General features: G+C 70.9%; 54 protein-coding genes (2 of these 54 cut by a window edge). 32 read left to right on the forward strand and 22 right to left on the reverse strand.

Annotated features, from left to right (window positions below):
- Together AC6CCG_RS22740 and AC6CCG_RS22745 are read right to left on the reverse strand one after the other, a co-directional pair.
- Positions 1-1,927: the 5' portion of an alpha/beta fold hydrolase gene (locus AC6CCG_RS22740; protein WP_496656973.1), read on the reverse strand. 5 nt of this gene lie to the left of the window's left edge; 1,927 of the gene's 1,932 nt are visible here — the first part of the coding sequence; the start codon lies at positions 1,925-1,927; its stop codon lies off the left edge, out of view.
- 127 nt (positions 1,928-2,054) lie between these two features.
- Complete coding sequence (locus AC6CCG_RS22745) at positions 2,055-2,999, reverse strand: helix-turn-helix transcriptional regulator (protein WP_496656974.1); 945 nt, start codon at positions 2,997-2,999, stop codon at positions 2,055-2,057.
- 129 nt (positions 3,000-3,128) lie between these two features.
- On the opposite strand from AC6CCG_RS22745, the gene AC6CCG_RS22750 reads away from it, so the two are divergent.
- The gene (locus AC6CCG_RS22750) at positions 3,129-3,989 is read left to right on the forward strand and encodes a glycerophosphodiester phosphodiesterase (protein ID WP_496656975.1); all 861 of its coding nucleotides are present in this window, start codon (positions 3,129-3,131) and stop codon (positions 3,987-3,989) included.
- Positions 3,990-4,051: 62 nt separating this feature from the next.
- Here the strand turns inward: AC6CCG_RS22750 and AC6CCG_RS22755 are convergent, their stop codons facing one another.
- Positions 4,052-4,705, reverse strand: coding sequence for a hypothetical protein (locus AC6CCG_RS22755; protein WP_496656977.1), 654 nt, complete (start codon positions 4,703-4,705; stop codon positions 4,052-4,054).
- 66 nt (positions 4,706-4,771) lie between these two features.
- Between AC6CCG_RS22755 and AC6CCG_RS22760 the strand changes: the two genes are divergently transcribed.
- Positions 4,772-5,398: a TetR/AcrR family transcriptional regulator gene (locus AC6CCG_RS22760; protein WP_496656978.1), complete on the forward strand. Its 627-nt coding sequence runs from the start codon at positions 4,772-4,774 to the stop codon at positions 5,396-5,398.
- Positions 5,399-5,411: 13 nt separating this feature from the next.
- Here the strand turns inward: AC6CCG_RS22760 and AC6CCG_RS22765 are convergent, their stop codons facing one another.
- On the reverse strand, positions 5,412-6,272 hold the full coding sequence (locus tag AC6CCG_RS22765; protein ID WP_496656980.1) for an alpha/beta fold hydrolase: 861 nt from the start codon (positions 6,270-6,272) through the stop codon (positions 5,412-5,414).
- 90 nt (positions 6,273-6,362) lie between these two features.
- Here AC6CCG_RS22765 and AC6CCG_RS22770 point away from each other — a divergent pair, with 90 nt between their 5' ends.
- The 3 genes from AC6CCG_RS22770 (at position 6,363) to AC6CCG_RS22780 (ending at position 9,897) form a co-directional block, all read left to right on the forward strand.
- The gene (locus AC6CCG_RS22770; RefSeq protein ID WP_496656982.1) at positions 6,363-7,520 is read left to right on the forward strand and encodes an acyl-CoA dehydrogenase family protein; all 1,158 of its coding nucleotides are present in this window, start codon (positions 6,363-6,365) and stop codon (positions 7,518-7,520) included.
- Positions 7,521-7,608: 88 nt separating this feature from the next.
- A complete protein-coding gene (locus AC6CCG_RS22775) occupies positions 7,609-9,333 on the forward strand; it encodes an alpha/beta fold hydrolase (protein WP_496656984.1) in 1,725 nt (574 codons plus the stop codon).
- Positions 9,334-9,387: 54 nt separating this feature from the next.
- Entirely contained in the window at positions 9,388-9,897 is a 510-nt protein-coding gene (locus AC6CCG_RS22780; protein WP_496656986.1) for a hypothetical protein, read from the forward strand.
- Between the two features lie 3 nt (positions 9,898-9,900).
- Here AC6CCG_RS22780 and AC6CCG_RS22785 read toward each other — a convergent pair whose 3' ends face one another.
- Both AC6CCG_RS22785 and AC6CCG_RS22790 read right to left on the reverse strand, forming a co-directional pair.
- The gene (locus AC6CCG_RS22785; protein ID WP_496656988.1) at positions 9,901-10,677 is read right to left on the reverse strand and encodes a hypothetical protein; all 777 of its coding nucleotides are present in this window, start codon (positions 10,675-10,677) and stop codon (positions 9,901-9,903) included.
- Positions 10,674-11,567, reverse strand: coding sequence for an ATP-binding cassette domain-containing protein (locus AC6CCG_RS22790; RefSeq protein ID WP_496656990.1), 894 nt, complete (start codon positions 11,565-11,567; stop codon positions 10,674-10,676). The genes AC6CCG_RS22785 and AC6CCG_RS22790 overlap by 4 nt, the downstream gene beginning before the upstream one ends.
- Here AC6CCG_RS22790 and AC6CCG_RS22795 point away from each other — a divergent pair.
- The 3 genes from AC6CCG_RS22795 to AC6CCG_RS22805 are packed head-to-tail and all read left to right on the forward strand — an operon-like array spanning position 11,566 to position 14,267.
- Positions 11,566-12,435: a 2-phosphosulfolactate phosphatase gene (locus AC6CCG_RS22795; protein WP_496656991.1), complete on the forward strand. Its 870-nt coding sequence runs from the start codon at positions 11,566-11,568 to the stop codon at positions 12,433-12,435. The genes AC6CCG_RS22790 and AC6CCG_RS22795 overlap by 2 nt on opposite strands.
- 51 nt (positions 12,436-12,486) lie before the next feature.
- Positions 12,487-13,635 (forward strand): sensor histidine kinase, encoded by a 1,149-nt coding sequence (locus AC6CCG_RS22800; protein ID WP_496656993.1) that lies wholly within the window; start codon positions 12,487-12,489, stop codon positions 13,633-13,635.
- Complete coding sequence (locus tag AC6CCG_RS22805) at positions 13,632-14,267, forward strand: response regulator (protein ID WP_496656994.1); 636 nt, start codon at positions 13,632-13,634, stop codon at positions 14,265-14,267. The genes AC6CCG_RS22800 and AC6CCG_RS22805 overlap by 4 nt, the downstream gene beginning before the upstream one ends.
- Before the next feature lies 1 nt (position 14,268).
- Here the strand turns inward: AC6CCG_RS22805 and AC6CCG_RS22810 are convergent, their stop codons facing one another.
- Positions 14,269-15,150 carry an acyltransferase domain-containing protein gene (locus tag AC6CCG_RS22810; protein WP_496656996.1) on the reverse strand — a complete coding sequence of 294 codons (882 nt, stop codon included), beginning with the start codon at positions 15,148-15,150 and terminating at the stop codon, positions 14,269-14,271.
- A 128-nt stretch (positions 15,151-15,278) separates the two neighbouring features.
- A complete protein-coding gene (locus tag AC6CCG_RS22815; protein ID WP_496656997.1) occupies positions 15,279-16,586 on the reverse strand; it encodes an LCP family protein in 1,308 nt (435 codons plus the stop codon).
- A gap of 234 nt (positions 16,587-16,820) precedes the next feature.
- Here AC6CCG_RS22815 and AC6CCG_RS22820 point away from each other — a divergent pair, with 234 nt between their 5' ends.
- From AC6CCG_RS22820 to AC6CCG_RS22855, 8 genes are all read left to right on the forward strand, one after another.
- Entirely contained in the window at positions 16,821-18,209 is a 1,389-nt protein-coding gene (locus AC6CCG_RS22820; RefSeq protein ID WP_496656998.1) for an LCP family protein, read from the forward strand.
- Between the two features lie 52 nt (positions 18,210-18,261).
- Positions 18,262-19,299 carry a glycosyltransferase family 2 protein gene (locus AC6CCG_RS22825; protein ID WP_496657435.1) on the forward strand — a complete coding sequence of 346 codons (1,038 nt, stop codon included), beginning with the start codon at positions 18,262-18,264 and terminating at the stop codon, positions 19,297-19,299.
- 63 nt (positions 19,300-19,362) lie between these two features.
- Positions 19,363-20,343: a 5-dehydro-2-deoxygluconokinase gene (gene iolC / locus AC6CCG_RS22830; protein WP_496656999.1), complete on the forward strand. Its 981-nt coding sequence runs from the start codon at positions 19,363-19,365 to the stop codon at positions 20,341-20,343.
- Positions 20,340-22,238, forward strand: a complete 1,899-nt coding sequence (gene iolD / locus AC6CCG_RS22835) for a 3D-(3,5/4)-trihydroxycyclohexane-1,2-dione acylhydrolase (decyclizing) (protein ID WP_496657000.1) — start codon at positions 20,340-20,342, stop codon at positions 22,236-22,238. Before iolC ends, iolD begins: the two co-directional genes overlap by 4 nt.
- A 27-nt stretch (positions 22,239-22,265) precedes the next feature.
- Positions 22,266-23,189, forward strand: a complete 924-nt coding sequence (locus AC6CCG_RS22840) for a sugar phosphate isomerase/epimerase family protein (protein WP_496657002.1) — start codon at positions 22,266-22,268, stop codon at positions 23,187-23,189.
- The gene (locus AC6CCG_RS22845; protein ID WP_496657004.1) at positions 23,182-24,204 is read left to right on the forward strand and encodes a Gfo/Idh/MocA family protein; all 1,023 of its coding nucleotides are present in this window, start codon (positions 23,182-23,184) and stop codon (positions 24,202-24,204) included. Before AC6CCG_RS22840 ends, AC6CCG_RS22845 begins: the two co-directional genes overlap by 8 nt.
- 55 nt (positions 24,205-24,259) lie before the next feature.
- Positions 24,260-24,478, forward strand: a complete 219-nt coding sequence (locus AC6CCG_RS22850) for a hypothetical protein (RefSeq protein WP_496657006.1) — start codon at positions 24,260-24,262, stop codon at positions 24,476-24,478.
- Between the two features lie 73 nt (positions 24,479-24,551).
- The gene (locus tag AC6CCG_RS22855) at positions 24,552-25,631 is read left to right on the forward strand and encodes a mannose-1-phosphate guanylyltransferase (protein WP_496657008.1); all 1,080 of its coding nucleotides are present in this window, start codon (positions 24,552-24,554) and stop codon (positions 25,629-25,631) included.
- Here the strand turns inward: AC6CCG_RS22855 and AC6CCG_RS22860 are convergent.
- The 4 genes from AC6CCG_RS22860 to cofD form a co-directional block, all read right to left on the reverse strand.
- Positions 25,622-26,029 carry a VOC family protein gene (locus AC6CCG_RS22860; RefSeq protein WP_496657010.1) on the reverse strand — a complete coding sequence of 136 codons (408 nt, stop codon included), beginning with the start codon at positions 26,027-26,029 and terminating at the stop codon, positions 25,622-25,624. The genes AC6CCG_RS22855 and AC6CCG_RS22860 overlap by 10 nt on opposite strands.
- A 199-nt stretch (positions 26,030-26,228) precedes the next feature.
- Entirely contained in the window at positions 26,229-26,801 is a 573-nt protein-coding gene (locus AC6CCG_RS22865) for a P-loop nucleotide/nucleoside kinase family protein (RefSeq protein WP_496657012.1), read from the reverse strand.
- A 249-nt stretch (positions 26,802-27,050) separates the two neighbouring features.
- Complete coding sequence (cofE, locus tag AC6CCG_RS22870; protein WP_496657014.1) at positions 27,051-27,986, reverse strand: coenzyme F420-0:L-glutamate ligase; 936 nt, start codon at positions 27,984-27,986, stop codon at positions 27,051-27,053.
- A complete protein-coding gene (cofD, locus tag AC6CCG_RS22875) occupies positions 27,983-28,963 on the reverse strand; it encodes a 2-phospho-L-lactate transferase (protein WP_496657016.1) in 981 nt (326 codons plus the stop codon). The genes cofE and cofD overlap by 4 nt, the downstream gene beginning before the upstream one ends.
- 195 nt (positions 28,964-29,158) lie before the next feature.
- Here cofD and AC6CCG_RS22880 point away from each other — a divergent pair, with 195 nt between their 5' ends.
- The 11 genes from AC6CCG_RS22880 (at position 29,159) to aroQ (ending at position 41,183) form a co-directional block, all read left to right on the forward strand.
- Positions 29,159-30,382, forward strand: coding sequence for a hypothetical protein (locus tag AC6CCG_RS22880; RefSeq protein ID WP_496657018.1), 1,224 nt, complete (start codon positions 29,159-29,161; stop codon positions 30,380-30,382).
- 296 nt (positions 30,383-30,678) lie between these two features.
- Positions 30,679-30,936 (forward strand): WhiB family transcriptional regulator, encoded by a 258-nt coding sequence (locus tag AC6CCG_RS22885; protein WP_179750449.1) that lies wholly within the window; start codon positions 30,679-30,681, stop codon positions 30,934-30,936.
- A gap of 348 nt (positions 30,937-31,284) precedes the next feature.
- On the forward strand, positions 31,285-34,623 hold the full coding sequence (locus AC6CCG_RS22890) for a glycosyltransferase (protein ID WP_496657021.1): 3,339 nt from the start codon (positions 31,285-31,287) through the stop codon (positions 34,621-34,623).
- Complete coding sequence (locus tag AC6CCG_RS22895) at positions 34,623-36,164, forward strand: DUF5719 family protein (protein ID WP_496657023.1); 1,542 nt, start codon at positions 34,623-34,625, stop codon at positions 36,162-36,164. The genes AC6CCG_RS22890 and AC6CCG_RS22895 overlap by 1 nt, the downstream gene beginning before the upstream one ends.
- Positions 36,149-36,604, forward strand: a complete 456-nt coding sequence (locus AC6CCG_RS22900) for a metallopeptidase family protein (RefSeq protein WP_496657024.1) — start codon at positions 36,149-36,151, stop codon at positions 36,602-36,604. Before AC6CCG_RS22895 ends, AC6CCG_RS22900 begins: the two co-directional genes overlap by 16 nt.
- A 122-nt stretch (positions 36,605-36,726) precedes the next feature.
- The gene (locus tag AC6CCG_RS22905) at positions 36,727-37,056 is read left to right on the forward strand and encodes a DUF3499 domain-containing protein (protein ID WP_496657026.1); all 330 of its coding nucleotides are present in this window, start codon (positions 36,727-36,729) and stop codon (positions 37,054-37,056) included.
- Between the two features lie 18 nt (positions 37,057-37,074).
- Complete coding sequence (locus tag AC6CCG_RS22910) at positions 37,075-38,436, forward strand: phosphomannomutase/phosphoglucomutase (RefSeq protein WP_496657028.1); 1,362 nt, start codon at positions 37,075-37,077, stop codon at positions 38,434-38,436.
- A gap of 57 nt (positions 38,437-38,493) precedes the next feature.
- On the forward strand, positions 38,494-38,682 hold the full coding sequence (locus AC6CCG_RS22915) for a Trm112 family protein (RefSeq protein ID WP_496657029.1): 189 nt from the start codon (positions 38,494-38,496) through the stop codon (positions 38,680-38,682).
- Positions 38,683-38,690: 8 nt separating this feature from the next.
- Positions 38,691-39,719, forward strand: coding sequence for an SIS domain-containing protein (locus AC6CCG_RS22920; protein ID WP_496657031.1), 1,029 nt, complete (start codon positions 38,691-38,693; stop codon positions 39,717-39,719).
- A 30-nt stretch (positions 39,720-39,749) separates the two neighbouring features.
- Positions 39,750-40,733: a cation diffusion facilitator family transporter gene (locus tag AC6CCG_RS22925; protein WP_496657032.1), complete on the forward strand. Its 984-nt coding sequence runs from the start codon at positions 39,750-39,752 to the stop codon at positions 40,731-40,733.
- 12 nt (positions 40,734-40,745) lie between these two features.
- Positions 40,746-41,183, forward strand: a complete 438-nt coding sequence (gene aroQ, locus AC6CCG_RS22930; RefSeq protein ID WP_496657033.1) for a type II 3-dehydroquinate dehydratase — start codon at positions 40,746-40,748, stop codon at positions 41,181-41,183.
- Between the two features lie 125 nt (positions 41,184-41,308).
- On the opposite strand, the gene AC6CCG_RS22935 is transcribed toward aroQ, so the two are convergent.
- Complete coding sequence (locus tag AC6CCG_RS22935; RefSeq protein ID WP_496657034.1) at positions 41,309-42,283, reverse strand: aldo/keto reductase; 975 nt, start codon at positions 42,281-42,283, stop codon at positions 41,309-41,311.
- Between the two features lie 85 nt (positions 42,284-42,368).
- On the opposite strand from AC6CCG_RS22935, the gene AC6CCG_RS22940 reads away from it, so the two are divergent.
- Positions 42,369-42,932: a TetR/AcrR family transcriptional regulator gene (locus tag AC6CCG_RS22940; RefSeq protein WP_496657035.1), complete on the forward strand. Its 564-nt coding sequence runs from the start codon at positions 42,369-42,371 to the stop codon at positions 42,930-42,932.
- Between the two features lie 10 nt (positions 42,933-42,942).
- A complete protein-coding gene (ahcY, locus tag AC6CCG_RS22945) occupies positions 42,943-44,379 on the forward strand; it encodes an adenosylhomocysteinase (RefSeq protein ID WP_496657036.1) in 1,437 nt (478 codons plus the stop codon).
- Between the two features lie 58 nt (positions 44,380-44,437).
- On the opposite strand, the gene AC6CCG_RS22950 is transcribed toward ahcY, so the two are convergent.
- Positions 44,438-44,842, reverse strand: coding sequence for an NUDIX hydrolase (locus AC6CCG_RS22950; RefSeq protein ID WP_496657037.1), 405 nt, complete (start codon positions 44,840-44,842; stop codon positions 44,438-44,440).
- A gap of 175 nt (positions 44,843-45,017) precedes the next feature.
- Here AC6CCG_RS22950 and AC6CCG_RS22955 point away from each other — a divergent pair, with 175 nt between their 5' ends.
- A complete protein-coding gene (locus AC6CCG_RS22955) occupies positions 45,018-45,785 on the forward strand; it encodes an SDR family NAD(P)-dependent oxidoreductase (protein ID WP_496657038.1) in 768 nt (255 codons plus the stop codon).
- Between the two features lie 147 nt (positions 45,786-45,932).
- Here AC6CCG_RS22955 and AC6CCG_RS22960 read toward each other — a convergent pair whose 3' ends face one another.
- A complete protein-coding gene (locus tag AC6CCG_RS22960; protein WP_496657039.1) occupies positions 45,933-46,361 on the reverse strand; it encodes a winged helix-turn-helix transcriptional regulator in 429 nt (142 codons plus the stop codon).
- A 94-nt stretch (positions 46,362-46,455) separates the two neighbouring features.
- On the opposite strand from AC6CCG_RS22960, the gene AC6CCG_RS22965 reads away from it, so the two are divergent.
- Positions 46,456-46,983, forward strand: coding sequence for a pyridoxamine 5'-phosphate oxidase family protein (locus AC6CCG_RS22965; RefSeq protein ID WP_496657041.1), 528 nt, complete (start codon positions 46,456-46,458; stop codon positions 46,981-46,983).
- Positions 46,984-46,992: 9 nt separating this feature from the next.
- Here AC6CCG_RS22965 and AC6CCG_RS22970 read toward each other — a convergent pair whose 3' ends face one another.
- The 7 genes from AC6CCG_RS22970 to AC6CCG_RS23000 all read right to left on the reverse strand — a co-directional run bounded on the left by AC6CCG_RS22970 (position 46,993) and on the right by AC6CCG_RS23000 (position 56,062).
- A complete protein-coding gene (locus AC6CCG_RS22970; protein ID WP_496657042.1) occupies positions 46,993-47,877 on the reverse strand; it encodes a helix-turn-helix domain-containing protein in 885 nt (294 codons plus the stop codon).
- Between the two features lie 230 nt (positions 47,878-48,107).
- Positions 48,108-49,298: a M20 family metallopeptidase gene (locus tag AC6CCG_RS22975; RefSeq protein ID WP_496657043.1), complete on the reverse strand. Its 1,191-nt coding sequence runs from the start codon at positions 49,296-49,298 to the stop codon at positions 48,108-48,110.
- The gene (locus AC6CCG_RS22980) at positions 49,295-50,995 is read right to left on the reverse strand and encodes a dipeptide ABC transporter ATP-binding protein (protein WP_496657044.1); all 1,701 of its coding nucleotides are present in this window, start codon (positions 50,993-50,995) and stop codon (positions 49,295-49,297) included. Before AC6CCG_RS22980 ends, AC6CCG_RS22975 begins: the two co-directional genes overlap by 4 nt.
- Entirely contained in the window at positions 50,992-51,846 is an 855-nt protein-coding gene (locus AC6CCG_RS22985; RefSeq protein ID WP_496657045.1) for an ABC transporter permease, read from the reverse strand. Before AC6CCG_RS22985 ends, AC6CCG_RS22980 begins: the two co-directional genes overlap by 4 nt.
- Positions 51,843-52,790 (reverse strand): ABC transporter permease, encoded by a 948-nt coding sequence (locus tag AC6CCG_RS22990; RefSeq protein WP_496657047.1) that lies wholly within the window; start codon positions 52,788-52,790, stop codon positions 51,843-51,845. The genes AC6CCG_RS22985 and AC6CCG_RS22990 overlap by 4 nt, the downstream gene beginning before the upstream one ends.
- Positions 52,787-54,319: an ABC transporter substrate-binding protein gene (locus AC6CCG_RS22995; RefSeq protein ID WP_496657048.1), complete on the reverse strand. Its 1,533-nt coding sequence runs from the start codon at positions 54,317-54,319 to the stop codon at positions 52,787-52,789. Before AC6CCG_RS22995 ends, AC6CCG_RS22990 begins: the two co-directional genes overlap by 4 nt.
- Before the next feature lie 210 nt (positions 54,320-54,529).
- Positions 54,530-56,062 (reverse strand): four-carbon acid sugar kinase family protein, encoded by a 1,533-nt coding sequence (locus AC6CCG_RS23000; RefSeq protein WP_496657049.1) that lies wholly within the window; start codon positions 56,060-56,062, stop codon positions 54,530-54,532.
- Positions 56,063-56,140: 78 nt separating this feature from the next.
- Between AC6CCG_RS23000 and AC6CCG_RS23005 the strand changes: the two genes are divergently transcribed.
- Positions 56,141-56,299, forward strand: partial view of an NAD-dependent epimerase/dehydratase family protein gene (locus tag AC6CCG_RS23005; protein ID WP_496657050.1) — the 5' end (the start) only. 840 nt of this gene lie beyond the right edge of the window; only the first 159 of its 999 coding nucleotides appear in the window; the start codon lies at positions 56,141-56,143; the stop codon falls past the right edge of the window.

Consider the following 56,299-nt stretch of genomic DNA (forward strand, 5'->3'; position numbering starts at 1 on the left):
GGGTTCCGTTGCGGTTCAGGGCATCCACACCCTTCTCGCCGTACACCTCGCGGACCCGCTGCCGCAGCAGCTGCTCCGAGAGGCCGGCGGCGAGCAGATCGGCGCCGGCGTCGCTGGCGTTGATCTTGGTGCCTGCCTCGGCCGGCACCCACGGTGAGGTCACCGTGCCGCCGACGTGCTTGGCGTTCTTGTTCAGCCTCGCCCAGGACTGGTACGTCTTCGCGTCCTGGACCAGCGGCAGGGCCTGGGTCACCACGATGTCCTTCGGCTGCTTCCCGGTCAGGAAGTAGTTGATGATCGGCCGGTCGACCTGCTCGGTGCCGTACGGGAAGTGACCGTGCGAGCCCTCGTTGTCGATGGTGATCAAGCTCGTGTTCGGCAGCTTGGTGCCGGCCCGGTAGCCGCCCTCCCAGCCGGTCTGCGAATCCAGCTCGCCCTGCAGCACCACGGACTTCGGGAACGTGTTCTCGTTCGTCACCGGCATCAGCGTGTTGGTCCGCCAGTACGCGCAGAGCGGCACGTCGAGCAGACCCCACTGATTGGACAGCGGTGCCTTCTTCGCCTGCTTGGCGTTGTGCTCCTCCCAGTACGCCGAGCCCTGGGTCCACTGGCCGTCGTTGCACCTGATCATGTCGAACGGATCCTCGAAGACGCCGGTCTCGGTCGTCTCGGCGGAGCGGGCCGAACGCTGCCGGTCCTGCTCCGCGGTGGCGAGCTCGGTCAGCGGGGCGAGCTGCTCACGAGCGTCCTTGATCTTGGACCGCTGCTGCTTGGTGGCGGTCTTCTCGATCTTGGCCAGCATCGTGTCGGCAGCGACGGCAGGGTTCTCCGCGGCTGCCGTCCTGGCGGCGTCCTCGCTCTCGCCGAACTCGATCAACAGTTGCACCACGTCACCGGCCAGCGGGTAGTCCGCGTTGTTGCCGAACGCCCCGGCTCCGCCGAGCAGGGCCCAAGCGAGCAGAACCGTGAACGGGTCCAGCTTCGCCGTCGCCGCGAAGTAGCGCTCCCTGATCTTGTACGGATCCTCGCCGAGCCCGTACGTCTCGTGGTGCCGGGCGATCCAGTTGATCATGTGCATGGTGAACTGCCGGTCCCGGGCGATCGGCTGCAGGTCCCAGGTCGACTGCAGGGTCGGCTGGGTCCCGTCGATCGACGAGTCGAGCAGGAACCGGCCGCCGTACTTGGCGCCGAACACGTTCTCGTACCAGGTGCCGAGCCAGGTCCCGTACGAGTACCCGACATAGCTGAGCTTCGGCGCCTTCAGCAGCTGACGGATGAAGTCCATGTCGTAGACGGTCTGCTCGGTGCTGATCGTCCGGACGTCGGCGTTGGTCGAGCAGGCCTTGCCGGCCGCCTTCAGCTCCGCGTACGGATCGGTGGAGGCGGAGTCCCACTCGTACGAACACGACGCGTGGCTGCTCTGCCCGACGCCGCGCGGGTCGAAGCCGACGTAGTTGTAGTAGGGATTGAGGTCCGGGGTCCGCTCCTGCATGACCGGACCCCAGACCAGACCCTCGCCGCCCGGACCGCCCGGATTGACGAACATCGTTCCCTGGTAGCGCGGGTTGTCCGGATCGATGTTCTTCGCCTGCGAGATCCTGATGTTCCAGGTCTTGCCGTTGCCCGGGTCGTGCCAGTCCCGCGGCACGACCACCGTCGCGCACGAGACGTTCGGCACGTTGAAGCGGTCGTTCAGCGCCGGATCGCCGAAGTCGCACTTCTCCCAGGTCAGCTTCTGCTCGGCCAGGTCGCCGGCCAGCTTCGCGACGTTGGGAACCTTGGCCGCCGCCGACGCCGGGGTGGAGGTCGCGTAGACCGCCGACGACACCGCGAGCGCCGGTGCCAGCAGCAGGCCGACCCAGCGGCGCCACGATGATCGTGGACGTGAGGCTCGGCCCGCAGCTGAGGATGATCTTGACTGACTCATGTGCCCTCCCGAGAATTCAACGCCCTGATCAGGGCGGATTCGTGTGGGGTCAATGAACCAAAACAGACCGAGCCGCCGACAGTCTCTGCGCTGGCGCGATCCGGCAATGTCCGGTTTCGGACAAGCCCTAGATCCAGCCCCGTTTGGCCGCCTGGACACCGAGCAGGAACCGGGTGCTGGCACCGAGCAGCTGGTGCAGCCGGTTGATCCGCCGTTGCACCGTACGTTCGCTGACGCCGAGTTCGCGGGCGATCGAGGCGTCGGTCAGGCCGGTCGCGAGCAGTTGCAGCAGCTGCCGGTGCTCGTCGGCCCAGGAGGAGTCGTCCAGCGACGAGATCGGCACGGCGAGCGACCAGATCGAGTCGAACAGGCGGACCAGGGCGTCCAGCAGCGTCGACGGATAGACCAGCACCGCGTCCGCGTCCATCGGGTCCTCGGTCCCCGGCGCGCTGCCGTACGGGAGCAGCAGCAACGCCCGTTCCTCGTCGGCGATGATCATCCGGACCGGCACGTCGGGGTACGTGCGGGCCTCCTCCAGGCCGTTCGAGTTCCGTACCGCGGCCATGATCAACGGGTCCTCGAGCACGGCCTGCTGATAGACCACCCGGTACTTCACGCCGCGATGGGTCGCCGATTCCTGGACCGGTGAGATGGTGCCCTTGCGCTGGCTGAAGTACGGCGCGCGATCGAAGCAGAGCACCTCGTGCTCCGCGCCCGTCTCCACCTGGTGCATCGCCTCACGGGCCTGGTCGATGCCCCGGATCACCTCGAGGAAGCCGCCGGACGTGGTGCCCTGGATCGACGCGTAGTGGCTCGCCGCCAGTCGGGCCCGACGGATCCGGGCCTCCTGTTCGATCACCCAGCGCTCCACCGCCAGCCGGACCGGCACCGCGATCACCTGGCCGTCCTCGGTGCGGACCAGCCCGACCCGGGTCAGCTCCGCCACCGCGTCGCGGTCGATCCGGTCGCCGTCGGTGGGCGTGCGGAGCAGCTCCCCGTACAGTCGCTCGGCCGCCCGCGACACCTCGAACGGAGCCAGGTATTCGGACTGACTCCCCGCATCGCCATCCATGCGTCCAGTCTCCCTCAGCGCGGGGCACCCGACCGCAGCCGAGCCGACCGGTGCCATTCAGCCGCTGGTAACCGGGCGTTGTCGCGGCCGGGCCAGCATGACGGGCGTCGAACCGTCCCGGAGGTAGCCATGCCCAGCCCCGCCCGTGCTGTCGTACCGCTGCTCGCCACCCTCGCCGCCGCCCTGATCGTGTCCGTCGCGGCACCGAGCGCGGACGCCGTCGGCCGGACCCGGGATCCCGAGGTGATCGCCCACCGTGGCTCGTCCGGCGTGGCTCCGGAGAACACCCTCGCGGCCGTACGGCAGGCGCTGCGGCACCGCGCCGACACCGTCGAGAACGACATCCAGCGCACCAAGGACGGCGAGCTGGTGATCATCCACGACACGACGCTGGCCCGGACCACCGACGTCGAGCAGGTGTTCCCGGACCGCGCCCCGTGGAACGTCGGCGACTTCACCCTGGCCGAGATCAAGAAGCTGGACGCGGGCTCCTGGTTCGCCCCCAGGTTCGCCGGTGAGCGGGTGCCGACGCTGGCCGAGTGGGGTGCGGCGGTCGGCCAGGCGCGGATGCTGCTCGAGCCGAAGGCGCCGGAGCTCTATCCCGGCATCGAGAAGGACCTGGACCGTGAGCTGAACACGGTGCCGGCCCTCCGGAAGGCGCTGCGGAGCGGCCGGATCGTCGTCCAGTCCTTCAACCACGCCTGGCTCCGCGACTACAAGGAACTGGCGCCCGAGGTCCCGGTCGGCCTGCTCTACGGGTCCAAGCCGACCGCCGCGGACATCGAGGCGGCCGCCGCCTGGGCCGAGCAGGTCAATCCCGCCCTCGGCGTGATCGACCGGTCGACCGTCGACCTGGTTCATGATCAGGACCTGGAGATCCACGTCTGGACCGTGAACGACGGCCAGGGCATGCGCCGGGCCCGCGACTGGGGCGTCGACGGCATCATCACCAACTACCCGCAGGTGCTCCGCGACCTCCTCCGCACGTGATCGAGTTCTGAGTGAATTTCGCCGCGACCGACCGGCGGAAATTCACTCGGCATCGCCGCTCGTCAGAGGCGGAGCAGAGTGATCGCGTAAGCGACGATCCAGGCGGCCCAGCCGAGCCAGCCGACCAGGCCGATGATCGCGACACGGTGGTTGCCGTCGGCGTTGTACGGGGCGGCAGTGGCGGCGGCGAAAAGCAGGGCGGCGCTGATCCAGCCGAGCCAGGCGTGCCAGGCGGGGATGAGGCCGAGGGTCGCGCCGGCGGCGGTGAAGCCGAGCACGGCGACGGCCAGGAAGACCTGGTTGAAGCCGAACAGCACGTTGCCGAACGCCCACAGCCCGGCCACCGACGCACGACCCTGGCGGGCGGCCTCGGCCATCCCGAACCGGAGCGCCTCGACGACCATGAAGGCGGCGTTCTGCATCAGCACGCCCGCGAAGCCGACCAGGGCCCAGCCGTTGCTCGCGAGTTGATCATGACGCCAGAGCGCGCCGAGCAGCCCGGCGGCGAACAGGGTGGTGCACAGCCAGCCGGCCGGGGCGAACACCGAGGGCGCCTTGATCCGCTGCCCGGCGCCGGCCAACGCCTCGGTCGCCGCGGAGAGGGACAGTCGAGCGCCCGGCAGCGGCAGCCCGACCCGGAGATAGACCACGTTGATCACCACGGCCAGCAGAACGAAGCCGAGGCCGGCCAGACCCGCCAGACCGGTGACGCTCACCGCGACCACAATTTCAAATTACGATGCATGTATCGAATATAGGCTACGGAATGTAAGATCACCATCATGGAGAACGGGACCGGTCGGCGCCGCTACACCTCGCTCCGCCGCGTGTCGCAGGCGCAACAGACCCGTGCGGAGATCGCGGAGGCGGCGCGCCGGTTGTTCGTGGCCCAGGGCTGGGCCGCGACCACCGTGCGCGATGTCGCCCGGGAGGCCGGCGTCGCGGTGCCGACCGTCTACGCGGCGTACCAGAACAAGGCCGGGCTGGTCTGGGCCCTGGCCGACGCCGCCGATCTGGCGGCCGGCCTGCCGCAGCAGCTCGACGAACTGGAGGCCACCGACGACCCCGGACAGCAACTCGCCGCGATGGCGGGCTACGACCGGCGGCTCTTCGAGCGGGCAGGCGACCTGATCGCGCTGGTCCGCGACGCGGGCCGCACCGAGCCCGACTTCGCCGACTTCTACCTCCGGGGCCGGCGGCAGGCCGGCGAGCACCGTACCGAGGTGTTCGCGTCCTGGCCGGAGGGCACGCTCCGCCCCGGCCTGGACGTCCCGACCGCCGTCGACATCTATGCGGCGCTGTGCAATGTCGACGTCTTCGCCACCCTGCGGGTCGAGCGGTCCTGGTCGCCCGACCGGATCGAGCAGTGGTGGGCCGAGGCCCTGCCCCGCGAGCTGCTCAGCTCCTGAGCCGGCGCCGTGCTCAGCCGGCGAGGACCTCGCGGAGCTTCGCGGCGAAGGCGTCGGGCTCGCCGGGCGGCATGCCGTACTCGCCGCCCATGAAGCCGCCGTGGTCGCCCGGGAAGATCACCGGCTGCTGGCCGATCCGCTCGGCCACGATCTCTCCGGTACGGCGCGGCAGGGCGGCACCGGTCTTCTCGCCGACGGCGATCACGACCCGGGCCGACGAGTCGCGCAGGGCGTCGAAGTCGTGCTCGTAGTAGTTGCAGTCGATCATGTTCTGGCCGAGCAGTGCGTCGTCGCAGGTGCCGTCGTCCTCGGTCGGCAGGCCGAACTGGGCCGGGTCGACGGGCCACTGCGGGAAGTCGGCCGGGATCTCGCCCTGATGACTGACCAGCATGATGAACTTCGCCATGGCCGGGCCGGTCCCGCTCTTCAGGTACGTCTCGTTGATGTCGGTCACCGCGGCCAGGGCGGCGGCCCGGTCGGGCAGCACCTGGGTGACCGGCGGTTCGTGGGCGACCAGGGTGCGGAGCTGTTCGGGATGCTGCACGGCCAGGACCAGCGCGTTCACGGCGCCGCCGCTGCTGGCGAAGAGGTCCACCGGGCCGCCGACGGCGTCGATCAGGCGGTGCAGGTCGTCGGCGTGCTCGTCCGGCGTGGTCCGGGCGGCGCCGTCGGTGCGCTTGCTGCGGCCGGCGCTGCGCGGGTCGTAGGTGACCACGGTGCGGTCGCCGACGTGGCCGGCCAGGGTGGTGAACCCGACGGCGTCCATCGGCGAGCCGATCAGCAGCAGCGGCGGCTCGGTGCTGTCGCTCGACCGGACGTCGTAGTGCAGCACGGCACCGGGCACGTCCAGCGTGAAGGACTTCGGTTCGGACATCTGGCTTCCTTCCTGATGGGTCGTCGTTACCGACTCGGCCGATCACCGAAACTCATCGGGCTGATCGAGTACAGCATTAATGTGTCCAGCGTGACCGACTTCAGTGAGATCTACACGCCGACCGAGGAACACGAGGCGTTCCGGGCCGCGGTCCGGGAGGTGTGCGACGCCAAGGTCGCGCCGAACGCGGCCGAGGTGGATGAGACGGCGACGTTCCCGCAGGCCGCGTACGACGCGCTGCGCGCGTCCGACTTCCATGCCCCGCATGTGCCGGAGTCGTACGGCGGTGTCGGTGCGGACGCGCTCGCGACGGCGATCGTGATCGAAGAGGTGGCCCGCGCCTGCGCGTCCTCGTCGCTGATCCCGGCGGTCAACAAACTGGGCACGATGCCGATCCTGCTGGCCGGCAGCGACGAGTTGAAGCAGGCCTACCTGCCGCCGGTCGCGTCCGGGGCGGCGATGTTCTCCTACTGCCTCTCCGAGCCGGAGGCAGGTTCGGACGCGGCGTCGATGAAAACGCGCGCGGTCGCCGACGGTGATCATTACGTGCTGAACGGCGTGAAGCGCTGGATCACCAACGCCGGCGTGTCCGAGTACTACACGGTCTTCGCGGTCACCGACCCGGAGGCGCGCAGCCGCGGCATCAGCGCGTTCGTGATCGAGAAAGCTGATCATGGAGTGTCGTTCGGGGCGCCGGAGAAGAAGCTCGGCATCAAGGGCTCGCCGACCTGCGAGGTCTACCTTGATCAGGTGCGGGTGCCGGCCAGCCGCATGATCGGCGAGCCGGGCACCGGCTTCGGCACCGCGATGCGCACGCTGGATCACACCCGGGTCACCATCGCCGCGCAGGCGATCGGGATCGCTCAGGGCGCGCTCGACTTCGCGGCGTCGTACGTGAAGGAACGATCCCAGTTCGGCAAGGCGATCGCGGACTTCCAGGGCATCCAGTTCATGATCGCCGACATGGGGATGAAGCTGGAGGCGGCCCGGCAGCTGACCTACGCGGCGGCGGCCAAGTCGCAGCGCAACGACGCCGACCTGACCTATTTCGGTGCGGCCGCGAAGTGCTTCGCCTCCGACGTCGCGATGGAGATCACCACCGACGCGGTGCAGCTGCTCGGCGGGTACGGCTACACCAAGGACTATCCGGTCGAGCGGATGATGCGGGACGCCAAGATCACCCAGATCTACGAGGGCACCAATCAGGTGCAGCGGATCGTGATGGCGCGCCAGTTGCTCAAGTCCTGAATTGATCACCGCCGCCCCGGCGTTGCCCGTCGCCGGGGCGGGCGGTGATCGATAGTGTCGGCGGCGACTCCGACACGAAAGCAGGGATATGCCTCGCTGGAAGACCGGTGTGACTGCGGGCCTGGCCACGATCGCGACGCTCTCGATGATCGCCGCCACGGCACCGCCGGCCACGGCTGAGACCGCCTTCTCTCCTTACACAGAACAGAAACTCGCCTGGGGTGCCTGCGACTTCGAGACCGAGGTCCCGGTCGAGTGCGCCCTGATGACCGTGCCGCGCGACTGGGCCGCACCGACCTCCGGCCACGACCTGAAGGTGCAGGTCAGCCGGGTCGTCGCGACCGGCGAGGAGGGCCGCCGCGGCATCGTGGTGACCAACCCGGGCGGGCCGGGCGGCCAGGGGACCGACCTGCCGGCGGCGCTGGCCGAACTGCAGCCGGACCTGAACGTCGGCTATGACCTGGTCGGGATGGATCCGCGCGGCACCGGTCGGCTCGGCTCCTACGAGGAACTGCCGAAGGACATGCTGACCTGCGACGTGCCGGTCGGCCGGCTGCCGGAGGGACCGCTGGACGCCCGGGACCGCTCGCCCGAGTCGATCGCGGAGAACCAGAAGACGGCCCGGGCCATCGCCGAGGCCTGCCAGAGCCAGGCCGTCACCCCGTACATCACGACCTGGCAGACCGCTCATGATCTCGACCTGCTGCGGACCCTGTTCGGCGTCGACAAGATCAACTACATCGGCTACTCGTACGGCAGCTGGCTCGGGGCGAAGTACGCCTCGCTGTTCCCCGAGCACGCCGGCCGGATGGTGCTGGACTCCAACGTCGACTGGCAGGGCCGGCTGATGGCGGACTTCGAGGACTTCCCGCGGATGGGGCAGCGGCAGATCGACGACGTCTTCCTGCCCTGGGCGAACCGGATCGCGCCGGAGATCTTCGGCGAGACCGTGGCCGAGGCCCGGGCGGCGGTCGAGCGGGGCCGGGAGGTCGCCGCCGAGTACGGCATCGACGGCAACAGCTACGACGGCATGTTCGTCGGCAACGGCAGCCAGACCGGCTGGGTGCTCACCCTGCTGGTGATCGGCGCGATGGCGGCCGACGATGAGGCCCTGGAGGACATCTCGCTGTCCAAGGACGACCGGTCGGTGCTGGACCGGGTGTCGAAGGACCGGTTCGGAGTGCCGGCGGCGAAGCTGACCCGCGCCCTGGTGATCAAGAACAACCTGGGCCAGGACGACTACGCGGCCGCTCCGCTGACCCGGTTCGCGGTCGCCTGCGGTGATCAGCCGACCGAGACGACGGAGTGGTACCAGCGGCTGAGTGATCGCCAGGGACCGCGCTATCCCTACGGTGGTTGGCAGTACGGGCTGAGCGAGGTCTGCGGTCCGTGGACCGACGAGCCGCTGCAGGAACTGCCGACGCTGCCCGAGGAGGTCCGCGACGACATCCTCGTGGTGCAGGGCGAGTTCGATCCGCAGACCTCGTACGAGCAGGCGATGCTGGCAGTGCGCAAGGCGCGCGGCGTCAACGTGGTGCGGGTCGATGACAGCCCGTTCCACGGTCAGTACGCGATCCAGGGCAACTTCTGCGTCGACGGCGTGGTGAACAACTTCCTGATCCACGGTTCGGCGACCGACGAGGCGATCTGCTCCTCGGTGCCGTTGCCGCTGGAGGAGGAGGTCCATCCCGTCGCAGGCCCGGTGGACGACTATCTCGATGATCATTCCGACGGCGGCGGCTCGCTGGTCCAGGTCGTCGACAGCGTGCTGGCGCTGGTGCTCGGGGAGAAGATCTCCCGGCTGAACCAGTAGTCCGGTGGCCGCCCGGGCCGGTAGGGTCCGGCATCGTTCACGTACGACGGGAGTGTGACTGTGTTCGACGACCTGCCGATCCTGCGGATCGCCGTACTCGGCCTGGCCTTGCTGGGCGTGCTGGCGACCCTGGCGGCCTACCTGTTGCCGGGGGTCAGGGTGTTGCGGTCCATCGCCGGCGTGCTCTGCATCATCGGCGCCGTGGTGGTCATCTTCTTCGTGTTCGACTCCTCCGAGGACGACGCGAGGGGGTACCTGGCCATCGTGGTCCTGCTCTCCGCGTTGATCATCGCGGTCCGGCCGGAGCGTAAGCCGAAGCCGCCGGCCGCGGCTCCTGCTGCTCAGCCCGCTGCGCCGGCGCCGGCCCGGCCCGGCTCGAACCCGTACCCGCAGCAGGAGTACGGGCAGCAGCCCGCGCCCTCGCCGCAGTCGGCGCCGCCGCAGCAGCCGCGGCGGGCGGAGCCGACCGAGGCGCAGTCGCCGCAGCCGCCCCAGCCGGGGCAGCCGCAGCAGACTCCGCCGGGCCAGCAGCCGGGGCAGGGTTACCCGCCGTCCGGCGGCTGAGCGTCAGACGTCCCGGGTGCGGTACCAGTGCAGCCCGGCGACCGCGAAGACGATCACCCAGGCCGTCACGGCGGGAACCGCGGCAGGCAGCGGAAGATAGCCCGGCGTGCCCGGGACGGACAGCCCGGCCAGGCTCTCGATCAGGGCGCCGGGCATCCAGCGCGGCACGGTGTCGCCCCAGGCCGGCGGCAGGAACTGCGCGACCAGCACCGGCAGCAGCGATCCCAGGAACAAGATCAACACCGTCGGCGTGGTCACCCGCAGGGCGCCGCCGAGGAACACCGCGAGCAGCCCCCAGATCACCAGTTGGGCGGGGATGAACACCAGCACGACCCGGAGCAGCCCGGGTTCGCCGATCGACAGCGCCGGATGCCCGGTCAGGGTGAGCACGCCCTGGGTCAGCCCGAAATTGATCAGGGACGTGACGATCCCGATGATCAGGCCGCCGGCGGCGACCAGGATCGCCTTGGCCAGCAGCACCCGGTTCCGGTCCGCGGTCGCCGCGAAGGTGTAGTTGATCATGCCGTTGCGGAACTCGGCCGCGGCGAAACCGGCCGCGAAGAAGGCGTAGGCCCAGACGCCGAACGTGCTGCCGAAGAACAGGATCTCGTACTTCCCGCCGCCGTCGACGGCCTGATGCCGGGCCAGCACGTCGGCGCCGCCGAACGCGGTGACCAGGGCGGTGATGCCGAGCGACAATCCGACGGTGATCGCCAGGACGGCGCGCAGCGTCCGCGAGTGGCGGACCTTGATCAGTTCGGCGTGCAGGGTGGTGATCATCGGGCGGCCTCCGTCAGCGTGTGGTCCTGGGTGAGGGTGAGGAAGGCGTCCTCGAGGCCGCCGGTCCGGGACAGCTCGACGAGCGGGATCCCTTCGGTGAAAGCGATCCGGCCGATCTCGGCCGGGTCCAGTCCGGTCACCGCGAAGGTCCCCGGCCGGTCCGTCCCGATCGTCGCGTACGGGCGCAGGGCCTCGGCCAGCCGGTCGTTGTCGGCCGAGCCGACCCGCACCGTGGCGGAGGCCGCGACCAGGTCGGCCAGCGACTGGTCGGCCAACAGGCGGCCCTGCCCGATCACCACTGCCCGGTCCGCCAGCAGCTGCACCTCGGTCAGCAGGTGGCTGGAGACGATCACCGTACGGCCCTCGTCGGCGAGCCCGGCCAGCAGCTCGCGCAGCCAGCGCACCCCGGCCGGGTCGAGCCCGTTCACCGGTTCGTCGAGGACCAGGTTGGCCGGGTCGCCGAGCAGGGCGCAGGCCAGGCCGAGCCGCTGCCGCATGCCGAGCGAGTAGGCGCCGATCTTCCGGCGGCCATGATCGGCGAGGCCGACCAGGTCCAGCACGACCGGGATCCGGGCCGGGTCCAGCGAGGCGGCCGCGGCGAACCAGCGCAGCTGCTGCTCACCGGTCAGGTGGTCGGGCAGCGTGGTCGCGTCGAGCAGCGCCCCGACCGTCCGGGCCGGCGTCGCCAGCTCCGCGAACCGGGCGCCGTCGATGGTGGCGTGGCCGGTGGTCGGGCCGGTCAGGCCGAGCACCATCCGCAGCGTGGTCGACTTGCCGGCGCCGTTCGGGCCGAGGAAGCCGGTCACCTGGCCGGACGGTGCGGTGAAGCTGAGGTCGCGCACCGCCCAGCGCTCTCCGTACCGCTTGCCGAGTTCCGTGACTGTGATCATGATCGACAGCGTGCCGGTCCGGTCCGGCCGTGTTACAGCCCCGAACGGACCGACCGGCGTTCCGTTCGTCGGTGCCGCGCTGCGACGTCGGTACGCCTACGGTGGGGCCATGCACCTGCAGCCGGCGCAGCGCCAGTCCGAGCAGCGGGTCCGGTTCGACTGGGGGCCCGCCGGCGCCGACGCGATCGTCGCCGGAGCGGACTATGCCGTGGTCGTCGACGTGCTGTCGTTCACGACGACGCTGACTGTCGCGGTCGAGCGCGGGATCGCCGTGTATCCGTACCTCTGGAAGGACGAGCGCGCCGCCGGCTACGCGACCGAGCGTGCCGCGGTGCTCGCCGTGGGTCGGTTCGAGCAAGATCAACTCACGGCCCCGGTGAGCCTCTCGCCGGCGGCGATGGCGACGGTCGCCGGCGTGGAACGCATCGTGCTGCCGTCGCCCAATGGCTCGGCGATCTCGTTCCGGCTCCGGGACTCCGGCGCGACGGTGATCGGTGCCTGTCTGCGCAACGCGGCCGCGGTCGGGCGCTGGCTGGCTCCCCGGCTGGCCGGCGGCGCGACCGTGGCGGTCGTCGCGGCGGGGGAGCGCTGGCCGGACGGGACGCTGCGGCCGGCGGCCGAGGACCTGTGGGGCGCGGGCGCGGTGCTGGACGGTTGCCGCGCCGTCGGGCTCGGCGCAGAGGCGGCGGTCGCGGCGGCTGCGTATCGGGCGGTCCGGGACCGGCTGCCGGCTGCGCTCGCCGACTGCGCGAGCGGCCGGGAACTCGTGGCGGCCGGCTTCGCAGCCGATGTGGCGCTCGCGGCCGAGACCGACGTCAGCGCCGTGGTCCCGGTGCTGACCGGCGAGGCGTACCTTCCGGCGCGGTGAACCTACTTTCGTACGGTTGTCCCGTTCCGCGCCGTTCCCTAGTGTGAACGAGTGATCAAGCGGGTCTACACCCTCGGCCTCGCCGTGCTGACCGTGCTGTCGTCGGTCACGGCGATGTTGATCTTCCCGCAACTCGACCCGCTGACCGGGGTGATCGGCCTCCTGGTGCAACTGGCCGGGGTCGTCGTGGTCGGCTACCTGCGGCCGCCGTTCGCCGGGCTGGCGCTGCTGCTGGTGACGGTGGCGGCGTCCTGGCTGCCGACCGGCTGGCAACTCGTGTACGCCAACCAGCTGATCGTCTGGATCCCGTTCGCCGCCACGATCGCGAGCAATCGGGTGATCACCGAGTCGCGCAGCCGACCGGAGTTGATCTTGGGGCTGCTCCCGCTGCCGCTCTGGGGCCTGGTCACGATCGGCAACGGTGAGCTGTCGCCGACCACGGTGCTGGCCGGCATCGCCCCGGTGCTCGGCGGCCTCTGCTTCGCGCTGCTGAGCCGGCTCCAGCAGGCACGGAGGGACCGGCTGGCCTCGCTCGAGCAGGAGCGCCGCGCGGCCGAGCGGGAACGGCTGCTGGCCGACCTGCACGATCTGATCACGCACCGGATCACCCGGGTCGTGCTGCGTTCCCGGCAGCTGGCGGCCACCACCGAGCCGCCGACCCGGGACGGCCTGACCGAGATCGAACGGACGGCCACGGAGACCCTGACCGCGCTGCGGGACTACCTCGCCGCGGCCCGTCCCGGCGAGCCGAGCCAGACCGACCACGGTGCCAGCCCCGTAGCAGCCCTGCGCAGCGAGTTGGCCGGAATCGTCGCCGAGGAACAGGGCATCGGGCGGGCGGTCACACTGGCCGCCGCCGACGATGACGATCACACCATGATCAGTTCCGCGGTCCGGAGCTGCCTGGTCCGGGCGGTCCGTGAGGCGCTGACGAACGCGGCGAAGCATGCGGCGGGTGGTGCGGTTGCGATCGGACTCGGCACCGGCCGGGGCCGGATCCGGCTCTCGGTGATCAACGAGGCTCCGCCGGCGGGGCCGGATGCCGCGCTGCACAACTCCGGCTCCGGCACCGGCCTGCGCGGCCTGGCCAGCCGGTGCCAGTTGCTCGGCGGCGCACTGACCACCGGCCCGGAGCCGACCGGCGGCTTCTCGGTCCGCGTCGATCTTCCGGCGACCGAGCCGGCGGCGGTGTCCGGATGACCGGCCTCACGGTGATCATCGTCGACGACGACCCGTACGTGCGCGACTACCTGGGCGACGCGCTCGGCAAGGTCGACGGGATCGAGGTGGCCGGCGTCGCGGCGGACGGTGCCGAGGCGGTCGATCTGACGATCCGGACCGGACCCGACGTGGTGCTGATGGACATCCGGATGCCCGGTGTGGACGGGATCGCTGCCACCCGGGAGCTGGTCGCCCTGGATCCGCCGCCGGCGGTGATCTTGATGACCGCGCTGGACACCGATGAGGCGCTGCTCGGCGGACTGGCCGCCGGCGCCCGCGGCTACACGATCAAGACCGCACCGGTGGCCGCGATCAGCGAAGCCCTGCGGGCTGCCGCGGCCGGCACCGATGTGCTGTCACCCGAGGCCACTCGGCGGCTGGTCGCGCTGGCCAACGGCCCGAAGCCGGCCACGTCGCCGCTGCTCGACGATCTTGGTGACCGGGAGCGGGAGGTGCTCCGGCTGATCGGCGACGGTGCCTCGAACGCCGTCATCGCGCGCACGCTGTACCTGGCCGAGAGCACCGTCAAGGGCCACGTGTCCCGGCTGATGACCAAGCTGGACTGCCGGAACCGGACCCAGCTCGCCGTCCTCGCGCAGCAGCTCGGCTGAGTCAGGGAAGGGCGAGCCAGCCGAACTGGATCCGCCAGTGACCGCCCTCGGTGAGGTGGTCGAGAACGGCCTGTTCGAGCCGGGTCCGCGGCCGCAGCGTCGCCAGATCGCCCGGTTCCGGGGTCTCGAACACCCAGCGGACGGTCTCCAGGTCACCCGGGTCGGAGTCCTCGGTGATCATGAACCGGCGGCCGAACCGGACGATGTTGGACTCGGCCGGCAGCCGGTCCGCGAGCTGCGGATCGAGCAGCCAGGAGCGGCAATGGCCGATGATCGGGTCGAGTCCCGCGTACTCGTCGGGGAAGTGCCGCCGGAAGAACGGGGCCGTCCGGGCCAGCGACGCGTCGCACTCCGCCGGGTCGAGCCGGCCGCCGATCGGGATGTGCACGCTCAGCCCGGGCTCCCCGGCCGGTCGTCCGGCGGCGGCCCCGGCGACCGGTCCGACCGGCTCCCGGCGGTAGTCGAGCCGGCCGAGCCGGAAGATCAGGCCGCGCCAGACGTCGATCACCCAGTTCGGCCCGTCCAGGCCGCCGGCGCCGAAGATCCGGCGGTGCCGCTCCAGATTGAGACTGAGCGCGTTCAGCGAGTGGGCCGAGATCGCGTCCGGCACCCCATGATCACGATGGTCGCGGATGACCTCCTCGATCACCGACAGGCACGCGTACGCGACGAAGTAGCGGGCGGCCGGGCCCCAGCCGGCCGACACCTCCGGCAGCGCCGGGCGATGATCATGATCACCGATCGAGGCGGCGATCGCCTCGCCCGCCCGTACGATCTCGTGCACGATCCCCGGATCGGACGGGAAGGACGCGACGAGTTCGGCGGCCTCGGCGGCCGGCACCCCGAGCCAGTCCAGCCGCGCCGTCACCCAGTCGGGCGTCACGCGACCAGCCCCTTCCTGGAACGAGGTACGTCGGACCGGAGGACCACGATGATCGGCGGCATGAGCAGGAGCGTGCCTGCCGGCCCCGGATTCCGCAAGGACGGATGACCGCCCGTGGTCGGCGGTTCTTATTCCTTGTTGGCGTACTGCTCGAGGTTGCTGGTGTCTCCCTTGGCCAGATCCTCGAACAGGGCCTTGGACTTGTCCTTGTCCCAGATCATGGCCGAGCCGGCGGAGGTGGAGGCGTTGGCGTCGGAGATCGGGACGGTGAGGGTGATCCCGCCGCCGTTCCCGGTCAGCGTGCGCATCGCCATCGCGGCCCCGAACAGCTCGCCGAAGGTGGTGTCCTGGCCGAGAGTGACGGCATCGGAGCTCGCGGTCATCAGCGACCAGTACCGGACGGGGTTGAGGAAGGTGGCGGGCCCGGCGGCCTTCTCGGCGACGGCGCTGATCATCTCGCGCTGCCGCTCCATCCGGCCCAGGTCGCCGCGCGGATCCTTGTACCGCATCCGCACGTACGCCAGCGCGGTGGCACCGTCGAACGGCTGGCAGCCCTTCTTCACGTTGAGCTTGCTCTTCTTGTCCTTGAGGTCCTTCGGAACGCACATCTCGATGCCGCCGACGGAGTCGATCACGTTGACGAAGCCGCCGAAGCCGACCTCGAGATAGCCGTCGATCCGCAGCCCGGTGTTCAGCTCGACGGTCTCCTCGAGCAACTTGGGGCCGCCCCAGGCGTACGCGGAGTTGATCTTGTGCTTCTGGCTCTTGCCGGGCACCTCGACGAACGAGTCCCGCGGCACCGAGATCAGCGCCGACCGGCCGACCGGCGGCATGTAGAGGATCATGATCGTGTCGGTCCGCTGTCCGGCGGTGTCGCCGGTGCCCAGCCGCTTCTGCTCCTCCGGGGTCAGCCCCTCCCGCGAGTCCGAGCCGACCAGCAGCAGGGCGGTGCCGGGCTGCTCCGCCGGCCGCTCTCCGCCGGGCTCGTTGTCCACCCGGTCGATCCGGTTCCAGGCATAGATCGGTCCGGCGATCAGGCCGCCGATCAGCAGGACGACGACCGCGATGACGACCAGGGCCACGATCCGCCCGGTCCGCCGCTTCTTGGGTCGGGCACCCGGGCCGCCGGGGCCGCCGGCCCGGCCCGGGCCACCAGGAGCGCCGGGACCACCGGGACGACCCGGACCGGCCGGCTGGACCGGGGGAGCGGGCTGCACCGGCTGTCCCTGGAGCGGTTGCCCCGGGTACGGCTGCGTGGGCCGGCCGGGATAGGGCTGCGCGGGAGCCTGGCCGGGCTGCGCCTCGGACCGATACAGGGGCAGGTCCGGGTCGGTGTTCTGCTCGGCCGGCGGCAGGGCTCGCGTCTGTTCCGGCTCGGAACCGGACTTCCCGTCGCGGCCGTAAAGCCAGTCGAGGTCGTCTTGACTAGGCGGCATAACAGATGAGCGTACCCGCCGAATTCAGCCGTCCGGATCGGCGCGCCTGCGTGCGTTCACGGCCACATGAACGAATACTGAACGGCGATCTGCCAATGCGGGCTACCTTCGGCAGAAAGGGATCAGGTGTCGGATACTTCCCCGTTCAGACGCCAGGCCTCGGGACCTACTCCGGACGGCGTGGGCCGCGCCGGCGATCGGATCAAACTTCGCCGTGGGCTGACCTACCTCGGGATGACCCTCGTGCTCCCCGGCTCGGCGCAACTCGCCGCGGGCAACAGGAAGGTCGGCCGGATCGCGCTCCGGATCTGGGCCGTGCTGTGGGCTCTGATCGCGATCGCGGTGCTGCTGGCGATCTTCTGGCGCGGGCTGGCCATCACCATCTTCACCGCCGACCCGGTGCTCCGGGTGGTGCAGGTGCTGCTGATCGCGGTCGGCATCGGCTGGGCCTTGCTGCTGCTGGACGCCTGGCGGCTGTCCCGGCCGCCGGAACTGGCCCAGCGGCACCGGCTCGGCTTCGCGCTCGCGCACCTGGTGCTGGTGGTGCTGATCTGCGGCGCGCTGTTCGCGACGGCCGGGATCGTGTCGTCGCAGCGGACGCTGATCGCGGGTGTCTTCGCCGGCGGCGGCAGGACCGAGGCACAGGCCGGCCGGATCAACGTGCTGCTGCTCGGCGGCGACGCCGGGAAGAACCGGGTCGGGCTTCGGCCGGACAGCCTGACCGTGGCCAGCATCGACGCCGAGACCGGGCGGACCGTCCTGTTCAGCCTGCCGCGCAACCTCGAGGACGTACCGTTCCCGGAGGGCTCGCCGCTGCGGGAGAAGTTCCCGAAGGGCTTCGGCTGCCCGGACCACTCCTGCATGCTGAACGCCGTCTACACGTACGCGACGGACCACAAGGAGCTCTACCCGGGCGTCAAGGATCCCGGCGTCCAGGCCACCAAGGAGGCGGTCGAGGGCGCCACCGGGCTCAAGATCAACTACTACGCGATGGTCGACCTGAAGGGCTTCGAGGCGCTGATCGACGCGGTCGGCGGGATCACCCTCGACGTGCACAAGCGGGTGCCGATCGGCGGCGGCTCGTCGCGGATCTTCGGCTGGATCGAGCCCGGCGACAACGTGAAGATGGACGGCTACCACGCGCTCTGGTTCGCCCGCTCCCGGGAGGGCTCGTCGGACTACGAGCGGATGGCCCGGCAGAAGTGCGTGATGAACGCGATGCTGAAGCAGTTGGAGCCGCTCACCGTCCTGTCCAAGTTCAACGAGATCGCCAAGGCCGGCGAGGAGATCGTCGAGTCCGACGTGCCCGCCTCGGAGATCGACAAGCTGCTCGGCCTGGCCCTGAAGGCGAAGGAGCAGAAGATTGCCAGCGTCGCCTTCGTACCGCCGCTGATCCACTCCGGCAATCCCGACTTCGGCGTCATCCGGGGTACGGTCGCGAACAAGATCGCCGTGGCCGAGAACGCCGATCTGCCCAAGGACCAGCGGACCCCGCCGCCGCCCGTCGTCCCGGACCGGCCGAAGCCGTCGCCGACGAAGAAGGCCGAGCAGAAGTCCGACGACGACGCCAAGAAGCCGAAGCCGGACACCGATGATCTTGGCGAGATCTGCTCGACCAACTGATCGACTCGCCCAACCCCGGCTCGGTGGGCAGAATAGGCGGGTGACTTCAGCCATGCCGTCCCCGGAAGCCGTGGACCAAGATCATCCCGGGGTCAGCGTCGTGATGCCCGTCCTGAACGAGGAGCGCTATCTGGCCGCCTCGGTCGGACGCGTCCTGCAGCAGGACTATCCGGGCGAACTCGAGGTGATCCTCTCGGTCGCGCCGAGCCAGGACCGGACCGCCGAGATCGCCGCCGAACTGGCCGCGTCCGACCCTCGGGTGCAGGTGGTGGACAACCCGGCGGGGAAGACGCCCGCCGCGCTGAACGTCGGCATCGCGGCCGCCAAGTACGACATCGTGGTGCGGGTCGACGGCCACGGCGAGCTGACCGACCACTACATCGCCCGCGCGGTCGAGGTGCTGACCCGGACCGGCGCGGCCAACGTCGGCGGCGTGATGGACGCGGTCGGGGAGACGGCGTTCGAGCGGGCGGTGGCGTACGGCTACAACAGCCCGCTCGGGCTCGGCGGCTCCACGTTCCACCTGGAGAACTCGCCCGAGGGCCCGGCCGACACCGTCTATCTGGGGGTCTTCCGCAAGGCCGACCTGCTGGCCGTCGGCGGCTTCGACGAGTCGATGCACCGGGCCCAGGACTGGGAGTTGAACTACCGGCTCCGCAAGAGCGGCCGCGCGATCTGGTTCTCGCCCGACCTCAAGGTGACCTATCGGCCGCGGTCCAGCCTGGCCGCCCTGGCCAAGCAGTTCTACGAGACCGGGAAGTGGCGCCGCGAGGTCTGCCGGCGGTATCCGGAGACGGCCTCCCGCCGCTATCTCGCGCCGCCCACGGCGGTGGCCGGGATCGCCGGCGGCAGCCTGCTCGGGCTGCTCGGGCTGGTCACGCCGGCCGGCTGGCTGAAGCTGGGTTTCCTGGCCCCGGTCGGCTACCTGCTGCTGGTGCTCGGCGGTGCGCTGGCCGCGCCGAAGTCGCTCGATCCGGCCGCCCGGGCGCGGCTGCCGCTGGTCCTCGCGGTGATGCATCTGTGCTGGGGTGCCGGGTTCATCGTCGGCCTCCGTACGCCGCCGTCCGAAATGTCAGGACAAAATCGTTGACAGGCTGATCCGCGCTGCATAGCGTCGGAGCGCGCCGCCCGTCACGCCGTGAGGAGAAAGCAGTTGGAGCGATCGGTGGACGAGGTGCTCACCTTCGGCCGGAGCGGCGTCGACATCTATCCGCAGCAGATCGGGGTCGGGCTGGAGGACGTCCGGACCTTCGGCAAGTTCCTCGGCGGCACCACGGCCAATGTCGCGGTCGCCGCGGCCAGGCTGGGCCGGGAGGCGGCGATCATCACCGGGGTCGGCGACGACCCGTTCGGGCGCTACGTCCGGCAGGAGTTGCGCCGGCTCGGGGTCGACGACCGGCACGTGGTCACCAACGCGGAATATCCGACGCCGGTGACGTTCTGCGAGATCTTCCCGCCGGACGACTTCCCGCTCTGGTTCTACCGGCGCCCGACGGCGCCCGACCTGCAGGTGCGTCCGGACGACCTCGATCTCGACGCGGTACGGGCCGCGGGCGTGATGTGGCTGTCGGTGACCGGGCTCAGCGAGCAGCCGAGCCGGGACGCGCACTTCGCCGTGCTGGAGGCCCGGCAGCGCAAGCCGATCACGGTGCTCGACCTGGACTACCGGCCGATGTTCTGGGACTCGCCGAAGGCGGCCCGGGAGCAGATCGCCAAGGCGCTGCCGTCGCTGACGGTGGCCGTCGGCAACGCGGAGGAGTGTGAGGTCGCGGTCGGCGAGACCGACCCGGACGCGGCGGCCGACGCGCTGCTGGACGCGGGCGTCGAGCTGGCGATCGTCAAGCAGGGGCCCCGCGGGGTGCTGGCCAAGACCCGGACCGAACGGGTGGTCTCGCCGCCGATCATGATCACGCCGCTGAACGGGCTCGGCGCCGGAGACGGGTTCGGCGGTTCGCTGGCCCACGGGCTGCTGGCCGGCTGGCCGCTGGAGAAGGTGCTGCAGCGGGCGAACGCGGCCGGGGCGATCGTGGCTTCCCGGCTGGAGTGCTCCACCGCGATGCCGACGGCCGCCGAGATCGACACGCTGCTCGACGGCGGCGATCCCAACGCAGACAGGAATCTCGGGAAGGAATGATCATGGGAACCACGCGGCTCACGGTGGCTCAGGCGCTGGTCCGGTTCCTCTCGGCGCAGTATCTGGAGGACGACGGCGTCGAGGAACGCTTGATCGCCGGCTGCTTCGGCATCTTCGGCCACGGCAACGTCGCCGGTCTCGGCCAGGCACTGCTGGAGTCCGAGTTGAAGGATCCCGCGCTGCTGCCGTACGTGCTCGGCCGGAACGAACAGGCCATGGTGCACAGCGCCGTGGCGTACGCGCGGATGAAGAACCGCCGGCAGACCTGGGCGGTCACCACCAGCATCGGGCCGGGCGCGACGAACATGATCACCGGCGCCGCGCTGGCCACGATCAATCGGCTGCCGGTGCTGCTGCTGCCGGCCGACTCGTTCGCCACCCGGGCCGCCTCCCCGTTGTTGCAGGAGCTCGAGTTGCCGGGGTCGGGCGACGTCAGCGTCAACGACGCGTTCCGCCCGGTGTCGAAGTACTTCGACCGGGTCTGGCGGCCGGAGCAGCTGCCCGCGGCGCTGCTCAACGCGATGCGGGTGCTCACCGACCCGGTCGAGACCGGTGCCGTCACGCTGTGCCTGCCGCAGGACGTGCAGGCCGAGGCCCACGACTGGCCGGACGAGCTGTTCCAGCGGCGGGTCTGGCACCTACGCCGGCCGGCGCCGGAGTCGGCCCGGCTCGAGGCCGCGGCCAAGATCATCGCGGCGGCCGAGCGGCCGGTGATCGTCGCCGGCGGCGGCGTGATCTATGCCGGGGCGACCGACGCGCTGGCCGCGTTCTGTGAAGCGACCGGGATCCCGGCCGGACAGACCCAGGCGGGCAAGGGAAGTCTGGCCTACGACCATCCGCAGAGCCTCGGTGCGATCGGCGCCACCGGCACCACGGCGGCCAACACGATCGCCCGGGACGCCGACGTGGTGATCGCCATCGGCACCCGCTACTCCGACTTCACCACCGCCAGTCGGACCGCGTTCGCGAACCCGGACGTGAAGTTCGTCAACCTCAACGTGGCGCCCATCGACGCGATCAAGCACGCCGGGCTGGACGTGATCGGTGATGCCCGGGAATCCCTGCTGGCGTTGACCTCCGCGCTGAACGGCTACCGGGTGTCCGACGCGTACGGGAGCTTGATCACCGGGCTGGCCGACGAGTGGGAGCGGACGGTGTCCGCCGCCTATGCCGCCGGGCCGGGGGAGGGCGGTCGGTTCAGCCAGAGCGCCGTGATCGGTGTGGTCAACGAGCTGTCCGAGCCGCGCGACGTGCTGGTCTGCGCGGCGGGCTCGATGCCCGGCGAACTGCACAAGCTGTGGCGGACCCGGGACCCGAAGGGCTACCACGTCGAATACGGCTATTCCTGCATGGGGTACGAGATCCCCGGCGGCATCGGCGTCCGGCTGGCCTGCCCGGACCGGGACGTGTTCGTCATGATCGGCGACGGGTCGTACCTGATGCTGCCGGGCGAGCTGGTCACCGCGGTCCAGGAGAACCTCAAGCTGATCGTGATCTTGGTGCAGAACCACGGCTTCGCCTCGATCGGGGCGTTGTCGGAATCGGTCGGCTCGCAGCGGTTCGGCACCCGCTACCGGCAGCGCACCGAGTCCGGCCGGCTGGACGGCGAGCTGCTCGGCGTCGATCTGGCCGCCAACGCAGCGAGCCTGGGCGTGGCGGTGATCAAGGTCGCCGACCGGGACGAGTTGATCACCGCGATCCGGACCGCGAAGGCGTCGTCGTCGAGCACCGTGATCCACGTCGAGACCGACCCGCTGCTCGGGGCGCCGGACTCGGACTCCTGGTGGGACGTCCCGGTCAGCGAGGTGTCCGCCCTGGACAGCACCGCGGCCGCGTACGACGTGTACCAGAAGGAGAAGGGGAACCAGCGGCCGTACCTGCGGCCGACTCAGTAGGACTCAACCCAACGTCAGGAGGGCAGTGTGTCGTCGAAGATCATCATCGGCTCGGCGCCGGATTCGTGGGGCGTCTGGTTCGCCGATGACCCGGAGCAGACGCCGGCGGACCGGTTCTTCACCGAGGTCTCGGCCGCCGGCTACGAGTGGATCGAACTCGGCCCGTACGGCTATCTGCCGAACGACCCGGCCCAGCTCCAAGATCAACTCGACCGGCACGGGCTGAAGGTCTCGGCCGGCACGGTGTTCGAGCACCTGCACCGGCCGGACAGCTGGGACGACGTCTGGAAGCAGGTGTCCGACGTCGCCGGGCTGACCCGGGCCGTCGGCGGCGAGCACCTGGTGGTGATCCCCGACCCGTGGCGTGATCACAAGACCGGCAAGCCGCTGGAGAACCGCGAGCTGACCGCCGACCAGTGGCAGGCGATGACCTCGCAGCTGGACGAGCTGGGCCGCCGGATCGACGACGAGTACGGGCTGCGGCTGCAGTTCCATCCGCACGCCGACAGCCACGTCGGCTATCAGCCGGACATCGAGCGGCTGCTCGAGTCGACCGATCCGCGCTGGGTCAACCTCTGCCTGGACACCGGGCACGTCTCCTACTACGGCGGCGACAACCTGGAGTTGATCAAGAAGTTCCCGGACCGGATCGGCTACCTGCACCTGAAGCAGGTCGATCCCGAGGTGGTCGCGGTGGTCGAGGCGGAGGACCTGTCCTTCCCGGAGGCGGTCAAGCGGGGCGTCATGATCGAACCGCCGCACGGGCTGCCCGCGATGGGCCCGATCCTGGACGCCGTGGCGGAGCTCGGCCGCGATCTCTATGCGATCGTCGAGCAGGACCTCTATCCGTGTGATCCGGACGTGCCGTTGCCGATCGCGCGGCGCACCCACACCTATCTGCGCGGCTGCAGCGGCGCGCCGGTCGAGATCGGCGTGCAGCAGGATGCCTGAACCGCAAGGAGAACTGCGCCTCGCCGTGCTGGGCGTCGGCGTGATGGGTGCCTTCCACGCCGACCGGCTGAGCCGGGTGGTCCGCGGTGCCCGGGTGAGCGTGATCAACGACGCCCGGGCCGAGCAGGCCGAACTGATCGCCGGGCAGATCCCCGGGGCCCGGGTCGAGCCGGACCCGCTGGCCGCGATCGCGGCCGACGACGTCGACGCGGTGGTGATCGCCAGCCCGGGCCGGTTCCACGCCGAGCAGGTCGCGGCCTGCCTCGACCGCGGGATCCCGGTGCTGGCCGAGAAGCCGCTGACCACCGACGCCGAGTCCGCGTACCGGATCGTGCAACAGGAGGCGGCGCTGCCGTCGCCGCTGATCCAAGTGGGCTTCATGCGCCGCTTCGACACCGAGTACGCCCAGTTGCGAAAGTTGATCACCGACGGCGACATCGGCGAGCCGCTGCTGCTGCACTGTGTGCACCGCAACCCTGGCGCCCGGCCCGAGTTCGACTCCTCGATGATGATCACCGACTCCGTGGTGCACGAGGTCGACGTGGTCCGGTTCCTGCTCGGCGAGGAGATCACCGCCGTCCAGGTGATCAAACCGGCCCCGACTCCCGGCACCCCGGACGGCCAGTCGGACCCGATGCTGGTCCTGCTGACCACCGAGGGTGGCCGGGTCGCGACGGTGGAGATCTTCGCCCGGTCCGGTGCCGGCTACCAGGTCCGGACCGAACTGGTCGGCTCCGCCGGCAGTGCCCTGATCGGCCTGGACCGGGGCATGATCACGACTGGGCGGGGCGCGGCCGGGGTGCAGCGGTCGGAGGCGATCGCGCCGACCTTCATCGAGCGGTTCGCCGCCGCGTACACGACCGAGCTGCAGCGGTTCGTCGACGCCGCCCGGACCGGCGGGGTCGACGGCCCGGGCGCCTGGGACGGCTACGCGGCCGCCGCGGTGTGCGAGGCCGGCGTTGCTGCCGTACGGACCGGGGAGCGGGTCGAGGTCGCACTGCAGCCCCGCCCCTGACCACGGTCGCGGCGCGCATGGTGCCGTTCCGGCCCGGAGGCCGTACGGTTCACAGATGAGGTTTCATCTGTACGAGCGGACCAGCGAAGACACCGACCAACCGAGCGGCACCGATCTCGGCAGCTATGGGAGCCTCGACGAGGCCAAGGAGGCCACGCCACCGCGCCGCTGGGTGGCCCGGCGCGGCGCGAACGGACGGCGGGTGTGGTTGGGCCTGCCGACTGCCGGTGCGAGCTGGTACGACCAGGTCCGGGAGCGCCCCGACCCGCGCTGATCGCCGGTCCGGCGGTTCGACACGCTCCCGGCCGAACCCGTGACCGACCGGCGGGCCCGATTAGGGTGGCGGGATGCGTTACGCGGTGATCATGGCCGGCGGGTCCGGGACGCGGCTGTGGCCGCTGTCGCGCAAGGGGATGCCGAAGCAACTGCTGCCCCTGGTCGACGGCAGGAGCACCCTGCGGCTGGCGTACGAGCGGCTGGCGGGAGTGGTCCCCGACGAACGCATCCTGGTCTGCACCGGGGCCGCGCACACCGACCTGGTCGCGGCGGACCTGCCCGAGCTGGACCCGGCCAACCTGCTCGGTGAGCCGGAGGGCCGGGACTCGCTGAACGCGATCGCCTGGCCGGCCGCGATCCTAGCCGAGCGCGACCCGGACGCGGTGATGACCGTGCTCAGTTCGGACCACCTCATCTCGCCGGTCGACCGCTTCGCCGACGCCCTCCGGGAGGGCTTCGCGGTGGCGGAGGCCGACCCGGCGGCGCTGGTCACCTTCGGCGTGGTGCCGACGTCGCCGCACACCGGCCTCGGTTACCTGGAACGGGGCGGCGAGGTCGCCGGGCGGGCCGGTGTGTGCCGGGTCGAGGCCTTCGTCGAGAAGCCGGACCGCGCCACCGCGGAGAGCTATCTCGTCTCCGGCCGCTACTGGTGGAACTCGGGCATGTTCGTCTGGCGGGCCGAGACCTTCCTTGATCAACTCCGGCAGCTGCTGCCGGAGACCCACACACGGGTCCGTGAGCTGGCCGCGCACCCGGACCGGCTGACCGAGCTCTATCCCCAGCTGCGCAAGATCAGCGTCGACTACGCGATCATGGAACCGGTGTCGCAGGGCCGGGCGACCGGTCACGTGCTCGCGGTCGGACTGCCGATCGACTGGCAGGACATCGGCGGCTACGCGGCGCTGGCCGAACTGCTGCCGCACGACGAGAGCGGCAACGCCGCCGAGGGCCCGAGCGTGCTGCACCAGTCGAAGGACAACCTGGTGATCAACCAGTCCGGCGACGGCCGGCTGGTCGCCATGGTCGGCATGTCCGGCACCGTCGTCGTCCAGACCCCGGAGATCACCCTGGTCTGCCCGCTCGCCGAGGCCGGCCGGGTGAAGGAGCTCGTCGCCGAGGTCGCGGCCCGGCTCGGTACCGACTACGCCTGACCAGGCTCGACGCCGGTCACCGTGCCCGCCGCGTCGGTACGGTAGCGGCCCTTGCTCAGATCGACCAAGATCAACTCGTTGCCGAACGGGTCTGCCACCACGGCCACCCGGCCCACCGGGATGTCGGCCGGCTCGCTGATCATCCGGCCGCCGGCGGCGATGATCGTCGCGGCCGCGGCGTCGGCGGAGTCGACCAGCCAGTTCGGCGCGTAGGGCAGCCCGGTGGTCAGCACCAGTTCGGTCTCCGTGTCCGGACAGCGCAGCCCGGCCTGGCCGAGTTCGTCGTTGCGCCAGAGCAGCTCGTGGCCCAACTGGTCGGCGTAACAGGCCAGACCGGCGTCGAGATCGGGCACCGGCACCGTGACCGCATCCACCGACCGCAGCAGGGGCTGATCCATCCCGCCAGGCTAGTCCCGGGACGCTGGCGAGGACGGTTCCGGGCGAGTTGCGTCTGGCTGCCGTCTCGACCGGTCTCTGGCGTGCGTCGACCGGCCCTCGGGGACCGTCGGTGTGGCGGGGCCGGCGCACGGCCGCTCAACGGGCTTGGTCCGAGGCGGGTCCCGGCCTGGGGCGTCCTCGGCAGGCGGCGCATCCTTCTCAGGCGCGCTCGGCCTGGGTTGCCGTGCCGGCTGGTCGGCTGGGGCTCGCCTCGAGAGCGGCGAGAACGTCGCGCGCGACCGCGGCCACCGAGACCGCGCCCGTAGTGTCCACCCCGATCACCGGGCCCAGCCCCATCGGCTCCATCTGGGCGGCCAGCTCCCACCAGCCGGCCTTCGACTCGGGTCCCTGCGGATGGACCGTGTGGCGGGCTCGGGCCAGATGACGTTCCCAGGCGAGTTCGGCGGGCACGTCGCACCAGACCTCGACGAACCGGCCGACCCCGGCGATCATGAGGCCGCGCTCGAAGTGCCCGAGGTCGCGGGTGGGATTGGCGACCGTCTCGACCAGGACCAGTCCTGGCACCTCCGCCGCGAGCAGCCAGATCGTCTCGCCGGTCACCGCTCCGAGCCGCTGCGTGGGCAAGGTATCGACCCCCACCGCGTCGGCCAGCGCCTCCTTGATCCGGTCCTTGCTCAGCCAGGTGGCCCCGAGCTCGGGCGCCAGCTCCCGAGCCAGCGTGCTCTTCCCGGCACCCGGATACCCGTTGATCAAGACCAGCTGCGTCGCCATGCCGATCAACCTAACGATGGCCGCTGTCGGAATTCCTCCACGGGTGTGTCGTTGCCGCGTGGCAGTCGCCTGCGGGCTCCCGCCGGTGGAGAAATCGCGACACCGGTCGGCCGCTGATGGCGAGCCGACGGCGTCGGTCCGCCGGGAGTCGAGTAGGAGGGCGGTTGTCGACATTCCGACGTCGAATCCGGCGAAACGCGTGTGGTTGTCGACAAACCCGCGGTCTTGGGCCGGGCCGGGGCCGGGGGGTCAGCGGGCGGGGGCGGGGACCAGGGTGTCGAGCTTGGGGGCTACGGCGCCGAGGTCGGCGTGGACGGCCAGGATGCGGCGGACCAGGTCGGCCTGGTCGCCGGTCAGGCCGGCACCGGAGATCACGTCGATGATCATGGACTCCGGGTCGTGGTGCTCCAGGACGGACTCGTAGCGGTCGGCCTGGCCGACGGCGGTGAGGACGGCCAGGATGGTCGCCTCGCGGGCGCCGAGGCGGAAGAAGTCCTCGCCCTGGGCGCGGGCCAGGTCGCGGGCCACCGGGACGTCCGGACCGGGCTCGACGACGTGCCGGTCCAGGCCGCGGACGACGGCGACGGGGCGGCCGGTGAGCTTCTCCTTGGCCAGGTCGGCCGCGGCGGCGAGTTCGTCGGCGATCGCGGCCGCGCTGACCTTGAGATCGTTCCCGTACGGATCCGTACGGCCGGCGTAGGAGTCGACCACGCGGACCCCGGCGGCACCGATGGCGAGGTCGGTCTGGCCGATTCGCCAGGCCCGGCCGGAGGTGTCGGAGATGATCACGCCCAGCCGGAGCCCGGTCCGGGCGACCAGGTCGTCGCGCAGCCGGGCGGCGCTGGCGTCGGGATCGAGGGGCAGCAGCAGGACGGTGCCCGGGTCGATGTTGGAGTTGTCGACGCCGGCGGCAGCCATGGTCAGCCCGCCGCGGGTGTGCACGATCCGGGACTCGCCGCGCCGGGCGACGGTGCCGACCGACTCCGCGGTGATCGCGGCCTGCCGGTCGTCGGCCCGGACGGTGCGGCCCTCCGCCTTGCTGATGATCTTGGAGGTGACGACGACGATGTCGCCGTCGGCGAGCGGCCCGGCGTCGTCCCCGGCCACGGCGGTCAAGATCAACTCGGCCAGGTCGGCCCCGACGGTGATCTCGCCGATGCCGGCCGGCGCGAAGATCGTGATCATGCGGCACCGACCTCGGCCGCGGCCTTCCGGACGAACCGGGCGGTCGCCTCCGGGGTCGCCATGATCAGGTCGTCGGTGATCGCCGCCAGCCCACCGGACCGGACCCGGTCCACGGTGGCCGCGTCGGCGTCGTCCATCACCCACAGATCGAGGACACCGTCGCCGGACCGCGGCCCGTAGTGCAGGCCGACCGCCGGGGCGCTCACCTCGACGCCGATCATCGGCAGCAGCCGGTGTGCCATCCCGAGCACCGGGGCGCCGTCGAGGATGCCGGAGAAGCCGATCACCGGCGCCGATGCGCTGCGTACGGCAGCGGAGATGCCCGGCACGGCCAGGATCGGGCCGATCGAGACCACCGGGTTGCTCGGCGCGATCAAGATCAGATCCGCCGACTGCAGTGCGGCCAGGACGCCGGCCGCCGGGGCTGCGTCGTCCATCCCGACCCGCACCATGTCGACGGCCTCGGGCTCCGCGTGCCGGCGTACCCAGTATTCCTGGAAGTGCACCGCCCGCCGCCCGGACGGCGACTCCGGATCGTCGATCACGATGTGGGTCTCGACCCGGTCGTCCGTCATCGGCAGCAGCCGCAGTTTCGGGTCGTCGGCGAGCCAGCGGCTGCACAGCGCCGCGGTGACCTCGGACAGCGGATAGCCCGCGTCGAGCAGTTGGGTCCGGACCAGATGGGTGGCCAGGTCGAGATCGCCGAGGCCGAACCAGGACGGCTCGACCCCGTACCGCGCCAGCTCCTCCTTGACCCGCCAGCTCTCGCCGGCCCTGCCCCAGCCGCGTTGCGCGTCATTGCCGTGGCCGAGCGTGTACATCATCGTGTCCAGGTCCGGACACACCCGGAGCCCGTGCAGGGTGATGTCGTCGGCGGTGTTGACGATGACGGAGAGTTCGGCGTCGGGATAGGCATGGCGGACGCCGGCGGTGAACTTCGATCCACCGACCCCGCCGGCCAGGACTGCGATCTGCACGGCTTCAGTCTGTAACACCGGGCAACCGCGGGCCAGCCGAGGGGTGGGTCGGACACCACCTCGCGGGTCTCCCGGCGTGTGTGCTGCCGGTACGCGGAGCGGGCGCCGGCGAGCGGCTAAGGTGACCTGAGCAAGGCTCGGGGCCACAGGTTCGCCGACCCGCGACTCGGCGGTCCGGTATGAGGTAGGGAGACCATGCTCGATGAGCTGAAGAAGTACCGAGAACTCGTCGTCCTGATTCTGCTCGCGGCAGCGGGGCTACGCCTGCTCGCCCAGCTGATCGGGGCGTTCTTCTACCAGGGCGTGGACGGACCGGACTTCCTCTGGGGTGCCGCGGTGGTCGGCACCGGCACGCTGGACACGCTGGTCGCGGTCGCGCTGGTGGCGATGGTCGCCTGGTGCGCCAAGGACAGGACGCAGAACGCCCGGCTGCTCGCCCTGATCGCCCTCGTGGTGGTCGGCGTGGCGACCCTGTTCGGCTTCATCTACAGCGTGCTCGGACTGGCCGCTCCGACCAGCAATCGGGTCTTCGGGTTCCTGGTCGACCTGACCGCCCTGGTGATCCCGGTGCTGCTCGTGATCGCCCTGTGGCGGATCTTCCAGTCGCTGCCCGCGCCGCAACCCGCACCGCGCCCGCAGCCGGCCGCGCTGCCGCCCGGCTATCCGCAGGGCTACCAGCAGGGACCGCAGCAGGGTCCCGGGATGCAGGCCGGCCCGGGCATGCCGCCCGGTGCCCAGGGCGGTCCGCAGCAGGGCCCAGGCCCGCAGCAGGGGCCGGGGGAGCCGGGCTGGGGCGGTGCCTGGCAGGGCCAGCCGCCCGCGTCGCAGCAGTCGGCGCCGCCGGCCGGCCCGGGCACCTGGCAGCCGCAGCACTCGCCGAACCAGCCGTATTCGCCGACCCAGCCGGCGCACCCCGGCCAGCATGATCAACACGGCGCCCCGGCCGGCTGGCAGGCCCAGTCCGAGGTGCCGACGGCGGGCTCGGCGGCCAGCGGGTACGAGTCCACCGGCCCGATCGGCCAGGCCCCCGCCCCGGGCCAGCAGCAGCACCAGCAGCAGCATCAGCAGCCGCAGCATCAGCAGCCGAACCCGCAGCACCAGCAGCATCAGCCGCCGAACCCGCAGCACCAGCAGCATCAGCCGCCGAACCCGGAGGCTCAGCCGAGTCCGCAGTACCAGGCGCCGCAGGGTCAGCCGTCGCCGGTCGCCGGCCCGCACCCGGGCCAGCCCGGCTCCGCACCGAGCGCGTACGAACCCACGGGCCCGATCCAGCCTCCGGCGTCTGCCGGCTCCGCCGCGAACCAGGGCCAGGGCTACCCGCCGGCGCAGGTTCCCGGCCAGCCCCAGCAACCCGGCGATCAACCGAGCGGATCCGACTCCCGGCAGGCCCAGCCGAACTGGTGGGATCGGCCGAACTGACCCCTGATCAGGGGCCGGGCGGCCGGGTTGGCGTGTCGACCCGGCGCCCGCTACGCTCGCCCGGCGCACCCTGCGGAGGCGTCTGCCCACGGTGCCGGACGAGTGCGCATTATCAGGTCTGCACTTGACTTCTCGGTATTGACAGGCATGTAATTTCACATATGTTGTTCGGCGATGGGATCACGTTCCCCAAGCCCATCACCAAGCAACACCTGATCGCCTCCAACGGCCACCGCGAGCCGGAGGGATGCGGGCATCGGGCGACAACAGGTATCGGGTCGAGGAGGTGCAGCTAGATGCACGAGGAGCCGGAATTCGACGACGACGAGTTCGGTGCACTGAGCTGGCAGGAACGGGCGCTCTGTGCGCAGACCGATCCGGAGGCGTTCTTCCCGGAGAAGGGTGGTTCGACCCGGGAGGCGAAGAAGGTCTGTCTTTCCTGCGAGGTTCGGACGGAGTGTCTGGAGTACGCGCTGTCCAATGATGAGCGGTTCGGCATCTGGGGCGGCCTCAGTGAGCGGGAGCGGCGCAAGCTCAAGAAGCGCGCCGTCTGAGCCCTTCGATGGGCTCCCGGGCCGGATCCGGACCGGGGCCCTTCGACAGGCTCAGCACGTGAAGACGCCGGTCCGGGCACGGCGTCCTCGGGGCTCGGGAGATCGCTCGGATGGAGTGTCGGGGGAAGACGGCATAGAGTATGGGGCGCCCAACCAGGGCGCCCTTGGTGTTTGTTCGGGGCGACGTCGGCCGGGGGCCGGCCCGTCATCCGAACCGCTCCGAGGACCGCCGTACCAATTCCCTTCGCCCGACCCGCGTCGGCCGACGAGGAACCGGCCCAGCCGGCTACTCGTTGGAACTGCTGGTCCGCGGGAGTTCCACGACTTGCAAAGGTTCCAACAATCCACATGGCCAGAGATATCGTTCCCGACGATGCTCTCGAGCCTCGACGCAGTCTCGGCCACCCGCCGGCGCCGTACGAACTCGACCTCGACCCGATGATCGACACCGCCCAGTTGTCCGCGATCACCGTCGGTGATGGCGGCGAGGTGGACCCCTGGGCCTGGGCCCGGGAGGAGGACGACTACAGCCGGCCGGTCGACGTCTCGCGCTGCGAGGTCACCGCGGTGCTGGTCGCCTTCGACGCCGAGCGCTGGCTCTCCGCCACCCTGACCGGACTGTCCCACCTGACCGTACGGCCGACCCGGCTGATCGCGATCGACAACGGCTCGACCGACGGAACCCTGGACCTGCTGCACGACGCGATGACCCGCGGCATCCTCGACGCGGTCTACCAGGGCAAGCGCGGCACCGGCTTCGGCGAAGCGGTCAGCCGGGCCCTCGCCGCCGACGCCGCCGCGATCAACGAGTCCGCCGACACCCGGCTCTTCTTCACCCGCGAGGAGGATCAGCGGGAGCCCTGGTACTGGCTGCTGCACGACGACGCCGTACCGGCTCCGGACGCGCTGTACCAGCTGCTGGCCCACGTGGTCACCGATCCCGACATCGACATCACCGGCCCGAAGCTGCTGCTGCCGAAGCGCCGCCAGGCCACCCGCCGGCTCAGTGAGGTCGGCGTCTCGATCTCCGGTACGGGTCGTCGCGAACTGAGCCTGGACCCCGGCGAGATCGACCAGGGTCAGCACGACGAGCCGCGGTCCAAACTCGGCGTCTCCAGCTGCGGGATGCTGGTCCGGGCCAGCGCCTGGTCCGAACTGGGCGGGCTCGACCCGGCCGTGCCGGTGTTCCGGGACGGCGTCGAGTTCGGCTGGCGGGCCAACCTGCAGGGCTACCGCGTCGTCACCTCGCCGGCGGCCGAGATGGTGCATCGCCAGGTCGGCCGGGCAGGCCTGCGTCGGCGCGGCATCGGCGGCCGTCGGCCGGGCAAGACCGACCGACTCCTCGGCATGCTCGTCGTGGTCGGCCACGCGCCGGGCGCCCAGGTCATCTGGACCTGGCTCCGGCTGGTCTGGAGCTGCATCCTGCGCGCCATCGGCTACCTGGTCGGCAAGGCACCCGGGCGATCGCTGGACGAGCTGCTGGCCCTCGGCTCGTTCGTCGCCCATCCCAACCGGATCAGCCGGATGCGGCGCCGGCTGGCCGCGATCGATCCCGTCTCCGGTGCCGGCGACCTGGTCCGCGAGCTGCGGCCGCCCTGGTGGAGTGGCTTCCGGCTCGCCGGCGAGGCGCTCACCGGCGCCGTCGCCGACCGCTACCAGTCGGTCGCCGGGGCCAGCGAGGTCGCCCTGCTGGACGACCTCACCGCCGACGACTACCTGACCGTCGGCCGCGAGGAGAAGTCCAAGAGTCCGTGGCTGGCGCCGATCGTCATCGCCCTGGTGGTCGCGATCGCCGGCAGCGTGCTCGCCGCGCGGGACCTGCTCCGGCTCGGCTCGCTGTCCGGCCCGGCGCTGCTGCCGGCCCAGGAGTCGCTGGCCGCCGCCTGGAACGCCGCGATCCACCCGATCATCGGGGCTGCCAGCCAGACCAGCCCGCCGTGGCTGGCGCTGGTCGCCCTCGGCTCGACGATCACCTTCGGCCAGCCGGAATGGTTCGTCACGCTGCTGCTCTGCGGGGTCGTCCCGCTGTCCTTGCTGACCGCCTTCCTCGCGGTACGACAGCTGATCGCCGACCGCCGGCTCCGGATCTGGGTCGCCGGTACGTACGCGCTGCTGCCGGTGCTGCTCGGCACCACCAACCAGGGCCGGCTCGGCCTGGCCGTGATCGCGGTGGCGCTGCCGTTCCTGGCGCTCGCGGTGCGGGCCCTGGTGCTGCGCCGGCCGCGCAATCCGGAGGCCTGGCGCGGCGGCTGGGGCGCCGGCCTGGTGCTGGTCGTGCTGATCGCCTTCGAGCCGTCGCTGCTGCTGTTCGCGCTCGTGCTCGGCATCGCCGGTGCGGTCGTCCTGCGCCGGGTGCCGCGCAAGGCGAGCCGGATCCTGATCGCGCTCGGCGTACCGCTGGTCGTGCTGGCGCCGTGGTGGCCGAGCCTGATCACCAGCTGGGGCCGGGTTCTGGTCGGTCCCGACGCGGCGCTGACCGGGGTCGGCGACGCCGCCCGTGTCTGGGAGCTGATGCTCGGCCGGCCCGGTGGTGACGGCCTGCCGCCGATCTGGATCAGCGCCATCGTCTTCGGCCTGATCTGGCTGCTCGCCGCCGTCGGCATCGCCCGGCGGCCGAAGTCGTACACGGTGGTCTCGGCGTGGGTCGCCGGCGGCCTCGCACTCGCCATGGCGATCCTGGTCTCGCGGCTCGTGGTGAACCTGCCGCCGATCGGCGATCAGGCCCGGCCGTGGGCGGGGACGTACCTGCTGATCGCGTTCGCGGCGCTGCTGGTCGCCGCCGGCAGCGGTCTGGACGGCTGGGCCACCGATCTCGGCGATCGCAGCTTCTCCTGGATCCAGCCCGCCTCGGTGCTGGCCGGCGTGCTGATCGGCGCGATCACCCTCGGTGCCGGCGTCTGGTGGGCGGTCGCCGGTGCCGCCGGACCGATCAAACGACAAGCCCTCGACGCCCTGCCGCCGTACGTGGTCAACGCGATGGCCTCCGAGGGCAAGGTCCGTGTGCTGGCGATCGACGCCGGCGGCGACGGGCTGCGCTACTCGGTCGTCGACGAGACCCTGGCCCGGCTCGGTGACGCCGACCGCGGCTACGCCTTCGGCGGCTCGATGGACGCCCGCACCCAGTCCACCGACCTGGTGATGCGGCTGGTGGCCGGCACCGGCGACTCCGACATCGCGCCGCAGTTGAGCGAGCTCGGCGTCGGCTACGTCTGGGTGACCGGCGCCGACGAGGCCGAGCAGGCCCTGATCGGCAACACGCCGGGCCTCGGCACCGCCAGCGGCAACTTCCGCGGCATGGTCTGGCAGGTGCAGCCGCCGCCCAGCCGTGCCGTCCTGGTCGACGGGAAGAAGCGGATCCCGATCCCGGCCGGCGGGACGACGATCGAGCCGGGCGGCGAGAACCGGCGGCTGGAGATCGGCGAACCGGCCGACTGGCGTTGGCAGGCCACGCTGGACGGGATCCCGCTGGCGGCGGTCGACGACGGCTGGCAGCAGGCGTTCCTGCTGCCGCCGCAGGGCGGCCGGCTGGAGTACCGGCTGCCGACCGCGAACTGGCTGCTCGTGCTGCAGGGGCTGGCTCTCGGCGTCGCCGCGATCCTGGCCGCCCCGGCGATCCGCCGACCCGAGGTCCGGGACCCGGCGAAGTCTGCCCGGCGGGCCGCGGCCGGCGGGGCAGGGGAGGTCTGATGTCGGATTACCAGTACCCGGAGCAGCAGGGCCCGGGCCGCGCCTACCAGGACGAGGATCCGGAGGTCGTCGACTGGCACCCGGTGTCCGAGCCGGGCGCCGGCCAACGCGGTGCCGGCCTGCTCGCGGTCGTCGCCGGCATCGCGGTCCTGCTCGGCGGCGGCACGCTGCTGCAGCCCGCGGTCGCCGACCCGCCGCCGGCTCCGGCTCCGGTGATCGGCCGGACCAGCGTGGTCTGCCCGGCCCCGCCGGCCGGCGGGGACGTCCGCTCGGTCGTCCAGGCGGTCGCCAACAAGCAGGAGAACGAACAACCGGGCACGCTGTCCGGCACCGCCGTCGGTACGGACAAGCCGGCCTTCCAGGTGAAGGACCCCGGCAAGGGCGTCACCAAGTCGGCGCCGAAGAACACCCTGATCGTCACCGGTGAGAAGGGCCTGGCCACGTCGAGCAGCGCCGGCACCCTGAGCAACGGGAGCGCCGGGGTGAACTCCGGGCTGCTCGGGGCCACCTGCAGCAAGCCCGGGACCAGCCACTTCTTCGCCGGGATCGGCGCCGAGAAGGACTTCCGGACCGAGTTGGTGATCACCAACCCGGACGAGACGCCGGCCCAGGTCGACGTCACGTTCCTCGGCTCCAAGGGCTCGGTCCCGGTGCCCGGCGGGCCCGGCATCGAGATCCCCGGCCTGCAGTCCCGGGTGATCGCGCTGGACGCCATGGTCACCGTGAAGGGCCCGTTGTCGGCCCAGCTGGTCGCCTCCCGCGGCCGGGTCGCGGTGATGGCGCGGGACTACCGGGCCAAGGGCGACGACCCGCGCGGCGCCGACTGGCACGCCTCCTCCTCGGCGCCGGCCAACCAGGTGATCATTCCGGGCGTGCCGGACGGGCCCGGCGGCCGCAAGCTCGCGGTCGCGAACCCCGGCAACACACCGGCTCACGTGGAGATCGCGGGTCTCGGCCTGCAGGGCGAGTTCGTACCCGCGGGCGGTGATCAGGTGGACGTACCGCCGCAGAGCACGGCCCTGCTCGACCTCGGTCCGGGCCTGGTGGAGCAGGCCGGTGCGGTCAAGCTGACCAGCGACCAGCCGGTCACCGGGGCGATCCGGTCGGACGCTCCGAGCGAGAGCGCGACCGGCGACAAGCTGGTGCCCGATTTCGCGGTGCAGACCGCGGCGCTGCCGCTGCGCCAGGTCGGCGTCCTGCCGTTCGTCGGCGAGTCCGGCATCGAGAGCCAGCTGGTGCTCAGCCATGTCGGCGAGGGCCCGGTGGACGTGATCATCGAGGTGGTCAGCATGGCGGGGGTGACGGTGAAGCTGGAGAAGGTCCAGGTCGCCGCCTCCAGCACGCTGGTACGTCACCTCAGCTCGCCGCTGCCGGCCTACGCCGTGATCCGTACCCCGGAGAACTCGGGGGTCTATGCGGGCCTGGTGCAACGCCGGACCGGCAGCTCCGACGTCTCCGGCATCACCACCCTCGCGGTGTCCTCGCCGGACGTGGCCGACCGGGTCCGCCCGGCCAGCTACGACCCGTGGACGGCGCGCTGACCGTGTCCAGCCGACGCGACCGGCACCAGCGCGGCCTGCGCGGACCGCTGGCGCTGCCGAACCAGCTGAGCCGGCACCCGGCTCGGCCGTTCCGGTCGCCGACCAAGGCCGACTTCTTCGCCGACGCGGTCGACGAGGCGGTCGAGCGGATCGGGCACAACTGCCCGGACGCGCTGGTCGGCATCACCTTCGGGATCGAGGACGTCCCTTATCTGGAACGGGCCTGGACGGGAGCCGAGGTGCCGCTGGCCGCCGCGATCTCCGGCGACGCGGACCGGCTCAGCCAGGTCGTGGTCTACCGGCGGCCGCTGGAGCACCGGGCGGCGTCCCGGACCGGGCTGCGGATCCTGGTCTACCGGACCGTGGTCGAACAGCTCTCCGCGCTGACCGGACGAAGCGTCGCGGAGCTCGATCCGGACGGCGACAGCGACGATCTCTGACCCGGTTCGGGCACGAACTTGATCATGGCGGCGAGCCTCCCGGCGAAGCGTCCCGGGCGGAGGTAGCGTCGGCTCTTGTGACCACCAGGCGCTGCTCCCGATCGGGATGCTCCGGCACGGCGGTGGCCACGCTCACGTACGTCTATCTTGACTCGACCGCCGTGCTCGGGCCGCTGGCCACCCGCGCCGATCCGCACGGGTACGATCTCTGCTCCCGGCACGCCGAAGCCCTGTCCGCTCCGCGCGGCTGGGAAGTGATCCGGCTGGCCATCCCGGACGAGCCGGAACCGAACACCGACGACCTGCTGGCTCTCGCCGACGCGGTCCGCGAGGTCGGCCTCGGCTACGACGAGCAGACCCAGCCCGAGGACGGCACCAAGGACCGTTCCTCCGGCGTCGTGGAGTTGGGCCGGCGTGGTCACCTGACCGTCCTGGCCGACCCCGACAACTGATCCAACTAACCTGGTCCGGTGATCACACCCGGAATCTTCAAGGCCAACGACATCCGCGGTCGCGCCGTGGCGCCGGATCCCGCCTGGGACGCCGACGGAGCCCGGGACATCGGGGCCGCTTGGGTCGAGGTCACCGGGCTGCGGCCGGGCGTCGACCAACTCGTCATCGGCCGGGACATGCGGCTGACCAGCCCCGAGTTCGCCGCGGCGTTCGCCGACGGAGTGGCGAGCGCCGGGGTCGACGTGATCGACATCGGCCTGGCCAGCACCGACCAGCTCTGGTATGCCTCCGGGGCGCTCGGCCTGCCCGGCGCCATGTTCACGGCGAGTCACAATCCGGCGCCGGACAACGGGATCAAGTTCTGCCGGGCCGGCGCACTGCCGGTCGCCTCGGCCGATCTCGTCGCCCTGGCCGAGCGGGTCCTGGCCGGTCCGCCCGCCGAGCCGGCGGCGCGGCGCGGGACGATCACCGAACGGGACCTCCTGGCGGACTACGCGGCGTACCTGCACTCGCTGGTCGACCTGGCCGGGCTGCGCCGGCTCCGGGTGGTCGCGGACGCGGGCAACGGCATGGCCGGGCACACCCTGCCGGCCGTGCTCGGTTCGCTCGACCTGGACCTGATCGGCCTCTACACCGACCCCGACGGCACCTTCCCGAACCACCCGCCGAACCCGCTGGAGCCGGAGAACCTGGTGGACGCCCAGGCTGCCGTACGGGAGCACGGCGCGGACCTCGGCCTGGTCTTCGACGGCGACGCCGACCGCTGCTTCCTGATCGACGAGACCGGCGCCGTGGTCAGCCCGTCGGTGATCACCGCGATGATCGCCGGTCAGGAGCTGGACCGGGAGCCGGGCGCGACCATCGTCTGCAACACGATCACCTCGCGGTCGGTGCCGGAGCTGGTGCAGCGGCGCGGCGGTAAGGTCGTGATCACCCGGGTCGGCCACACGTTCGTCAAGGCCGCGATGGCCGAGCACGGCGCGATCTTCGGCGGCGAGCACTCCGCGCACTACTACTTCCGCGACTTCTGGGGCGCCGACACCGGCATGCTGGCCGCGTTGCACGTGCTGGCCCTGGTCGGCCGCACCGACGCTCCGCTTTCCAAGCTGGTCGAGGAATTCTGCTCGTACGTGGAGTCCGGGGAGATCAACTCCACGGTCGCCGACCAGAAGTCGATCATGGACCGGCTGGCCGCCGCGTTCGAGGACCGGGGCGAGCTGAGCACGCTGGACGGCCTCACCGTCTCGGGGCCTGGCTGGTGGTTCAACGTCCGCCCGTCGAACACCGAGCCGCTGCTCCGGCTCAACGTCGAGGCGGCCGATCAGGCCACCATGGCGGCCCTCCGCGACGAGGCCCTTTCGCACATCCGCCGTCCCTGACCGGAGAACCCGCCCGGAGTCGGTACGGTTAGCGATGCATGACCTGAGGAGGATGCGATGGTTGTCGAACTGGCGCCGGAACTGCTGGAGATCCTGTCCTGCCCCAGCTGCCACGGGGCGCTGGCGGTTGATCATGATCGGGACGAACTGACCTGCGTCGCCCCGGACTGCGGACTGGCCTATCCGGTGCGGGATCAGATTCCGATCCTGTTGATCGACGAGGCCCGCCGCCCGGACGGGGCGTAGTGACCTCGATGACGATCTTCGATGATGCCTGGCTGGACGATCAGCAGGCGTTGCGCGGGGCGGATCCGGTGCTGCGGCGGCTCGCCGAGGCGGGCGCGCGGCTGCGCCGGGAGACCGAGGCGGCCGAGCAGCCGCGGCAGAAGCTGGCCGAGATCCCGCGGCCGCGCGCGGTGATCGCGGTCGGCTCCGAGGCGCGGTTCATCCGGGCCATGCTGGAGCCGGTCTGCCCGGTGCCGTTCGTGGCCTGGCCGCATCACGGTCTGCCGGGCTGGGTCGGCGCGCTCGACCTCGTGGTGGCGATGGCCAGCGACGGCGCCGAGCCGGGCCTGATCATGAGCGTCGCCGAGGCGACCCGGCGGGGCAGCATGTCGCTGGTCGCCTGCCCGGAGTCCTCCCCGGTGGCCGACCACACCAGTTCCCGGTCCACCACGCTGCTGCCGACCACGACGGCCGACACGCTGGCCGCGGCCATCGTCGTGCTCGACGCGCTGCACCTGGCCCAGCTCGGGCCGATGGTCCGGCCGGACCTGGTCGCCGACGCGATGGACCTGGTGGCCGAGGAGTGCTCGGCGTACCGGGATCTGTCGGAGAACCCGGCGAAGGACCTGGCCCTCGGGCTGGCCGACGCGCACCCGCTGGTCTGGGGCGGTTCGGTGCTCGCGGCGCGGGCCTCCCGCCGGGTGGCCGAGGCGGTCCGGGCCGGGACCGGCCGGGCCGCGCTGGCCGCCGACGCCCGGGAACTGATGCCGATCCTGGACGGCGCGGCGCCGCGGGACCCGTTCGCCGACCCGTTCACCGACGTGCTGCCGGTGGACCGGCGGCCGGGCCTGTTGATCTTGGACGACGGCGACACCGACGAACTGATCCGGTCGGCGCACACCGGGCTGCTGGCCGTGGCGGAGCGGAACGACGTCCGGGTCAACACGATCGGCCATCGCGGCGGCTCCGACGTCGAGAGATACGTCACGCTGCTGCAGACCGGGATGTTCGCGGCCGTCTTCCTGGCTGTCGGTCTCGGCCGCTACCACGACGTCTGAGGTGACCTCGGTCTGGCAAGATAAGCCGGCGTGAGTGCTGAAGGTGGGACGAAGGCCGTCGTCGCGGCCCTGGCGGCGAACTCGTTCATCGCCCTGTGCAAGTTCGGCGGCTGGGCTCTGACCGGAGCGTCGTCGATGCTGGCGGAGGCGATCCACTCGGTGGCCGACGCGGGCAACCAGGCCCTGCTGCTCGTCGGCGGTCGCCGGGCCCAGCGGTCGGCGACTCCGGAACACCCGTTCGGCTACGGGCGGGAGCGCTATGTCTTCGCCTTCATCGTGGCGATCGTGCTGTTCAGCGTCGGCGGCCTGTTCGCGCTCTACGAGGCGTACCACAAGTTCGAGGAGATCCAGGCGGGTCACGGCAACGAGCTGCTGGAGAGCCAGTGGTGGTGGGTGCCGATCGTGATCTTGGTCGCGGCGATCGTCGCCGAGTCGCTGTCGTTCCGTACCGCGATCCGGGAGTCCAGCAAGACCAAGGGCCGGCAGACCTGGGGCCGGTTCATCCGGTCGGCCAAGTCGCCGGAGCTGCCGGTGATCCTGCTGGAGGACCTGGCGGCGCTGATCGGCCTGGTCTTCGCACTGCTCGGCGTCGGGCTCACCTTGATCACCCACAACGGGATCTTCGACGTGATCGGCACGGCCATGATCGGTCTGCTCCTGGTGACGGTCGCGATCACGCTGGCGGTCGAGACCAAGAGCCTGCTGGTCGGCGAGTCGGCCACCCCGCAGTCGATCAAGGCGATCGAGGCGGCGCTGGCCGGGACCGAGGGCGTGGACCGGATCATTCACATGAAGACGCTGCACCTGGGGCCGGAGGAGGTGCTGGTGGCGGCCAAGATCGCGGTCACCAACACGGACTCGGCGACCGAGGTGGCCGACACGATCAACCGGGCCGAGACCGCGATCCGCGAGGCCGACCCGATGGTGACCGCCCTCTACCTGGAGCCGGACCTCTACCAGGAGGACTACCGGCCGCAGCCGCGTCCGGAACGCCCGGCCGCCCCGTCCCACTGAACGGCTCCCGCGATGACGAAGATCCTGATCCTGAACGGCCCGAACCTCGGCCGGCTCGGCAAGCGCCAGCCCGAGGTGTACGGCTCCACCACGCATGATCAACTCGCCGAGCGCCTGGTCGCGTACGGGAAGGAACTCGGCGTCGAGGTCGAGGTCCGGCAGACCGATCACGAAGGTGAGCTGGTCGGCTGGCTGCACGAGGCCGCCGACCACTCCCTGCCGGTGGTGCTGAACCCGGCCGCCTGGACCCACTACTCGATCGCCGTCGCCGACGCGGTCGCCCAGCGGACGGCCGACCTGATCGAGGTGCACCTGTCCAACGTGCACGCCCGGGAGGAGTTCCGCCGCCACTCGGTGATCACGCCCTACGCGACCGGAGTGATCGCCGGTCTCGGCATCGCCGGCTACGAACTCGCCCTGCGCCGGCTTGCGCAGCCCACCGCCTCCTGACCCGCGCCTCCGCCGCACCGTTCACCACTTCCCCACACCTTTCGCCGCTTTACCAGAGAAGCAACGCGGGTGAAGTGCCGGTTTTTCACGTAACGTGAAAACCTGCCCAGCGTGACGGTTGGGATTCAAGCCCTGGCCGCCCGGGAGAGTTGATCAAGTCGGCTGAGCTCGGCGTCGGACAGGGCCAGGCTCATCGCTCCGGCGGCCTCGCTCGCCTGGCTCGGCTTCGAGGCGCCCGGGATCGCCACCACGGTCTCGCCGTAGAACGTGATCAGCCAGGCCAGCGCGACCTGGCTCGGGCTGGCGCTGTGCTCGCGCCCGATCTTGGTCAGTTCCTCGATCAGCGGCGCGGTGCGGCGCAGGGTCCGCGCGTCGAAGCCGCCGACCAGCCGTCGGAACGGCAGCAGGTCCGACCGGGCTTGTTGATCATGGAAGCGGCCGGTGAGCAAGCCGGACCGCAGTGGTGAGTACGCGATCAAGGTGATCCCGAGCCGCCGCGCCAGCTCGAGCACCCCGTTCCGCTCGACGTCTCGGTGCAGCAGGCTGATCTGTACCTGGTTCGAGGCCAGCACCAGGTCTTCCCGTGCCAGCACCGCGTGAGCCAGCTCCAATTGCCGGGCGGAGAAGTTGCTCACGCCGATCGCGGTGATCTTGTGCTGGTGCGCGAGCCGGGCCATCGCCTTGAGTTGCGCGGTCAGTGAGGAGAAGCTGCCGTGCGGCAGGTGGATCTGGTGCAGGGCGATCGGGTGGCCCTGCAGCGCGGCCAGTCGGTCGTCGACGGTGCGGACGATGCTGCCCGCGGTCCGCAGGCCGGGGGACCACTTGGTCGCGATCGGGACCTCGCCCGGTGCCACGCCGAGTTCGCGCAATGCGGTGGTGAGGGCGCGTTCGGAGCGGCCGCGGCCGTACATCTCGGCGGTGTCGAACCAGCCGGCGCCGGCCCGGATCGCGGCGCCGACGATCTCCGTGACGGCCGGCTGCTCCAGCGGCGCGTAGAAGAGCCGAGCGACCAGCCCGGCGCCGGCGAATTGCATGCAGCCCAGGCCGATCGGCGTGATCTTGACGTCGGTGCGGCCGAGGCTGCGGGTGGCGGTGATCATCGAGCCCTCCTTGGTGTGAGACAAGTATGTCTCATCATAGTACGCATCTGAATCCAGGGCGGACCAGCCTGTAATGTCCTGGGGCATGGCACGACAGCCCGCGCTGCAGGACCGGATCTCGGCCGGGATCCTCGATGCGGCTGCCGCGGTGCTCGCCGAGCGCGGGCCGGCGGCGAGCATGAGCGAGATCGCCGCGGCCGCCGGGGTGGGCCGGGCCACCCTCTATCGCTACTTCCCGAACCGCGACGCGCTGCTGACCGGCCTGATCCGAGCCGCGACGGACGAGCTGCAGGCGCGGGTGGCGGCGGCCGACCTCGAGGCGGTTCCGGTCGAGGTGGCGCTGGGCCGACTGGCCCGGGCGTTCCTGACCGCGGGTGCCAAGTACGCCGTCCTGGCCGGCGTGGACAAGAAAGGTCTCGGAGATTCCGGTGAACTCGAGGCACAGGTACGGCGACCGGTGCGTGAACTGATCGCCCGCGGCCTGGCCGACGGCACCTTCCGGAAGAGCATCGGCGCTGACGTACTGCTCGATTCCCTGGCCGCCCTGCTGGAACACGGCCTGGCTCGGGTGATGGCCGGCGAGGCCGGAATCGAATCGGTCGTTGACTCCCTGGTCGACCTTTTTCTCAACGGAGCGTCAGAGCACTAGTGTGGCCAGCATGGACTTTCGCGTAGCAGACCTCGGCCTCGCCGAATTCGGCCGCAAGGAGATCAGACTCGCCGAGCACGAGATGCCGGGCCTGATGGCGATGCGGGAACAGTACGGAGACAGCAAGCCGCTGAGCGGTGCGAAGATCGCCGGTTCGTTGCACATGACGATCCAGACGGCGGTGTTGATCGAGACCCTGGTCGCCCTCGGTGCCGAGGTGCGCTGGGCGAGCTGCAACATCTTCTCCACCCAGGATCACGCCGCGGCGGCGATCGTCGTCGGCGACGGCACGCCCGAGGATCCGAAGGGTGTTCCGGTGTTCGCCTGGAAGGGCGAGACGCTGGAGGAGTACTGGTGGTGCACCGAGCAGATCCTCACCTGGCCGAACGGCGAGCTGGCCAACATGATCTTGGACGACGGCGGTGACGCCACGCTCCTGGTGCACAAGGGCGTCGAATACAGCAAGGCCGGCGAGGTGCCCGAGCCGGGCGCCGACGATCCGGAGGAGCTGCGGGTCATCCTGTCCGTGCTGAAGGCGTCGATCGCCGCCGGCCGGAACTGGACCGAGGTGGCGAACGCGATCAAGGGCGTCACCGAGGAGACCACCACCGGCGTGCACCGCCTCTACGACATGGCCAAGGCGGAGTCGCTGCTGTTCCCGGCGATCAACGTCAACGACTCCGTGACCAAGTCGAAGTTCGACAACAAGTACGGCTGCCGGCACTCCATGATCGACGGCCTGAACCGGGCCACCGACGTGTTGATCGGCGGCAAGGTCGCGGTCGTCTGCGGGTACGGTGACGTCGGCAAGGGCTGCGCCGAATCCCTGCGTGGACAGGGCGCTCGCGTGTTGATCACCGAGGTCGACCCGATCTGCGCGCTGCAGGCGGCGATGGACGGCTACCAGGTGACCACCCTCGAGGAGGCGCTGCCGATCGCCGACATCTACGTCACGGCGACCGGCTGCTTCAACGTGATCACCGCGGACCAGATGAGCCGGATGAAGCACCAGGCGATCGTGTCCAACATCGGCCACTTCGACAACGAGATCGACATGGCCGGGCTGGCCAAGATCGCCGGCGTCGAGCGGACCAACATCAAGCCGCAGGTCGACGAGTGGACGTTCGAGGCCGGCACCGACCGGGCGCACTCGATCATCGTGCTCAGCGAGGGCCGGCTGATGAACCTCGGCAACGCCACCGGGCACCCGAGCTTCGTGATGAGCAACTCCTTCACCAACCAGGTGCTGGCCCAGATCGAGCTGTTCACCAAGACCGAGCAGTATCCGGTCGGCGTGTACGTGCTGCCGAAGCACCTGGACGAGGCGGTCGCGCGGCTGCACCTGGACGCGCTCGGCGTGAAGCTGACCACCCTGACCGAGAAGCAGGCCGACTACCTCGGCGTGCCGGTCGAGGGGCCGTTCAAGCCCGATCACTACCGCTACTGAGTTCCTGACCTCGACCCGATGGCCGGTCGAACCGCGCTGACCGCGGTTCGGCCGGCCATCAGGCTTTGCGGCGCAGGGCAGGGACGACCTGGCTGATCAGGAGTGGTGCGAGATCATCCGGCAGCGGGTTGGCGCGGAGGTCGAGCCAGCGCAGTTCCTCGATCTCCGCGGCCGGTGCGCCCACGGTGACCGGTGGATGCTCGAAGACCCTGGACTCCACCTCCCGCCCGGCCTCGTTCGCCGCGACGCCACGGAAGGTGCCGACCTCGCGGAGGGCGGCGCCGTCCAAGATCACGGCAAGCTCCTCGGCGCACTCGCGGACCGCCGCCTGCCGAGCCGTCTCGCCCGGCTCGGGCTTCCCGCCCGGCAGCATGAACCGGTCCGTGCCGCGCTTGCGTACGGTCAGGATCTGGCCGGCGTCGTTCCGCAGGACGACCGTGCAGACCCGGATCAACCTCGTCACGTCGCCAACCTAGTGCCGTGACGCCGGCGCGGTTTCGAGGTGAATTCCTGCCGGTTACACCCGGCAGGAATTCACTCAGGTTCGGCTCGCGAGGGTCGATCCGGTCCCCGAGACGGCGTGGCCTGGTTCACAGACTCCGTGAGCCGCCGGGCAGTAGGGTCGCAGGATGGTGATCATGGACGATTACGCCCGGTTGTTCCGGCTCGACGGGCGGCGGGCGCTGGTGGTCGGGGCTGGCAACGGGATCGGGCGGGAGTCGGCGCTGGCGCTGGCGGCGCACGGTGCGGACGTGATCGCCGCGGATCTGGACGCCGAGGCCGCGGCGGCCACGGCGAAGCTCGCGGGCGGGCGGAGCCACCCGCTGGATGTGCTGGACCGTGACGCGATCACGGCGGCCGCGGCGGAGTTCAGCGATGTCGACGTCCTGGTGTTCACCGCCGCGACGAACGTACGCAAGCGGCTGGTGGACTACACCGACGAGGAGTTCGACCGGGTGATCGGGCTCAACCTCGCGGCGTCGTTCCGGCTGATCCGGGCCTTCGGGGCGCCGATGGCCGAGCGCGGCCGGGGCAGCATCATCGGGTTCAGCTCGATCCGGGCCACGACGGTCGAGCCCGGCCAGGGCGCCTATGCGGCCACCAAGTCCGGCCTGATCCAGCTGCTGCGGACCGCCGCCGCCGAGTTCGGCCCGCGCGGGGTCCGCTGCAACGCGGTCGCGCCGGGCATCGTCGCCACCCCGCTGACCGCGCAGATCCGGGCGGACGAGGCGTGGTCGGCCGCGTACGCCAGCAAGAGCGCGCTGGGACGCTGGGCCGAGCCGTCCGAGATCGCCGGTGCGGTGGTCTTCCTGGCCAGCGACGCGGCCAGCTACGTGACCGGCAGTTGCCTGATGGTCGACGGCGGCTGGACCGCGGTGGACGGGCGCTACACCCCGCCCGCCTGACCGAGAACTGCGTCGCGCCTGAAGCTGCACACCTGGCGGCGCCCGGGCACGCACATCGCTGCGTTCTCCTCGGTCGCGTTGCGGCCCAGCAGCCCTTCCTCGTCGGCCTTGCGCTGCACGCACCCGGACACCGCCAGGCGCACAGCTTCAGGCGCGACGCAGTTCCAGATGATCGCGGCGCAGCCGGTCCATGAACGCCCGCTGTGCCCTCGGGCCACCGCGGTCCAACTCCTCCGAGGTACGGCTCAGCTCGTCGTCCGCGCCCAGTTGGCGATGCCCCCAGACGCCGAACTGGACCAGCGCCGGCAGCAGCGCGATCGAGCGCTCGGTGAGGCTGTAGATCGCCTTCTGCCGATGCGTCGGATCGGGCCGGCGGGTCAGCATCCCCGCCGCGGTCAGGGCCTGCAGTCGATCGGCGAGCAGCTTCGTCGAGATGCCCTCGTCCGAACCCAGCAACAGCTCCCGATAGTGCCGCCGACCCGCGAACATCACGTCGCGCAGGATCAGCAGCGACCACCGGTCACCGAGCAGTTCGACCGCGAGGTTCAGCGGACACTCCGAACGCGACGTCGCCATAGTGATGGTTTTTCCCAAGTAGTTGCAATCTGCTCACAGCATAGCCTAGAGTCAGAACTGCTTTGGAAAGGTAACTAGTCGAAGTGAGGAAGTCATGACGGAGCAGCAGACGCCCACCGCGGACCCGATCAAGATGGGCGGCCGTGGAGCCGGGGTGAACGAGGACGCGCAGGACCCGCAGTGGGACGACGTCGTGCAACGACTGCGCACGGGAGGCTGGCGCTGGCTGACCACGCTGCGCCACGGCCAGCCGCACACCCGGCCGGTGTTCGCCGCCTGGTCGGACGGGACCCTCTTCATCGCGTCGAAGAGCAGCACCCAGAAGAGCCGCAACCTGGACGCCGACGGCCGCTGCTCGGTGGCCGCCGACGTCGACAGCTACCACCTGGTCGTCGAGGGCATCGCCCGCCGGGTGCTCGACGAGGCCACCCTGGGCCGGGCCTCGACGGCCTTCCAGGAGGTGTACGGCTGGCCGACGACCGTCGCCGGCGACGAGCTCGACGCGGAGTACGGTGCGCCGACCTCCGGCGGCCCGCCGTACCGGATCTACCAGGTCACGCCGACCACCGTGCACGCCTTCCCGGCCAGTGCCGACTTCGTCCCGACCCGCTGGACCTTCTGACCGTCGGCGCTACCAGTCCCAGCGCAGGCCGACCGACCCGGGACCGGTGCGGTGCCAGGCGTGGGTGAGGTTGGCCCGGATCACCGGGGCGGGTGTCTCGCCGCCGTCGAACGCGGTGAACGCCACCGCCGACCTGGGGATCGCGGGCTCGGCGAACCGCACGCCGAGGCTGACGCTGCTCGCCCGGTCCTCCAGGTAGATCCGGTAGCTGTCGGCCTCCGGCTCACCCGGCGACCAGTCGGTCCGGGTGCCGATCAGGGCCAGTTCGCCGAGCTGCAGCGGCCGGTCCAGCTCGAAGACCCAGACGAAGATGCCGTGCTCCATGTCCCGGGTGCTCGCCGTCAACCGGCCGCCGACCAGCGCCTCGGCGCGCAGCGGATGGTTCGGGTCGGCCGAGGTCACCACCAGCGGCACCCGATCCAGCGGCCGGACGGCCCGGATGGTCGCGAAGATCGTCAACAGGGTCGGCCGGCGATCGGCGCCGACCTCGAGGATGTGCTGCGTCGAGGACAGGACGAAGCCCGGTTCGACCGACAGCCCGACCTTCTCGTAGAGGGCAGCCATCAGCGCGGGCTGGTCGACCTGCTCGCCGAGCAGTTGCCGGGGCGGACGTGGGCCGGGCCGTCGCGACGGCTGCAGGCTGCGCCGGAGCCTTGCCGGAGCCAGTCCCAGCAGCTCCTCGATCGCGTCGATGGCCTCGAGCGAGGCCTGGTGCTCGGGTTGCCGCCGGCCGGTGCGCCAGGAGCGCAGGGCGGCGGGACTGACCCGCTGGCCCCGGGACCCGAGCCGTCGCGAGAGTTCGGCGGCATCGATCCGCCGCTCGGTCATGATCGCATCCAGGACCCGCGCGAACTCTGGCAGCCCGTCGTCCGGGACCGGTCGGTTCGTCACCACGTAATTTCCTCCATCACGTGAGACAGGTCACGGAAAACCGTGCTGACGTGACATTACTCGACGCGGGTGTGTCACCCCGGCATGTTTACCGTGGTGGAGGCATGCCGTGTCAGGGGCGCCTCCTCGGGGGATGCGCGGACAGGTGTGCCCGGCGTCGGCGACGTAACGGGGGAGTCCCGGCGCCTGGGCCGGGGACGGTTTCGGTACGGAGCCGTCCCCGGAACACCCGTTCAGGCCGTGAGGAACCGGCGGGCCGCCTCGGCATAGACCCGGGTCTTGCGGACGATGTCGTCCAGCTCCACGTACTCGTCGGCCTGGTGCGCGATCCACTTGCCGCCGGGGCCGTACACGACGGTGGGGATGCCCGCCTTCGCCGTGAGGATGGTGCCGTCCGTGGTGCCGGGCACGCCTCCGTAGACCGGCTCGTGGCCGGTGATCATCGAGTGGGCCGCCGCGAGCGCGACGACCACAGGATCGTCGAGCGGCGTGTCCACCGGTGGCCGGTTGACGCCGATCGTCACGGTCGCCGCGGTCTCCGCCTTCGCGGCCAACGCCTCGGCCAGTCCGGTCAGCCGCTCGACGAGCCGGTCATGATCAACTCCGGGTACGGTACGGACGTCGACCGCGACCGTGGCCCGGGCCGGGATCACGTTGATCTGATCAAGATCACCGCCGGTGACCACCGTCGGGGTCAGGTAGCTGGGACCGAGCAGCGGATGGGGTCCCGGCTCGGCCTGCAGCGTGTCCTGGACGTCGGCCAGCGCGCGGATGAACTCGGCCGCCGGCTGCAGTGGATTGCGGCCCTGGTCCGGCATCGCGCCGTGCGCCATCCGGCCGTCGAACTCCACCAGCACCCGGATCGCGCCCTTGGAACTGGGACAGAGCTCCTCGGCCTCCGGTTCGCAGACGATCGCGCCGTCGACGTCGGCGATCTGGCCGGAGTCGACCAGGTGATGGACGCCGATCATCAGGCCCTCCTCGTCGGCGAGCGCACAGACCTTGATCGTTCCGGGGAACGGCCCGGCCAACTGCAGGGCCCGGACGCCGAAGATCATCGCCGCGACTCCGGACTTCATGTCCGCGCTGCCGCGGCCGTACAGCCGGCCGTCGACGATCTCCGCCCCGAACGGATCCCGGGTCCATTCCGCGAGGGTGCCCTCGGTGACCACGTCCGTGTGTCCCTCGAACATCAACACCGGACCCGGCCCGCCGCCGCCCTCGATCACCGCGACCACATTGGGCCGGCCGGGCGCCGGTTCGGTGATCACCGGCTGCCAGCCGAAGCCGCGCATGGTCTCGGCCACCAGGGCCGCGGCCGGCGCCTCGGACCGGCCGTGCGCGGGGTCGTTCACGCTCTGGATCCGGACCAGCGCCTGAGTGAAGGCGATCACGCCCTCGGCGTCGATCATGATCTCGGTCATCGTCGGTCCTCCTGGGTTCCCGCAGTGATCAAGGTCGGTACGGCGGCCAGCAGCCGTTCGGTGTACGGGTGCCGCGGGTGCTCGTACACCTCCGCGGTGGCGCCCTGCTCGACGATCGCGCCGTAGTGCAGAACGGCGACCCTGTCGCAGAGCTGACGTACCACGGAAAGATCGTGGGAGACGAAGATCAACGTCAGCCGGAAGTCGCGGACCAGCTCGGTCAGCAGGTCGAGGATCTGGGCCCGGACCGACACGTCGAGCGCGCTGACCGGCTCGTCGGCGACCAACACCCGGGGCCGTGGCGACAGCGCACGGGCGATCGAGATCCGCTGTCGCTGGCCGCCGGAGAACTGGTGCGGATAGCGGCGCGCCGCCTGCTGCGGCAGCCCGACCGCCTCGAGCAGTTCGGCCACGTGTGCGTCGATCCCGGGGATGCCGAGCGACACCAGCGGCTCGGCGATGATGTCTCGGACCCGCATCCGCGGATCGAGCGAGGCCTGCGGATCCTGGAACACGATCTGCAGGTCGCGGCGCAGGAAGCCGAGCGACCGCTCGGGCCGTCCGGCGATCTCCGTCCCGTCGAACGTGATCGACCCTGCGGTCGGCCGGTCCAGCGCGGCCAGGAGCCGGAGCAGCGTCGACTTGCCGGAACCGGACTCGCCGACGATCCCGAGCCGATCACCGGCCCGCAGGGTGAGGTCGACACCGCGCAGGGCGTGCACCGGCTCGCCGGCCCGGAACGGCGACTGCCGCGGCCGCCGGAACGTCCGGCTCACCCCGCTCGCCTCGATGATCACCTCGCCGTGCCCTGAGCCTGTCGAAGGGCCAAGCCCGGTGCTGTCCTCGGATCGAAGGGGCGATGGGGCCCGCCCTTCGACAGGCTCAGGGAACGTCGGGGCTGAGGCGGCCAGCAGACGTTGGGTGTACGGATGCCGCGGCGCGGCGAAGACCTCGGCGGTTCGGCCCGACTCGACGATCTCCCCCTGGTACAGCACCAGGACCCGTTCGCAGAGTTGGGAGACGACGGCCAGGTCGTGGGTGATGAACAACAACGCGTTGCCCCGCTCGGCCTGCAGCGTCGTGATCAACTCCAGCATCGCCGCCTGCACGGTGACGTCGAGCGCCGAGGTCGGTTCGTCGCAGATCAACAGCTGCGGCCGATTGGCCAGCGCCATGGCCAGCACGACCCGTTGCCGCATCCCGCCGGACAACTGGTGCGGATAGGTCCGCGCGATCCGTGCCGGGTCGGGCAGCCGGACCTGGTCCAGCAATTCCAGCGTCGCGGCCCTGGCCGCGGCGCGGGAGGGTGCGGTGCGGTGCAGGATCATCACCTCGGCGATCTGATCACCGATCCGCATCAGCGGGTTCAGCGCCGTCATCGGCTCCTGGAAGACGATCGACGTCTCCTGCCCGCGGATCGCGGAGGCCTGCCGCTCCGGCAGCCCGATCAGGTCCCGGCCGACCCCGGCCAGCCGGATGGACCCGTGCGCCTGCAGCCCTTCCGGGAGCAGGTTCATGATCGACATCGCGGTGAGCGACTTGCCGGAGCCGGACTCGCCGATCAGGCCGACCCGCTCGCCGGGCGCGACGGTGAAGGACACGTCGTTGAGCAGGGGAGTGGCGCCCGTGGTCACGGTCAGGCCGGTGACCTCGAGCGTGGGCCCTTCGACGGGCTCAGGGCGCGGCGAGATCTTCATCGCACCTCCTCCAGACGCGGATCGAGCCAGTCCCGCAATCCGTCGCCGAGCAGGTTGAAGCCGAGGACGGCCACCGCGATCGCCAGTCCGGGGATCAGGGTCAGCCGCGGCTCGCTGAACAGCAGTTCCTGGCCCTCGGACAGCATCCGGCCCCAGGACGGCGTCGGCGGCGGCGTACCGAAGCCGAGGAACGACAGCGCCGCCTCGGCCAGGATCGCGATCGCGAACGACACCGACGCCTGCACGATGATCATGCTCGCGATGTTGGGCAGCACGTGCCGGAGCGCGATCGCCGGGCCGCGCCGACCGGCCGCCCGGGCCGCGAGCACGTACTCGGTGCGCATCACCTGCAGCGTCTGCCCACGGGCCACCCGCGCGAACGCCGGCAGGGTCGCGATGCCGATCGCGATCATGGCGGTCAGCGTGCTCGGCCCGAACACCGCGCCGAACATGATCGCCAGCAGCAGCGCCGGGAACGCGAAGATCACGTCGTTGACCCGCATCAGCAGCTCGCCCGGCCAGCGTTCGGTCATCCCCGCCGCGATCCCGACCGGAGTGCCGAGCACCGCGGCGACGCCGACCGCCACGATCCCGACGAACAAGGTCGTCCGAGCGCCGACGAGCAGCTGGCTGAACACGTCCCGGCCGAACTTGTCGGTGCCGAGCGGATAGGCCGGATCGAGCAGTGGCCGCAGCCGGGCGGTGCCGTCGACGAAGGTCGGGTCGTGCGGGGTCCAGACGAACGAGACCAGGGCGACGACCACGACCAGGCCGACCAGCACGGCACCGGCGATCAGGTTCGGTCCCGGTCGCCGGCCGGCGGCCCGGGCCGGGGGAGCGGTCGCGGTCACCGGGACCTCCGCAGCCGCGGGTCCAGCACCAGGTAGCCGACGTCGACGACGAAGTTGATCACCAGGACGGCGGCCACCAGCACGATCACGGTTCCCTGCACCAGCAGCAGATCCCGATTCGCGACGCCGTCCAGCAGCAGACTGCCGAGCCCGGGAATCGTGAACACCCGCTCGATCACGACGGCTCCGATCAGCAGCGTCGCCACCTGCAGCCCGAGCACGGTGATCACCGGGATCGCGGCGTTCCGGGTGCCGTGCCGCCAGAGCGCCCGATACGGCCCCATGCCCTTGGCCCGCGCCGTCCGCAGGTAGTCCTCCCGCAGCACGTCGAGCACGGCGGACCGGACGTAGCGGCTGAGCACGGCGCCCTGCACCAGGCCGAGCGACAGGGCCGGCAGCAGCAGGTGCCGGAGGAACCCGACCGGATCCTGGGCCGGCACCACGAACCCGCCCGACGGCAGGATCCGCAGGCTCACCGCGAACACGAACAGCAGGCCGATCCCGGCGACGAAGGCGGGTACGGCGATGCCGGCCTGGCTGACTCCGGACAGGATCAGCCCGGACACCTTGCGGTGCCGGACCGCCGCGGCGGTGCCGAGCGGGACCGCGATGATCAACGCGAAGATCAGCCCGAACAGCACCAGCCAGCAGGTCACGGCGAACCGGTCCATGATCAACGGGCCGATCGGCGTCTCGCTCACGTACGAGGTGCCGAAGTCGCCGAGGGCCAGCCCGCCGGCCCAATCGAGGTACTGCACGATCAACGGGCGGTCGGTGCCGAACCGGGCCCGCAGCGCGGCGATCGCCTCGGGTGTCGCGTTGACGCCGAGCGCGATCACCGCGGGGTCGCCCGGCAGCACCGCCATGAAGCCGAAGACGATCAACGTTGCCGCGATCAGGCTGATCAGCAGCACCGCGATCCGCTTGATCAGATAGAGGCTCACGTCTTGGACAGGCCGGTCAGGTCGAACGACTCCGAGACCACGTTCTGCGGCAGGCCCTTGACGGCTGTGGTGGCGACCATCAGGTTCGGGAACAGGAACAGGAAGTCGGCCGCCGCGTCCTCGGAGATGATCTTGGCCGCCTGCTTCATCGTCGTGACCTGTTCCTGCTCGGTGCCGGCATCGGCCTCCGCGAACAGCTTGCGTACCTCGGCGTTGTCGTAGCGCGGGTAGTACTTGGGGTTGCCGAACACGGCCGTGATGTCGCGCGGCTCGACGTGGTTGACGATCGACAGGTCGTAGTCGGCCCTGGTGAACACCTGGTCCAGCCAGCGGGCCGGGAACTCCAGCGGCTCGATGTTCGCGGTGATCCCGACCTGCTGCAGTTGGGACTTGACCACCTGGGCGGCCGCGGTGGCGTACGGCAGGTTGGCGATCCGGAACTTCACGGTGAGCTTCTCGGCCCCGGCCTCGGCGAGCAACGCCTTGGCCTTCGCCGGATCGTACGGATACAGCCCGGTCAGGTCCTCGTACCAGGGATCGCTGGGCGGCACCATGCTGCCGATCAGTTGACCGCGACCGGCCCAGGCGGTGTCCAGCAGTTCCTGGTGATTGATCGCGTACCGCACGGCGCGGCGGACCCGGACGTCGTCGAACGGCGGCCGGCTGTTGTTCAGGCTCAGCACGACCTCGCCGGTCGAGGTGCCCTCGATCACCTGGAACCGCGCCGTGTCGCCGAACTGGCCCAGCGACTCGGGGGCGACGACGGCGGAGATCACGTCGATCCCGCCGGACAGCAAGGCGTTGTTCAGCGCCGTCGCGTCCTTGAAGTAGCGCAGCACGACACGGTCGACGCCGGGCTTGGCGCCCCAGTGGTCCGGGTTGGCCTCGAGCGTGATCGAATCCCCGCGCTTCCACTCGACGAACCGGAACGGCCCGGTGCCGCACGGCTGGTTGGCAAGATCATCGACGCCGGTCCGGGAGAACATCGCGCCGACCCGGGTCGCCATCGAATAGAGCCAGGAGTTGCTCGGCTGCTTCAGCGTCACCTGGACCGAATGTTCGCCGACCTTCGTCGTCTCGGCGACGACGTCCATCTTCGCCTTGAGTGAGGTCGTCCACTCCTTGGTGACCCGATCGATGCTGAAGATCACGTCGTCGGCGGTGAACGGCCGCCCGTTCGTGAAGCGCGCGTTGTCGACCAGTTCGAAGGTGTAGTTCAGGCGGTCGTCGCTGATCGTCCACGACTTGGCCAGCAGGGGCACGATCGCGCCGTTCTGATCAAGCTTGACCAGGCCCTCGTACACGTTCACCAACAGGGCCTGCGGGATCGCGGCGCCGTCGGTGCGGGTGAAGTCGAGGTTGGCCGGTTCGGCGACGAAGCCGACGGTCAGGGTCCGGGTCGTCGGCCCGCCCGGCGTGCTGGTCGACCCCGCGGTACAGCCCGCAACGGCGGCTCCCAGACCGAGCCCGGCACCGAGCCCGAGGACGGAACGGCGAGGCAGGAACGAGACGTTCGGACGTCGACTCACGGCGAGAACCTCCTTGGTGGACACAGCATAGGGTCCACGCTTCCTCGGCGCCTCTGGTCTTGTTCTGCCGTGCTGCGTACAATCGAACAGGTGTACGAATCACCTCGGGATGAGCGAGGCTTCTGGCGGCGGGAGGCGACTCGGCTCAGGCGCACGATCGCCCGGCTGCGGGTCTGGCTCGCGCGGGTGATCGGGCGGCGGTTGCGATGATCATGCTCGGGCGTTGTCGAAGCGCCGGACCACCTCTGCCAGGGAGTCGTCGGTGCCGACGTTGCCGGCGAAGACCACGTACGGCAGCCCGGTGGCGGGACCCTCCGCCGGCTGCCAGAGCGACACGATGCCCGGCAGCAGCGTGCCGCGGATCGTCGCCCGCCGGATGCCGAGGGCCTCGGTCGCCACGTCGGAGGAGGTGATCCCGCCCTTGGCCACGACGAACGCTGGGTGTTGCCGGCCCATGATCAGCCGGACCAGGTCGACCACGGCGCGGCTGACCGTGCGCGAGATCGCGAGGCTCTGGTCCCCGTCCGTGCCGCGGCGCAGGGTCCGGCTGGTCTTGATCACCACATGCCGTTGGGCCAGACCGGTCGCGGCGCGCTCGGCCAGGTCGGCGAGGTGGGTCGGGTCGGTGCGGTCGATGATCTTGTCGACCTCCACCTCGAGCTGGTCGACGTCGGCCGTCTCGGTCAACCGGTCCAGCTGCCGGGAACTCAACGGGACATGGGATCCGACGATGATCAAGCCGCCCGGGGCGGCGGTCGCGCCGGGAGCGGGGCGCAGGCCGGGGTCGTCGATCGGAGCGGCCGGGAACTGGCCGGACCGGGACCGGACGAACGAGGGCCCGACCCGGTAGACGTAGCGCCGGCCGGCCCGTTCGGCGGCGATCAGGCCCAGGGTCAGTACGCGAAGATCATCATCGGAGACGGCATCGGTCACCACCCAGCGGACGACGTTCCCTGAGCCTGTCGAAGGGCCAGGTGCGATCCCGCCGTGCACTTCGACAAGCTCAGTGCGCTGTTGATCTGGCTCCGGGCGCGACTGTCCTGGCCCGGCCAGCCTGAGCAAGGTGGCTGCGACGCCGTCCGGCCCATCCCGACGCAGGTCGCTCACGGTGATCGTGATGACCTGATCGCGGGGGATCCGGCCGGCGGTCTTCTCCTCGACCCAGGCGGCCAGCGCGGAGCTCCGGTAGCCGAACGTCGCGTCCGTGGCGTACTCCGTCTCCCCGGCCGGGACCATCCCGTCCGCTGTCCGTACCCAGTGGACGCCGTCGACGGTGAGCCGGCCGGCATCGAGGTAGGACGGATTGATGATCACCGCGTCGATCGGCCGGCCGGCCGCCGCGGACTCCGCGGCCAGCGCTTCCGGCTCGAGCGGGAAGTGTCCGCGCAGTGTGGAGTCGCCGCGACTGGCGAAGGTGAGCTCGATGCCCTCCTCGGCGGCCACGGCCAGGCAGGCCCGGGCGACCTCCCGGTTGCGCTGCTCGGCGGCGGCAGGGTCCAAGCTGCGGGTGTTGGTCAGGACGAAGAACGCCACGGTCTGCTGGCGCAGTGCCCAGCGCAGGTCCTCCGGCGACCACCGGGTGATCACCGGCAACTCCTTGACCGTCTGGTTCCCGGTCGGGTCGTCGTCCAGGACCGCGACCCGGCGGCCGGCGGCGCAGGCCTCGGCCAGGCGTTCGGGTGTGATCCCGTACTCGGCGGGCAGCGGGGCGAGCAGGGAGGCTTCCGGCACCGGACTCGTCATGCGGTCAAGGGTTTCACCCCCGTTCCGGGGGCCGGGACCGGGATCGGGGACCCTGGTCCCGGTCGCTACCATCGACGGGTGTCCAGGAAGATCATCATCACCGGCGGGGCGGGCTTCCTCGGCCGCCGGCTGACCGAGCAGTTGCGCCGGCCCGACGCGCCGGAGTCGGCCGCAACGATCGTCTGGTACGACCAGCCGGCGGCGATCGAGGCCGCGCGGGCGACGGCTCCGGCCGGG

The sequence above is a fragment of the Microlunatus sp. YIM B11417 genome, from assembly GCF_059617205.1.

What these genes read in the sequence shown, in the direction of transcription:
- AC6CCG_RS22750 (WP_496656975.1), top strand. Translation starts at nt 3,129, where the DNA reads ATGCCCAGCCCCGCCCGTGCTGTCGTACCGCTGCTCGCCACCCTCGCC.
- AC6CCG_RS22820 (WP_496656998.1), top strand. Translation starts at nt 16,821, where the DNA reads ATGACCCTCGTGCTCCCCGGCTCGGCGCAACTCGCCGCGGGCAACAGG.
- AC6CCG_RS22975 (WP_496657043.1), bottom strand. Translation starts at nt 49,298, where the DNA reads ATGACCGAGATCATGATCGACGCCGAGGGCGTGATCGCCTTCACTCAG.
- AC6CCG_RS22915 (WP_496657029.1), top strand. Translation starts at nt 38,494, where the DNA reads ATGGTTGTCGAACTGGCGCCGGAACTGCTGGAGATCCTGTCCTGCCCC.
- AC6CCG_RS22940 (WP_496657035.1), top strand. Translation starts at nt 42,369, where the DNA reads ATGGCACGACAGCCCGCGCTGCAGGACCGGATCTCGGCCGGGATCCTC.
- AC6CCG_RS22825 (WP_496657435.1), top strand. Translation starts at nt 18,262, where the DNA reads ATGCCGTCCCCGGAAGCCGTGGACCAAGATCATCCCGGGGTCAGCGTC.
- AC6CCG_RS22855 (WP_496657008.1), top strand. Translation starts at nt 24,552, where the DNA reads ATGCGTTACGCGGTGATCATGGCCGGCGGGTCCGGGACGCGGCTGTGG.
- AC6CCG_RS22775 (WP_496656984.1), top strand. Translation starts at nt 7,609, where the DNA reads ATGCCTCGCTGGAAGACCGGTGTGACTGCGGGCCTGGCCACGATCGCG.
- AC6CCG_RS22935 (WP_496657034.1), bottom strand. Translation starts at nt 42,283, where the DNA reads ATGATCACCGCCACCCGCAGCCTCGGCCGCACCGACGTCAAGATCACG.
- ahcY (WP_496657036.1), top strand. Translation starts at nt 42,943, where the DNA reads ATGGACTTTCGCGTAGCAGACCTCGGCCTCGCCGAATTCGGCCGCAAG.
- AC6CCG_RS22865 (WP_496657012.1), bottom strand. Translation starts at nt 26,801, where the DNA reads ATGGCGACGCAGCTGGTCTTGATCAACGGGTATCCGGGTGCCGGGAAG.
- AC6CCG_RS22955 (WP_496657038.1), top strand. Translation starts at nt 45,018, where the DNA reads ATGGACGATTACGCCCGGTTGTTCCGGCTCGACGGGCGGCGGGCGCTG.
- AC6CCG_RS22745 (WP_496656974.1), bottom strand. Translation starts at nt 2,999, where the DNA reads ATGGATGGCGATGCGGGGAGTCAGTCCGAATACCTGGCTCCGTTCGAG.
- AC6CCG_RS22790 (WP_496656990.1), bottom strand. Translation starts at nt 11,567, where the DNA reads ATGATCACAGTCACGGAACTCGGCAAGCGGTACGGAGAGCGCTGGGCG.
- AC6CCG_RS22765 (WP_496656980.1), bottom strand. Translation starts at nt 6,272, where the DNA reads ATGTCCGAACCGAAGTCCTTCACGCTGGACGTGCCCGGTGCCGTGCTG.
- aroQ (WP_496657033.1), top strand. Translation starts at nt 40,746, where the DNA reads ATGACGAAGATCCTGATCCTGAACGGCCCGAACCTCGGCCGGCTCGGC.
- AC6CCG_RS23000 (WP_496657049.1), bottom strand. Translation starts at nt 56,062, where the DNA reads ATGACGAGTCCGGTGCCGGAAGCCTCCCTGCTCGCCCCGCTGCCCGCC.
- AC6CCG_RS22760 (WP_496656978.1), top strand. Translation starts at nt 4,772, where the DNA reads ATGGAGAACGGGACCGGTCGGCGCCGCTACACCTCGCTCCGCCGCGTG.
- AC6CCG_RS22785 (WP_496656988.1), bottom strand. Translation starts at nt 10,677, where the DNA reads ATGATCACCACCCTGCACGCCGAACTGATCAAGGTCCGCCACTCGCGG.
- AC6CCG_RS22850 (WP_496657006.1), top strand. Translation starts at nt 24,260, where the DNA reads ATGAGGTTTCATCTGTACGAGCGGACCAGCGAAGACACCGACCAACCG.
- AC6CCG_RS22965 (WP_496657041.1), top strand. Translation starts at nt 46,456, where the DNA reads ATGACGGAGCAGCAGACGCCCACCGCGGACCCGATCAAGATGGGCGGC.
- AC6CCG_RS22860 (WP_496657010.1), bottom strand. Translation starts at nt 26,029, where the DNA reads ATGGATCAGCCCCTGCTGCGGTCGGTGGATGCGGTCACGGTGCCGGTG.
- AC6CCG_RS22805 (WP_496656994.1), top strand. Translation starts at nt 13,632, where the DNA reads ATGACCGGCCTCACGGTGATCATCGTCGACGACGACCCGTACGTGCGC.
- AC6CCG_RS22795 (WP_496656991.1), top strand. Translation starts at nt 11,566, where the DNA reads ATGATCGACAGCGTGCCGGTCCGGTCCGGCCGTGTTACAGCCCCGAAC.
- cofE (WP_496657014.1), bottom strand. Translation starts at nt 27,986, where the DNA reads ATGATCACGATCTTCGCGCCGGCCGGCATCGGCGAGATCACCGTCGGG.
- AC6CCG_RS22815 (WP_496656997.1), bottom strand. Translation starts at nt 16,586, where the DNA reads ATGCCGCCTAGTCAAGACGACCTCGACTGGCTTTACGGCCGCGACGGG.
- AC6CCG_RS22920 (WP_496657031.1), top strand. Translation starts at nt 38,691, where the DNA reads ATGACGATCTTCGATGATGCCTGGCTGGACGATCAGCAGGCGTTGCGC.
- AC6CCG_RS22880 (WP_496657018.1), top strand. Translation starts at nt 29,159, where the DNA reads ATGCTCGATGAGCTGAAGAAGTACCGAGAACTCGTCGTCCTGATTCTG.
- AC6CCG_RS22980 (WP_496657044.1), bottom strand. Translation starts at nt 50,995, where the DNA reads ATGAAGATCTCGCCGCGCCCTGAGCCCGTCGAAGGGCCCACGCTCGAG.
- AC6CCG_RS22960 (WP_496657039.1), bottom strand. Translation starts at nt 46,361, where the DNA reads ATGGCGACGTCGCGTTCGGAGTGTCCGCTGAACCTCGCGGTCGAACTG.
- iolD (WP_496657000.1), top strand. Translation starts at nt 20,340, where the DNA reads ATGATCATGGGAACCACGCGGCTCACGGTGGCTCAGGCGCTGGTCCGG.
- AC6CCG_RS22895 (WP_496657023.1), top strand. Translation starts at nt 34,623, where the DNA reads ATGTCGGATTACCAGTACCCGGAGCAGCAGGGCCCGGGCCGCGCCTAC.
- AC6CCG_RS22845 (WP_496657004.1), top strand. Translation starts at nt 23,182, where the DNA reads ATGCCTGAACCGCAAGGAGAACTGCGCCTCGCCGTGCTGGGCGTCGGC.
- AC6CCG_RS22890 (WP_496657021.1), top strand. Translation starts at nt 31,285, where the DNA reads ATGGCCAGAGATATCGTTCCCGACGATGCTCTCGAGCCTCGACGCAGT.
- AC6CCG_RS22885 (WP_179750449.1), top strand. Translation starts at nt 30,679, where the DNA reads ATGCACGAGGAGCCGGAATTCGACGACGACGAGTTCGGTGCACTGAGC.